Origin of the sequence: Tsukamurella sp. 8F (genome assembly GCF_029167375.1) — a bacterium.
In the GTDB taxonomy this organism is placed as follows: domain Bacteria; phylum Actinomycetota; class Actinomycetes; order Mycobacteriales; family Mycobacteriaceae; genus Tsukamurella.
This window is the reverse complement of sequence record NZ_JARFTP010000029.1, coordinates 1-49842: the sequence shown is the minus strand read 5'-3', so window position 1 is coordinate 49842 and position 49842 is coordinate 1. Positions and strand designations below refer to the sequence as shown.

The following is a 49842-nucleotide window of genomic DNA, read 5'->3' as shown; positions in this document are numbered from 1 at the left end:
CGAGCGGGGGGGCGCCGACGGTCCAGCGCCGACGCCCCTCGCGATCGGGGGCCGTTGCGCGGTAACCGAGCCGGCGGAGGCGGCGGTATCCGCCGCCTCGCGCTGGGAGGGCCTGCCCCCGGGAGTCGTCGCCGGGCTCCCCGGGGCCGCCTGCCGATGACGATCCCGCCTGCATACCGGCCGACGAGCCGGGCGGCGCGCCGACGGCGGTTCCGATCGGTGTTCCGCCACGGGTGCCGGGCACCCCGGTCGCCGCGGCGTCTACGCCATCCGGTCCGGTGCCGGCGACATGCGCGGCTCCCTGCGGCCCCGAGTCGAGCGCCACGCCCGGAGCGGCACCCGGTCTCTGCCCCGGGCCGGAACCAGCGTCGGCGGCGGTTGGGGCCGCCGCATCCGAACCGCGCGCCACCTCCTGCGCGGCACCGTATCCGGGTGCGGCGTCGAGGCCCGTTCCCACGGCCGCGGCGGCCCCCTCGGGAGTGATCATGTCCCGCAGCGAGGACACCGATCCGAACTCCGGCGCCCCGATCGCCACATGCGTGGGAACGCCGTCGTTGGAACCCGCGATGGGCTCGGAGTACTTCGACCGCATTCCCGCGGCGACCTGCGCCCGGAATTCGTCGACGAAGCTCGGGCTCCCGCTGCCGATCAGCATCACCTCCCGCGGTACGGCGAGATCACCGAAACCTGTCCGCGTGCCCGATGCCGCGGTCGCGAGGCCGTCGACCGCGCCCGCCAGTGACGTCGCCGTCGCACCCGTGTCGTAGGCGCGCGCCGAGTACCGCCCCAGCGACGCGAACACCACCTCGGCCGCCAGCCCTCGCCAACGCTCGCGGCTGCGTCCGACATCCGCCTCCAGCTCAGCGACGCTGTCGGCGAGCCGCTCCCCCGCAGCCTTCACAGCACGCGCGTCCGCCGCTATCGCCTCCTCGTCGAGTGAGCGTGCGAGAGCGGTCACCTCCATCACCGCCCACTGCGCGAAATCGGTGTACTCGATCGCATCGAACCCCACATCAGTTGGACGCATCAGGAACCCGTCCGGTTCCCGGCGGACGCTTCGATGTGCCCGATACCCTGGCGCGGTGACCGACGAGAACATGATCGAGATGCCCAACCGGGACACCACCGTCTGCATCTCCCTGTCCGGCCGCCCGAGCAATATCGGCACGCGGTTCCACAACTACATCTACCGGGAACTAGGCCTCGACTACCTGTACAAGGCCTGCACGACGACCGATCTGCCTGCGGCGATCGCGGGTGTCCGGGCGCTCGGGTTCCGCGGCTGCGCAGTGTCGATGCCGTTCAAGGAGGCGGTGATCGACCTCGTGGACGTGATGGAGCCCTCGGCTTCCGCGATCGACTCGGTGAACACCGTCGTCAACGATCGGGGCGTACTGCATGCATACAACACCGACTACTCGGCCGTCGCCTCGCTGCTGACCTCCCACGCCGTGGACCCGTCGCTCCCGACGGCGGTGCACGGCTCCGGTGGGATGGCCAAGGCCGTCGTCGCCGCGCTGCGCGACACCGGATTCGCCGACGTGACGGTCGTGGCCCGGAACGCCGAGACGGGACGCACACTCGCGGAGCAGTACGGGTTCCACCACGCGACCGAGGCGCCCGCGGGCAGCGCGGTGCTCGTGAACGTCACCCCGATCGGCATGGCCGGCGGACCGGCGGCCGCAGAGCTCTCGTTCCCGCGTGAAGTCATCGATTCCGCCGCAACGGTTTTCGATGTCGTCGCGATGCCGGCCGACACGCCGCTCATCCGCGCTGCGCGCGCCGCCGACGTCCCCGTGATCTCGGGCGCCGAGGTGATCGCGCTGCAGGCCGCCGAGCAGTTCGCGCTGTACACCGGGATCACCCCCGATGCCGACCTGGTCCGCCGGGCATCAGAGTTCTCGCGCCGCTGACGATCCGGGACCGGCAGCGCGTCAGTCGGTGTCGATGTCCAGGCCCACGGGCTGCCAGCTGCCATCGCGCTCGCGGATCTCGGCGGCCGTGAGGGCCGGCTGCAGCGTCATCGGCCGCACCCCACGCCGGTCGAGCGCGGCCAGCACCACGGACATCGCGGCGTCGGGGTCGATACGGAACACGGACTCGCGCACTCGCACGAACTCCCAGCCGCAGCGCCGCAGCTCGCGCTCCCGCTCGATGTCGGACCGTGCCTGCTCGGCGGTGGACACGAACTCACTGCCGTCGCACTCGACCGCGAGCCGCGCGTGCTCGCCGGTCACGACCATGTCGACCACGCGGTTGTTGACGGTGACCTTCGGGTTGACGTGATACCCCATGGCCGCGAGTCGGCTGAAGACCTGCTGCTCGAAGAGACTCGCGAAAGGCTCGACGCGCCGGTCCGTCGGGACGCCCTTCGGCATCGGCGGCGCAACGGCCACGTCGCCGCGGGCCACGAACTCGAGCAGCGAGCGCCGCAGGTCCTGTTCGCGCAGGTCCTCCTCCGATACGGAGGTGAACAGCCACAGCTGGTCCCGCGCGCGGGAGGCGGCGACGTTGAACCGGCGCTGGAAGTCGCGCCCCGTCAGGGAGATGGTCCGCTGGTGCCGGCCCGCGACCATCGACAGCAGGATCACGTCGCGCTCGTCGCCCTGGAAGTCGGGCGGCGTACCGACGCGCAGCCGACGGGCATCCCACTCCTCGGGCTCGACGGCGGCCCGCAAGCGGGTATGGAGCTCGTCGACCTGCGCCTGCCCCTGCAGCACGATCACGCCGAACGTCCGGCCGTCGTAAGCGGGGTCCTTCACCGCCGCTGCGAGCGCTTCGCAGATGGCGTCGGCCTCGGCCGGGTTGACGAGCTTCGCTCCCACGCCCTTCGAATCGCCGTCGGTCACCCGCGTGAGGCGCAGCGGCGGTGGCCTGTCGGCCCCGTAATGACGGACCGGCACGAGCGGCGCGTCGTCGTAGAACTGGCGCGAGCTGAAGTCGATGATCTCGGGCATGCAGCGGAAGTGCTCTCGCAGCCGGACCGTCGATCCGAAGCGGGTGCGCAGAAGCGTGAACAGACTCGACCGCGGCGTCAGACTGTCGCGCAGGTACGTCGGGATGTCCGGCAGCTGCGCATCCAGCCGACTGAATACCTGGTCCAGGTTGACACCCACGGAAGTCGCTGGCGCGCACTGCTTCTCGTCGCCGACCACGATCACGCGCGGCGCGAGCCAGAGCAGGAACGCGCTGGTGATGTCGGCCTGGCTGGCCTCGTCGACGATCACCACGTCGAACGCGCCCATCTCAGGCGGCAGGGATGCCACGACCTGCGAGATCGGCATGACCCACGCCGGCACCGCCGACTGCGCCCGGCGCATCGCATCGCGGGCCGCGACCCGGAAACGTTCGGCGTGCCGGCCCGAGCCGCGCCCGATGTTGGCGACGTGGTCGCGATACGCGTGCAGCGCCCGGATCTCCTCGTAGGTGATCCGGTAGAGGCAGCGCTGCCATGCCTCGGCGGTTGCGATGCGGGTCGTGTAGTGGGTGACGTCCTGTTCGGCGGCGTGCAGGTCGGCCTCGAGGCGCGCGTCGTCGTCGGGGTGTGCCTGCTGCGAGACCCAGGTGGCGGCGCGGCGCCATGCCCACGCGTCGGCGAACTGCGGGATCCGATCGTTCCAGACCGCCTCGCGCGAGGTCACGGTAAGCAGGTCGAGGAGGGCCGGCGCCTTGGTGCGCAGCCGCAGCGCGAGCAGGTCGAGCGCGCCGCGGTCATCGCGCTCCCGCCTCGCAACGTCCCAGGCCCGCCGCGCGGCGTGGATGCGACCGACGTCCCGGGTCTCCAGCGCCGCGATGAGCTCGTCTCCCTCGGGCGACGGCCCACGCTCGACGATGTCCGCCACCGACGCCCGAATACTCGCCAGTTCCGCGAGCGCGGTGCGGCCGCCCGACGATCCGGTGTTGTCCAGCACCGACTGCGTCAGCCCGGCGAGCCGCACGAGATCACGGGGAGTGCCGACATGCGGACCCACACCGTCCAGGGAGGCCACCAGCGAGTCGCGATCGGCTACGAGGCCCACTGCGTTCTGTACCCGCCGCAGCTCGTCCGCCGCCGCGGAGAGGCGCGCCGACCGGTTGCCGGCCTGGCCGCGCGGATCCGCAGCCGGGGCGTCGAGCCCGAGCTCCGACAGGGTCTCGCCGATCCTGCCGATCGCGTCCTCGACGGTGAGGTGCTGCTGGGCCGCGCGCAGATCGGCGAGAGCGACCGAGCCGTCGCCACCCGGCGCACCGCCCGACACGGTGATCACGAGCCCGGTCGCCTCGAAGTCCTTCTGCTCGGGGCGACGGAAACGCCGACGCGGCGCCGCACCGGCGTCCAGGTGCGTCGCGTAGCGGTCGAGCGCCCTGCGTTGAGTGGCGTCCGGGACGACCGACAGCCGCACGCGGCGGTCGCCGAGCTCGGCATCGGCGGCGACGGCCTCGTCGAGTAGGGGTCCTAGGGCCGAGACGCTGGGCGCGACGTGCGCACGCTCCCCTAGCAGCAGTTGGTCGGCAAGGCGGCGCTCGCGCTCGGGGTAGCGCTGCACCACGTTCAAGCGGTCGGCGGCGGCGTCGGCGCGGCGCCGGATCTCGGCGACCCGCGCCTCATCGGTCACCGACGTGAGCTCGGCGAGCGCACCGTCGCCGCGCGGGGCCTCCGCGACCGCGGCACACAGCTGCTCGACGCGGCCGATGCCCGGCACCGCCGAGGCGAGGTCGGGCAGGTTGTGCACGAGCCGCTGCGCGAACACATCGGACGTGCGTCGCATCAGCGCGACCAGCCGCCCGAACTCCTGCGTGTCGAGCGGGGGCACGGCGCCGCTGATGGGCCCTGGCAACCACGAGTACGTGGGCTCCTCGGCGCGCACGCGCTCCACGATCTCGACGGGCCGGCCCGAGTACCCGGAGTCCATCCATTCGGAGTCCTCGGATTCGGAGGCACGCAGCCGCCACACGCGGCGCAGGAGATCCTCGCGGCGATCGACGGCCTGCTGGCGCTTACCGCGCAGGTCCCGCAACTCGGCCTCGACGAGGGCCTCACTGAACGTCGACTTGCGGGTCGCGATCTCGTTGATCGACGCCGCGAGGGACGCGGCGCCGTCGGTGGTCACGTCGAGGACCGATACGACCAGCTTGCGCAGGTCCGGAGGCAGCATGTCCTCCAGCACCGCGAGGGCATGCGCCTTCTCGCTGACCACGAGCACACGCTGTCCCTTGGCCAGCAGCGCCGAGAGCAGGTTGGCGATGGTGTGCGTCTTGCCGGTGCCGGGCGGTCCCTCGACGACCACGCCCGAGTCGGTGCCCATTCGCGCCAGGATGTCCCGCTGCTCGACGTTGGACGGCAGCACGTAGTGGGCGTCATGAACCAGTTGCTCGGGCGGTGCGCCGCCGCATTCGGCGAGCATCCGCAGTCGCTGATCGACGTCGACCGGCTCGATCAGCTGCACGAGCCCGGGCGGGATCGGGCGCTCCTCGTCGGCCACCCAGCGGATCATCGCGTCGTAGAACGCCACGAGCGGAGCGGCGCCGCGGGTGCGCAGCACGAGCGCGGGCGACGGTGCCACGCGCGCACCCTCGGCCCGGCTCGCGCGGCCGAGCCACCGAGTGGTGATGGACGCGGCCTTGGGGTCCAGCACCGTGCGGACCGTCTCGCGCAGCTCGGTCTGCAGTTCCGCGGAACCGGACAGGTCGAACGAGTCGAGACCCGCCAGCAGCAGAGTGTCCTCGATACGGGGCGCCGAGTCGCGGGGCAGCCGCAGCGTCAGCGAACGCCCGCGCTTGTCGCGTTCGAGGATGACCGGCTGCGTGAGCAGGTGCGCGCGGATGGACTCGTCGCCGTCCCGGGCCGTCAGCAACCCGGACGCGAGGACGAGCTCTAGGCTCTCGGGATGCTCGACGAGTTCGTCGTACACGCGCAGCAGACGCGCGTACGCCTCGCCGCTCTTGGAATCGACCGAGAACACCTCGGTGCCCGGTGCGGCCTCGACGCGCACGCGTACGCCGAGGCTCTCCGCACCGTCGAGGGGTATCACGGCGAGCTGCTGGTCGAGATCACGCACGACCGTGGAACGCGCACGTACGACGTCGTGCAGGTACTGCAGCATCCGCAGTACCTTGTCGCGACGGTCGTCGCCACGCCCCACGCCCTCGGTCATCGGCCTTCTCCCTATGTTCGCCGGCCTCGCGGACCGGGTTTCGCACCGTGAACCTGCACCTGAGGGGGAAGGTTAGTACAGATCAACCGACGGCCCAGGGTCACGGACGCTTTCGACCCGCACGGAATCGTTGCTTGCCGGCCGACGGACGCCCGGCCGGCGCACCCTGATCCCGCTCCAGGTGGATCAGCTGGCCCGAGATGCGCGTCTTCGCGAGCGCATCGAACACGTCCTGGTGCAGGTCGTCCGGCAACTCGACGAGGCTGTGGTCGCCCCGGATGCTGATGTGCCCGAAGTCGCTGCGGCGCAGGCCTCCCTCGTTGGCGATCGCTCCGACGATGGCACCAGGCGTCGCGCGGTGACGCTTGCCGACGGAGATCCGGTACTGCGTCATCGGCCGCCCGGTGACGCGGTGGATCGACGGACTGCGGTCCCGGTCCCGGTGGTCGCCGCGGTCCCGGCGATCTCCGCGATCGAAATCCCGGCCGGAGTCCCGGCGCCGCTCCGATGCCGGCGGATCCGGCTGGAGCAGGAAAGACGCGCCGTCACGGGACTCGAGGGCGAGCGCCGCAGCGATGTCGACCAACGGGACGTCGTGCTCGGCCGCGTAATCCTCGATCAGCCGACGGAACAGCGGCAGGTGATCGGACCCCAGCTTCTCTGTGATGGCGTCGCGGAACTTCACCACGCGCTGGGCGTTGACGTCGTCCACCGACGGGAGGCCGATCTCCTCCAGCGGCTGCCGGGTCGCGCGCTCGATGGCGCGCAGCAGGTGCCGCTCGCGCGGCGCGACGAACAGCAGCGCGTCGCCCTTGCGGCCCGCGCGGCCGGTTCGGCCGATCCGGTGCACGTACGACTCGGTGTCGTGCGGGATGTCGTAGTTGACGACGTGGCTGATGCGCTCGACATCGAGACCGCGGGCCGCGACGTCGGTCGCGACCAGGATGTCGATCGACCCGCTGCGCAGCTGGCCGATGGTGCGCTCACGCTGCGCCTGCACGATGTCGCCGTTGATGGCGGCGGCCGCATGCCCTCGGGCGCGCAGCTTCTCGGCCAGTTCCTCGGTCGCCTGCTTCGTGCGGACGAAGATGATCATGCCGTCGAAGTCCTCGACCTCGAGCATGCGTGTCAGGGCGTCGAGCTTCCGCTGGTGCGCGACCTGGATGTACCGCTGCGTGATGTTCGCGGCGGTCGCGGTCTTCGCCTTGACCGTGACCTCGACGGGGTCGTGCAGGTACTTCTTAGAGATCTTGCGGATCGCCGGGGGCATGGTCGCCGAGAACAGGGCGACCTGCTTGAACTCCGGGGTGTCGGCGAGGATCCGCTCGACGTCTTCCTGGAAGCCCATCGTGAGCATCTCGTCGGCCTCGTCGAGCACCAGGTACTCGAGATGGGACAGGTCGAGCGTGCCCTTCTCGAGGTGGTCGATGACGCGCCCCGGGGTGCCGACGATGATGTGCGCACCGCGCCGCAGCCCGGACAACTGCACGCCGTACGCCTGGCCGCCGTAGATCGGAAGCACGGTGATGTCCGGCATGTGTGCGGAGTACCGGCTGAACGCCTCGGCGACCTGCAGCGCGAGCTCGCGAGTGGGAGCGAGGACGAGCGACTGCGGCTTGCGGACCTTGGGGTCGATCTTCGAGAGCACAGGGACCGCGAACGCCGCGGTCTTGCCGGTGCCGGTCTGCGCGAGGCCCACGACGTCCTTGCCCTCGAGCAGGGCGGGGATCGTTGCGGCCTGGATGGGCGACGGCGACTCGTAACCGACCTCGGTCAGCGCGCGCAACACGCGTTCGTCGATCCCTAGATCGGCGAACGTGACCTCGCGCTCGCCGGCGGGCTCGGGGGCCGCGGGGGCCTCCGGCGTCGGGGTGTCCGCGGCCGGAGTATCTGCCGCCTCGCGCGCGGAAGTGCCGCCCGCAGAGGCGTTCTCGGCGCCATCGGAGGACGGCTCGGAGTCGCCCTGCGGCGGGGTGGGCAGGTTCTCTGCGACCTGAGGGGTGGAAAGCGCGGTCTCGTCTGTGGGTTCCGCGGGGGGCATGCTGGAGGTGCCCTCGGCACCGGATTCTGCTGACATCGTTCCCCCAGCTTATGCGCTGGTAGCCGCCACCGCGAAACGTCGCCACACGGCATGCTGTCCCCGGTCCGCCCCGGGTGTCCGGTTCCCGGTGTGCGCGCACACGCCATCCGATAGCGTTGCGGGTGTCTACTATCACCGTTCACCGTCGCACGGAGGATCGCTTGCGCACCGCGGAGACCGCTCCCACTCACTTCCACACCCCAGAGACCACGCTGACCGACCGGGTCCGGCAGCTCGCGACCGATGAGCCCGAACGCGAGGTCTTCCTCCGTCCGGGCACCGGCGGCTGGACCCCGGTCACGGCCGCGCGCTTCCACGAGGAGGTGGTGGCTGTCGGGAAGGGGCTGATCGCACGGGGCGTCGAGCACGGCACCCGGATAGCGCTGATGAGCCCGACCCGCTACGAATGGGCGCTGATCGACTTCGCCAACTGGGCGATCGGAGGCTCGACGGTGGCGGTGTACGAGTCGTCGTCGGCCGAGCAGGTGCGGCACATCCTGACGGACTCGGGCTCGACGACCCTGATCGTCGACGCCCCGGCGACGGCCGAGCGCATTGGCGCGGGGGTTCCCGACGGGGTTCCGGTCCTGGCGATCGACGGACCCGACGGCGGCGTGCTCGCCGCACTGACGGCGGACGGCGCGGCCGTGAGCGACGCCGACTACGACTCCCGTGTGGCAGCGGTGTCGGCGAAGGACGAGGCTTCGCTGCTCTACACGTCGGGAACGACGGGCAAGCCGAAGGGCGTCGTCCTCACGCATGACAACATGCTGTCCGAGTACGACGCGATCTACGACGGCCTGTCCGCGATGGCGCAGCCCGGCGACAGCACCGTCATCTTCCTGCCTTTCGCGCACATCTTCGCCCGCGTCGTGTCGGTGGCGACCTTCCACTACGGGATCCGCGTCGCTCACACCTCGGACCTGTCGAACCTCACCGCGCTGTTCTCCGAACTGACGCCGTCCTACATCCTGTCGGTGCCGCGGGTGTTCGAGAAGGTCTACAACACCATGAGCGCGACCGCCGAGGACTCGGGCAAGGGAAAGATCTTCCACGCCGCCGTCGAGACCGCGATCGAGTGGTCCAAGGCGCGGGACGAAGGCGGACCGTCGCTGGTGCTGCGCGCCAAGTTCCTACTGTTCGACAAGCTCGTGTACGCAAAGCTGCGCAACGCGCTCGGCGGGAAATGCCGGTCCGCGGTGTCTGGCGGCGCCCCGCTCGGCGCCCGCCTCGGGCACTTCTTCCGTGGCGCAGGCGTGACGGTCTACGAAGGCTACGGGCTGTCGGAGTCCACGGCGGCGTTCACCTGCAACAACCCGAACGAACAGCGCATAGGCACCGTCGGGAGGCCGCTGCCGGGACAGGAGGTGGGCATCGCCGACGACGGCGAGGTGCTGCTACGCGGACCGGTGATCTTCAACGGTTACTGGAACCTTCCCGATGCGACCGCGGAGGCGCTGCAGGACGGATGGTTCCGTACCGGCGACCTCGGCTCGCTCGACGCCGACGGCTACCTCACGATCACCGGGCGCAAGAAGGAGATTCTGGTGACCGCGGCCGGGAAGAACGTGGCCCCCGCCGGCACCGAGGACGCGATCCGGCAGCACCCGCTCGTGTCGCAGGCGATCCTCGTCGGGGATCAGCGCCCATTCGTCGGCGCGCTCGTCACATTGGACGCCGAGGCGCTGCCGGGTTGGCTGTCCGCGCACGGGCTGCCCGCCGGTACGACCGTCGGCGAGGTCGCGACCAACCCCGAGCTGATCGCTGAGATCGATTCGGCCGTGGCCACCGCGAACAACCTGGTCTCCAAGGCCGAACAGGTGAAGAAGTGGCGGCTGGTCGGTGAGGACTTCACGGTCGAGAACGACCTGCTCACGCCGACGTTGAAGTTGAAGCGGAACGTCATCCTGGACCGGCACTCCGACGAGGTGGAGGCGCTGTACAGCTGATGCCTGCGCCGAGGACGTAGGGCGTCAGAGTTGGAACTGCTCCCGCACCTCTCGGGTGTTCAAGTGCTCGAAGTAGAACGAGGCGAACGGAATCGTACCGGCGATCAGGGTGAGCAGGAAGCGGAGCGGCTTCCATCTGGCCTTGAGCCCCAGGTCGACGGTCACCAGCAGGTAGACGAGATAGCCCCAGCCGTGGACGGCGCCGATGTACCACATCCAGGTCGGCGTCGGCAGACTCGGCGCGATGATGTCCACGATCACGTACTTGTAGACGACCTCGGCAGTGAGCACCAGCAGACATACACCGGTGAAGTAGGCCATGAAGCGATAGCGCCCCAGGGCGCCGCGGACTCGCTTCCGCTTGCGCTCCAGGAGCTGCTCGGGGGTGATGGTCGTGGCTGTTGCGTCACTCAACGCTGCTGCTCCTGATGTGCGTCGCCCGCCGCGAGTTCGGCGAGCATCCGGTTGTAGTCCTCGGTGGTCCCGTCGGTCTCGCCCGCGGTCGCGGGCGTCGCGGCGCGCTGGGGCAGGAAGCCGACCGGGATCTCGCGGAGTGCATCGTCGCGGCGCGCGGGGTGGGCTGCCGGCGACGCCACCGCCGCGTCGACGGCGTGACCGTTCGAGGTCGCGCTATCGTCCGGGGCCCCGGCCCGCGCGATCGCGGCGTCCTCCTCCGCGTACTCGGCCTCGAGCTGGATGAATCGGCGGTAGCCCCACACGCATGCCACCGCGAACAGCGGCCACTGCAGCGCATAACCGAGGTTCTGCCCGGTGCCGGACGAGGACTCGTACCGATCCCACTGCCACCAGCCCATGAGGAGGCAGACGACCGCCGCGATCACCACGAACACGATGACCGCGGGCCGGTGCCGACGACGCGAACTCACGGCACTACGGTACCCGTACCAGCGGGTCGAGCCGTCCGGCGGTAGTGTGACCTGCGGCGGACGCGAGCGACCCGCCGCGCGCCCGTGGCGGAACTGGCAGACGCGCTGGATTTAGGTTCCAGTGTCCTAGGACGTGGGAGTTCGAGTCTCCCCGGGCGCACAGCTAAGGTGACCCTTATGTGGGTCCACCATTACCTCACCGTGGCACTGCCACTGCTTCTGATCCCCACCGTCGCTCTGGTCGCCTGCGCCAAGTGGGGCAGCACAGCGCTCGCTTCAGGCCTGCCGGACGACGTGCAGGCGCTACTCCCCGAGTTCACCCGCTCGGAGAAGCGGCGAGGCACGGTGTTCGGGACCGTGTTTCTCCTCGCACTCCTCGTCACGACCTTCCTGGCCGCGTACACGTGGATCGGCGGGGGCCGTGCGTCCGGTCTCCTCCAAGCGTTCGGGATGGCGTTCGCGACGTTCTTCACGTTCTGCCTCATCGACCTCGTCGTGATCGACTGGGGGCTGGTGTGCTGGTGGAGGCCGTCGTGGGTGGTCATCCGCGGCACCGAGGACGCGGCCGGCTGGGGTGACTACATGTTCCACGTCCGCGCGCAGCTCAGCCCGCAGGGGTTGGCGGCGATGTTCGGCATACCGGTCGCGATAGCTGCCCTCGCCACGGTGGCTCGACTCATCACATAGCCGCGGCGATAACCGCGGCCACGGCGAGGGAGACCTCGTCCGCGAGGCGCTGAGGAGCCCCGGGGGCGACGACATGCCCTGCAAGCGGCGCACTCCCGTCCCCGACGTACCGGATTCAGTCGACGCAGGGCACCTGGCCACTACGTACCACGGTGCCTGCGTCGGGCGTCGCATCAGCGACTATCGAGGCCTGGGCCGACCCCGGGATACGCGGGGCGGCACCGGTGGTGGGTACCGGTCCGTCGAGGGTGGCCCGCGTCGACGAGGCGGCGGCCCGCCCGGGTGACGGCTCACGCGCCGGAGCCGGCGCTGCGGTGGTCTGGGCAACCTCCGAGACGCCGGACGCCGAGGATTCGGGCGCGGTCTCGGGGATGGATTGACCGAACGCCTTCTGTACCTGCCCACGGATCTTGGCCGGGTCCACCAGGTTCACGTCCTGGCCGTCGACGACGCCGTACGCCTCGACCGGCAGCGTTGTGAACTCGAGGTTGGTGGCGGCGATGTCGCCGATCTGCCGGATGAAGGACGAGACGTCCCACCCATCGCTGATCACGACGTCCTTCTGCGCCACCGCGAGCATGCTGCGCAGCTGGTTGACGTTCCCGAGCACCCCCTGCTGCTGTAGCGACAGCGCCACCGAAGCGATGAACGCCTGCTGGCGGTGCGTGCGATCGAGGTCGCCATTGCTCAGGCCATGGCGCTGCCGCACGAACGACAGGGCCTGCGCCGCGTTCAGGTGCTGTCGCCCCGCAGGGAAGTCTGCGCCCGAGTACGAATCGTGCACAGCATGATTCAGGCACACGTCCACGCCGCCCAGTTGCTTCGCGAGATCGTAGAACCCGACGAGGCTGACCTCGACGAAGTGGTCTATCGGCACGCCGACGAGCTTCTCGACGGTCGCGAGGGTCTCCGCTCGGGCAGCCTCCCGGCCCTGATGCTCGAGGTCGGCGGGATCGGAGACGCCTCTCGCCACGAGGGCGTCCTCGGCCTGAGCCTTCTTGCGCCCGTACGCCTCCTTGATCTTGGCGTGCCCGACACCATCGATATCGTCGACCTCGACATAGTCGTCGCGTGGAATGGAGAACGCCTTGATGTTCTTCCCGTCCGCGGGTACGTGGATGAGGATCAGCGTGTTGGTGTTGTATCCGCCCTCGTTGCCGTCACCCGCGTGCAGCTGCGACAGCACGTCCGCTGGGAGTTGGTTGCCGTCCTGGTCCTTCCGAGTGTCGAGGCCCATCAGCAGGATGTTGGTCGCACCGCCCACCGACTTGGCGAACTTCGGATTCGCCAGCACCGAGGACACGTTGAAACCGCCGATCACCAGACTGCTACTCCACCAGGCGAATCCGGTTACGGACAGCACGACGAACGCCAGCACCGCGACGGCGCCGCGCGCCACGATCGACCCGGACCCACGCTGCACGCGGTCAGGTTAGCGGAGGAAGCTGCGATTACCTGTGCGACGCGCGGGACGGTTGTGACGAAAGCGACGACCAGTTCCCGTGGGTCCGAAGAAGTTCGGCCTCGGGGCGACGTTCAGGAGGCCAGGCGGCCCAGCGCGGGGACCAGCTGGGCGAGCGCACGGGCGCGGTGACTGACGGAGTTCTTCTCCTCGGCGCTCAGCTCGGCCGCGGTGCGGTCCGACCCCGCGGGCAGGAAGATCGGGTCGTAGCCGAAACCGCCGCCGCCCCGGCGGGCACGCAGTAGGCTGCCCGTCCACCGTCCGGTGACGGTGACGGCGCCGTCGGGCACCAGGTCCGGTGGGCCCACCAGGGCGCACACGGACACGAACTGGGCGCCGCGGCGCTCGTCGGGGACGTCGGACAGCTGCGCCAGCACCAGGTCGAGGTTCGCGTCGTCGTCGCCGTGCCGGCCGGACCAGCGCGCCGACAGCACACCCGGCATACCACCCAGCGCGTCGACACAGACACCGGAGTCGTCTGCGAGACATGGTAATCCGGTCTCTGCGAAGCCCTGCCGCGCCTTGATGAGAGCGTTGCCGACGAAGTCCGGAGCGTCCTCGGGCAGCTCTTCGAACTCGGGCACGTCGCCCAGGCCGACGATCTCCAGGCCCGCGATCCCGGCCCCCGCGACGACGGCGCGAAGCTCCGCGAGTTTCTTGCCGTTGCGCGAGGCCAACAGCAGGCGGGTCACGCGCCGAACTTCTTCTTCGGCTCGCTTTCGGCCTCGGGCAGGACGCCCGGGTACGGCGCCGCGAGCGCCTCCTTCTGCACGGTGAACAGTTGCTCGCAGCCCGCGACCGCGGTATCGAGCATCCAGTCGAGCGTGGTGCGTGCGAACGTCGCACCCTCGCCCGTCCCCTGCACCTCGACGAGGGTCCCGGTGTCGGTGGCGACGACGTTCATATCGACCTCGGCGCGCGAATCCTCCTCGTACGGCAGGTCTAGGCGCACGCGTCCGTCTACGACACCGACCGAGATCGCCGCGATTGCACAGGAGATCGGCTGCGGGTCGGCGAGGCGCCCGGCGGCGGCGAGATAGGTGACCGCGTCGCACAGCGCGACGTACGCGCCCGTGATCGACGCGGTGCGGGTGCCGCCGTCCGCCTGCAGGACATCGCAGTCGATGGCGATGGTGTTCTCACCGATCGCGGCGAGGTCGATGCACGCGCGCAGGGACCGGCCGACCAGGCGGGAGATCTCATGGGTGCGCCCGCCGATCTTGCCCTTGGTGGACTCGCGACGGGAGCGCTCATGCGTGGCGCCGGGAAGCATCGCGTATTCGGCGGTGAGCCAGCCGAGACCGGATCCGCGGCGCCAGCCGGGCACACCGAGCTCCACACTCGCGGTGCACAGCACCTTGGTGTTACCGAACTCGACGAGAACAGAACCCGCAGGATTCTGAGTGAAACCCCGCTCGATCCGTACGGGGCGGAGTTCGTCGTCGGCCCTGCCGTCTGCGCGTCTACTCACGGACCCCACCCTACGGCCCCGTCGACACCCACGTGGCGGACCCCACGACGACGGATCTCAGAGTTCGAAGACCTGGCCCTGCCGCACCGCATCGACGGGACCGTCGAACGCTGACCGGGCCTCCGCGACCACCTCGTCACGGGACGTCCACGGCGGGACATGGGTCAGCAGCAGGCGCTTGGCCCCGGCTTTCGCGGCGGCCTCCCCGGCCTCGAATCCCGAGATGTGCACTCCCAGGGGGCGATTCTCGGGATCATGGGTCCAGCTCGCCTCGCACAGGAACAGGTCGGCATCCCGGGCCACCTCGACGAGGGCGTCGCACACCCCGCTGTCGCCGCTGTACGCGAGCACCTTTCCCGACGGTGCCGTGATCCGCAGGCCGTACGACTCCGGCGGGTGGAACATGGTGTGCGGCTGAACGGTGAAGCCACCGACCTCGACGTCGGTCCCCTCGACCCAGGGGATGAAAGCGAACGTGTCCGCGATGTCGTCGACGAAGCTCGCCGACTCGGCCGATGCCCGCCCGATGCGCTCGGGGGTGTCCGACGGCCCGTACAGCAGGGCCCGACCCACGGCCGGCACAGGGTGGTAGCGACGCCAGACCAGCAGCGACGGCAGATCCAGGCAGTGGTCGGCATGCAGGTGCGACAGGAGGATCGTGACCGAGTTGGGGTCCACACGCTCCTGCAGTCTGCCCAGGACACCGGGGCCGAAGTCGACGACCACCGGCTCGTGCCCTTCGACCTGGAGGAGGTAACCCGAGCACGCCTCGCCGGGGCCGCCTACGCTGCCGGAACACCCGAGTATCTCCAGACGCATGTGCAACATGCTGCCAGATACACGCCTATCCGGTGGCCATCACGTCAACCTGTTTGGAAGTCCGATGTTTCGGGCGCCCCAGGGCGGCCGCCGCCAGGACTCCTCCGATCGCGCCGAACAGGTGCGCCTGCCACGAGACACCGGGCTGCCCCGGGAGGACGCCCAGGAACATCGTTCCGTATAGCACCAGCAGTACCACGCCGACGAGTATCTGAACGATGCTCTTGTTGAAGAATCCCCGCACCACCAGGTACGTCATCCATCCGAAGATCACGCCGGACAGGCCGATGGTCACGGTGTGCCCCTGTCCCGTGAGCCACACTCCGGCACCCGAGAACAGCCAGACGAACACCGTCGCCGACAGGAAGCGGGCGGCCCCCGCGAGTAACCCGACGAAGCCCAACACGAGCGCCGGCACGGAGTTGCTCGCCAGGTGGTCCCACCCGGCGTGCAGCAGCGGCGCGAATGCGATACCGCGGAGCCCCTCCTCGGTGCGCGGCAGGATGCCCCACCTGTCGAGGCTGTGATGGTCGGCCACGTCGACGAGCTCGATGAGCCACAACGCCCCGACGAACAGCACGATGGTGACGAGGGCGTTCCGTATCGCCCGGCCCCGGCCGCCAGTGGAGGGGACGGCGGCGGGCCGCATGCTCGGATAGGAAGTCATGGCGCTTCTCCTCGATAGGCCGTTACGGGATCGGCCGTCCGGTCAGGCCCAAAGCTGGCCGTCGAGGGCTTCCTCCGCCTCTTCCACCGTACCGTCGTATGCGCCGGTCGACAGATACTTCCATCCGGCGTCGGCGACCACGAACGCTACGTCGGCACGCTCGCCAGCGCGCAGGGCCTTGCCCGCGACGCCGAGCGCGGCGTGCAGCACGCCACCGGTCGAGACGCCCGCGAAGATCCCCTCGTCATCGATCAGCTGGCGCATGCGGCGCACCGCATCGTAGGCGCCCACCGAGTAGCGGGTGGTGAGCACGGATTCGTCGTAGAGCTCCGGGACGAAGCCCTCGTCGAGATTGCGCAGACCGTAGACGAGCTCGCCGTACCTCGGCTCCGCGGCGACGACGGCGATACCGGGGACGTGCTCACGCAGATAACGCCCGGTGCCCATGAGCGTCCCGGTCGTGCCGAGACCCGCCACGAAGTGGGTGATCTCAGGTAGGTCGGCGAGCAGCTCGGGTCCGGTCCCGTGGTAGTGCGCGGCGGCGTTGGCGGGATTCCCGTACTGGTAGAGCATGACCCAGTCGGGATGCTCGTCGGCCAGCTTCTTGGCCTCCGCGACAGCGCGGTTCGAGCCGCCCGCCGCGGGGCTCGCGACGATCTCCGCGCCGTACATGGTGAGCAGCTGCCGACGCTCGGCGCTGGTGTTCTCGGGCATCACGCAGATCAGCCTGTAGCCCTTGAGTTTCGCCGCCATCGCGAGGCTGATCCCGGTGTTGCCGGACGTGGGCTCGAGGATGGTGCACCCGGGCCGTAGCCTGCCGTCGCGCTCCGCGTCCTCGATCATGCGCAGCGCCGGCCTGTCCTTTATGGATCCCGTCGGGTTGCGGTCCTCGAGCTTCGCCCAGAGCCGCACATGCGGGCCCCCGGCGCCGTCCTCGGCGCTGCCTTGGTCCCACCTGGGCGAGAGCCGGGGCAATCCGACGAGCGGCGTGCCGCCGAGCGACTCCAGCAACGAGCCGAAACGCGCCACGCCTAGCCGCCCGCGACGGCGGGCAGGATCGTGACCGAGCCCCCGTCTGCGACGGCGGTGTCGAGCCCACCCGAGAAGCGCACGTCCTCGTCGTCCACGTAGACGTTGACGAATCGGTGCAGCTTGCCGTCGGCGATCAAGCGCTCCTTGAGACCCGCGTGCCGGGACTCGAGATCATCGATCACGGCGCCGAGGGTCGCGCCGTCGGCGGGTACGCGCTTCTCGCCGCCGGTGTAGGGCCGCAGGATGGTGGGGATGGATACTGTGACGGGCATCTACTGCTCCTCGATCTCGATGGGCTCTTCGGTGACCGCGCCGTCTGAGATGCGATAGCTGCGCACCTCGGCGGCCTCTGGGTCGCGGGTGGAGACCAGCACGTAGTGCGCGTTCGGCTCGGATGCGAAGCTCACGTCGGTGCGGGACGGGTACGCCTCGGTGGCCGTGTGCGAGTGGTATACGACGACGGGTTCCTCGTCGCGCGCGTCCATCTCCCGCCACACGCGAAGCTGCTCGCCGGAGTCGAAGCGGTAGAACGTGGGCGACCGCTCGGCGTTCAGCATCTCCACGAACCGCTCGGGGCGGTCGGAGCCCTCGGGACCGGCGATGACGCCACACGCCTCGTCCGGATGATCACGCCGCGCGTGCGCGATCATGCGGTCCACCAGCTCACGCCGGATCGTCAGCACCCGTCACCTCCTCGCGGTCTGTCTCCTGCCGCCTCCGGGCAACGCGGCCGGTCAGGCGGGTATTCCTGAGGGCGGGGTTTCGTTCAGCGCTGAGCGGAACGTCCACTCAGTCGCCCGCCCGCTCCAGCATCGCGGTGACCAGCACGTCCAACAGGGCCGAGAGCCAGTGGTACATGTCGATCCGCGCCGGGTCGATGCCCGGGCGCCCCTCAGGGTGGTCGGCGGTGATATCGAGTAGCGAGCCGAGCGCGAGCCGCACATCGTTGACGGCGGTGAGCCAGTCGGCGGCCTGCTCCTCGGTGAGCGAGACCTTGCCCGCGTGCTCGGGCAGAGTCGCCAGCACGGTCTGTGCCGCGGAGCGCTTCGCGTCGATGATCTCGGGCTCGTTGAGCGAGCGGAGCGCAGCGTTGAGATCTCCGGCGAACTCCCGCGAGACACCGTCGTCGCCCGCCTCATCGGGCCGGTAGAAGTCCGGCAGGAGACGCTGCAGCGGCCCGTCGGACGGCGCATCCGAGTGCCCGGTCCGCAGGCCGGTCAGTTCGGCCAGTTCGTCGTGCGGGGCGCTGCCCTCACGCTCGTCGAGGAGTTCGACCAGCGACGAGACCAGCGAACGGACGATGCCTACCTCGTGGGCGGACATCTTGGAGACGTAATGGATGCCGTCGATGCCACGCTTAGCGGCCCAGTTGCGCATAGATCCCTACGAGTCGCGCTGCATCGTCGCCCATAGGCCGGCGGCATGCAGCTTGCGGACGTCGCCCTCGACCTTGTCGCGGTCCCCGGTCGATACGACGGCTCGCCCCTCCGTGTGCACCTGCATCATCAATTCCTTGGCCTTGGCGGTGCTGAAACCGAAGAGCTTGCGGAACACGAACGTCACGTACGACATGAGGTTGACAGGGTCGTCCCACACGACCGTCAACCATGGCTTGTCCACCGACTGCTCTTCCTGACGCTCCAGAAGCGCTGCCGAGCTCGGGCCCACCCCCGGTACAGCTTCGCCGTGGTTGCTCATAGGTTCTAGGGTACCCAGTGTGACCCACGAGACGACAGCCCCGCCCGGCGCATATCCCGGGCCGGCCAGCACGGGGCTGCTCACCGATCAATACGAGCTGACGATGCTGGCAGCGGCGCTGCGGGACGGCACCGCGCACCGTCCGTGCGTGTTCGAGGTCTTCGCGCGGCGACTGCCCGACGGACGCCGCTACGGAGTGGTCGCCGGGACCGGGCGCGTGCTCGAGGCGCTGCAGCGGTTCCGTTTCGGCGAAGCCGAACTCGATATCGCGCGGACCTTCCTCGACGCCGAAACCGTGGACTGGCTCGCGGACTACCGCTTCTCCGGCGACATCGACGGGTATCCGGAGGGTGAGATCTACTTCCCGGGGTCCCCGATCCTCACCGTGCGTTCTTCGTTCGCGGAGGCGGTCCTGCTGGAGACCCTGGTGCTGTCGATCCTCAACCACGACAGCGCGATCGCCGCCGCGGCCGCACGCATGGTCTCCGCGGCGGCGGGGCGACCGCTGATCGAGATGGGCACGCGACGCACGCACGAGATCGCCGCCGTCGCCGCCGCGCGCGCCGCGTACCTCGCGGGCTTCACCTCGACGTCGAACGTCGAGGCCGCGCGCACTTTCGGTGTGCCGTCGGGCGGGACCGCTGCGCACGCGTTCACGCTGCTGCACACCGGGCCGGACGGTGCCGACGAGGAGGCGGCCTTCGCCGCGCAGGTCGCGGCCCAGGGCGCGGCCACCACGCTGCTGGTCGACACCTACGACATCACCGAGGGCGTGAACCGCGCCGTGCGCGCGGCGGGGCCCGGGCTGGGTGGCGTCCGCATCGACTCGGGCGATCTCGGCATCATCACGCGCCAGGTCCGCGCGCAACTGGACTCGCTCGGCGCGACGGGAACGAAGATCGTGGTGTCCGGCGACCTCGACGAGTACGCGATCGGCGCGCTCCGAGCGGAGCCGATCGACGTGTACGGGGTCGGTACCTCGCTCGTCACGGGCTCCGGGGCACCTACCGCGGGGATGGTCTACAAGCTCGTCGAGGTCGACGGCGTACCCGTTGCGAAACGCAGTTCCCACAAGGAGACCCACGGCGGCGAGAAGCGCGCGGTACGGCTCGCGAAGTCGACGGGGACCATCGTCGAGGAGGTCCTGTCGCCGCGCGACGTCGAGCCGCGCGTGCCCGCCCGCCTGACTGCCACGCCCCTGCAGATCCCGCTGGTGCGGGGCGGGGACACCGCCCTGTCGCTACCGACGCTCGAGGACGCGCGAGAGCGCCTACGCGCGGCCCTGGTGTCGCTGCCGTGGGAGGGCCTCGGCCTGTCGCACGGCGAGCCCGCGATCCCGACACGCTTCGAGGCCCGCTCATGACCGCCCTCATCGTCGTGGATGTACAGAACGACTTCTGCGAGGGCGGGTCCCTGGCCGTCGACGGCGGCTCCGCCGTCGCCGCCGCGGTGAGCGCGCTCGCAGCCCGGTACGGCACGGTGGTGGCCACGCGCGACTGGCATATCGACCCCGGGCCGCACTTCTCCGACGACCCGGACTACGTCGACTCGTGGCCCCCGCACTGCCGGGTCGGCACTCCCGGCGCGGACTTCCATCCCGCATTGACGCTGCCCGAGGGCACCGTCGTGTTCTCGAAGGGGGAGTACACGGCGGCCTACTCGGGTTTCGAGGGGGCGTCGGCCGACGGCGAATCGCTTGCGGATTGGCTTGCGGAACAAGGGATCACGTCTGTCGATGTGGTGGGCATCGCGACCGACCACTGCGTCCGCGCCACGGCCCTCGACGGCGTACGCACGGGGCTCTCCGTACGCGTGCTGGTGGACTACACGGCAGGCGTCGCGCCCGGCTCCACCGCCGCCGCGCTCGACGAGATGACCTCCGCTGGAATCGAGGTGGTCCGCGGCTGACATCCGCGAGCGCGGTGCGGCCAGAGCTACCCCGCGGCGAGGATCTCGCGCGGGTCGAAGGTCACGCGGACGGCGGTGACGAGACCGTCCTCCACGTGGGTCCAGTTGACGGTGGCGGTTGCGGGCGCGTCACCCATCACCAGGTCGAACCATGTCATGGCATCGGTGTCGTCGGCGAGCCGGCGCACCAGTGTCACCTCCCGGGTGCCTGCCGCCATCCCGGCGAGCCCGGCGAGGAAGTCCTCGACGCCGCGTGTGGAGCCGAAGACGCCGTCGAACGTCACATCCTCGGCAAGGTGGGGTCGCAGCGGCTCGAAGTCCTTGCGCTGCCAACAGTCCAGGTAGAGCTCTGCGATCTCACGGGGTGTGGGTGTCTTTGTCATGAGTCCATCGTGAGACCGGAGAACTCATTAGTCCAACAGCTGAATCAGCTATGAGCTAGCATTAATAGTTATGGAGCTTCATCAGCTGCGCTACCTGATCGCGGTCACCGATCAGGGTTCGTTCACCGCGGCCGCGGACGTCCTGCAGGTCAGCCAGTCAGGGGTGTCCGCGCAGATCGGAAAGCTCGAGCGGGAGCTCGGCCACCGCCTGTTCCAGCGGGGGACGCGTAGCGTCGCGCCGACGGCCGAGGGTGAGCAGCTCCTCCCCTACGCCCGCGCGGCGCTACGCAGTGTCGACGATCTGCGCACGGCCGCAGACGAACTCGCCGGACTCGACCGCGGGCATGTGCGGCTGGGCACCGTCATCGGCTGTGCGATACCCGGCTTCCTGGCAGGCTTCGCGGAGTTCCGTCACGATCACCCGGCGGTCACCGTCGAGGTGACGGAGGGCAACTCCGACCCGCTCGTGCGGGACCTGCACAGCGGCACGCTCGACGTCGCCCTCGTAGCGCACGCTCATCCCCTTCCGGACACGCTCGAGTCGCGCACGCTTCTCACGGAGCCGCTGGTCGCCGTCGTTCCCGAGGGCCACCCCTGGACACGGCGGCGCGCGCCGATCACACCGAAACACCTGACCGCGGAGACGATCCTCTGCCTGCCACCGGGCACGGGAGTACGTGCGGCGCTCGACGCGACGTGCGCCGCGCATTCGGTGGCACTCGACGTCGCCGTCCAGGCCCACTCCCCCGACGCGCTGCTGCAGCTCGCGGCACACGGCGCCGGCGTGACGATCCTGTCGCGCTCGATGACGGGCGGAGCACCGTCGGTCGCGATCTCGGGCTCGGCACCCAACCACCTGTCGTTGGCGACACGCACGGCACCGTCGGGAGCGGCGCGGACGCTGGCGGCCACACTGCTGCGGCACCTGACGTCCCGGTAAACTCGCCCGGTGCCCGAACCGCCCATCGTTCCGCGTCTGCTCGACAACGCCGTCGGCGCGCTGGGCGGCACCCGACGCGACGGCCAGGTACGGATGGCAGCGGCGGTCGCGCACTCCCTGGACACGGGCGAACACCTCGCCGTGCAGGCCGGTACGGGCACCGGGAAGTCACTCGCGTACCTGGTACCCGCGATGCGGCACGCGGTCACCACCGGAAACACCGTTGTAGTGAGCACGGCGACCATCGCCCTGCAACGCCAGCTGGTCGACCGCGACCTCCCGCGTCTGTCGAAGGCCCTGAAGTCCGACCTCGGACGCGAACCCACGTTCGCGATCCTCAAGGGCCGCGGCAACTACCTGTGCCTGAACAAGCTACACAGCTCGGCGGCCTCCGAGCCGGACTCGGCGGAGCTGTTCGACCCGTTCGCGGCGTCCCGCATGGGCCGCGAGATCAAGCGGTTACGCGAATGGTCGTCGGACACCGAGACCGGCGACCGCGACGAGATCGAGCCCGGCGTGAGCGACCAGGCGTGGCGGCTGGTGAGCGTGGGCGCACGAGAGTGCTTGGGGGCGAGCAACTGCACGTACGGCCAGGACTGCTTCGCCGAGGAAGCCCGCAAGCAGACGGGCCGGGTCGACGTGGTCGTCACCAACCACGCGCTGCTCGCGATCGACGCTATGACCGATGTCAACGTCCTTCCCGATCACGATGCGGTGATCGTGGACGAGGCTCACGAGCTCGTCGACCGGGTCACCTCGGTCGCGACGGCAGAACTCACCGCGGGCACCGTCGCCGCCGCCGCGCGCCGTGCGGGCAAGCTGGTGGAGGACGAGATCGCCGACGCGATGATCGCCGCGAGCGAGGGCCTCGGCTCGCTCCTCGAGGATGTGGGGACCCGGCGCTGGCTATCCCTACCCGACGGCGCCTCCGCCCTTGCTGCTGTGCGCGACGCCGCGTGGGCGACCCGGACCGCCGTCGGCCCGGCGCGTGGGGCGAACCTGGACGCCGACGCCGCGGCGGCCCGCAGCGCAGCGCTGACCGCGCTCGACGAAGTGCACGACACCGCGGTACGTGTGCTCACGGCATTCGACGAGCCCGACGAGTCCAAGCGCTACGACGTCGTGTGGACCGCTGATGTGCCGATCAAGGGCGGATTCCGCCGCACTCTGATGATCGCGCCACTGTCGGTGGGCGGGTTGCTGCGCAGCCGCCTGTTCGGTGAGTCGACGGTGGTCCTCACGTCCGCGACGCTCGCGGTGGGCGGCACCTTCGACAGCGCTGCCGGCGCATGGGGGCTGACCCGGAACCCCACTGAGCCGCAGCGGGATCCGAGCCTCGCCACAGGCAAGAACCCCGAGCACACCCTCGAGTGGTCGCACCTGGATGTGGGGTCACCCTTCGACCACGCGCGCTCGGGCATCCTGTACGTCGCCAAGTCCATGCCCCCGCCCGGCCGGGACGGCACCGCGCCGCAGATGCTCGACGAGATCGCCGAGCTCCTCACAGCGGCGGGCGGACGCACGCTCGGCCTCTTCAGCTCGACCCGGGCCGCCAAAGCCGCTGCCGCCGCGCTACGTGAGCGCGTCGACACGCCGATCCTGTGCCAGGGCGAGGGCGCGACGGGTCAGCTGGTGCGCGACTTCGCCGCCGACCCCGCGACGTCACTGTTCGGCACCCTCAGCCTGTGGCAGGGCGTCGACGTGCCGGGGCCATCTCTGTCACTGGTCATCATCGACCGTATCCCGTTCCCGCGTCCCGACGATCCCCTGCTCACCGCACGGCAACGCGCCGTCGAGGCCCGGGGCGGCAACGGATTCATCAGCGTCGCGGCCACTCACGCGGCTCTGCTGCTCGCGCAGGGAGTCGGCCGGCTGCTGCGATCGGTCGACGATCGCGGCGTCGTCGCCGTTCTCGATCCTCGCCTCGCCACCGCGCGCTACAGCGGATTCCTCCGCGCCACCCTGCCGCCGTTCTGGGAGACGACGGACAAGCAGGTGGTCCTCGGCGCATTGAAGCGCCTCGACGGCTGAGCCGCGCGCGCCACGACTCGGGCCCGACCCGATCTCCAGTCGTTGACATCCGAGTCACCCGTCGGGCACGCTTGTAAGTAATCGATTACTTTCGAAGCGGCCGGCGGGCCGCCGGGACGTAATCGCTTACTTTCAGGAGGTGTTGTGCCGCAGGGTACGCGCGAGAAGATCATGACGGCCGCGTTGCAGCTCTTCGGTGAGCGGGGCTTCGCCGGGACACCGGTCACGGCGATCGAGAAGGCGGCGGGCCTGACCGGGGGAACAGGTGCCCTGTACCGCCATTTCGGCTCGAAGAACGAGTTACTGGTCGAGTCGGTCCGCTGGTGCCTGAACGACTGGGGGCCGTACGCCCAGTTCGCAAGCCCCGGGTACTCGGCCGTGGGCTACATCGAGCAGCGACACCCCGACGCGACGCTGGCCGAGAAGGTCGAGGCACTGTGCCGCCTCGGCCTGGTACGCGCCGACCACATCCGCGACGTGAGACGGATCATGTTGCGCGACAACAGCGTCCCACCCGGCCTGCTCGACTCGTTCCGAGCCGACGACCATGACGTGCGCGTCGCATTGGTCGCCCGCACGCTGCGCGACCTCGCCGTCTCCGACCGGCCGGGGGCACCGTCGGAACCCGACGCCTGGCGTCCCGAGGCCGAGGTGCTCGTCGGGGCCATGGCGAATCTGTGGCTCATGCACGACCTGTACGGGGGCGACCGGCCCTGCGGGATCGACTTCGACGCCTACATCCGGGCCGTCGGCGTGATGCTCGCGGCACGCATCAGGGACACACACCATCGAACCGGAGAGGACCCATCATGGGAACAGGACACGTCACCGTCGTCGGCGGCGGACTCGGAGGCCTGACCGCCGCCATCGCCACGGCCGAGGCAGGCGCGGAGGTCACCCTGCACGAAGCACACGGCAGGCTCGGCGGACGCGGCCGGGCACTCGAGGGCTCGTACGTAGCGCACGAGGGCGCGCACGTGTTCTACGCGGACGGCGAGCACTATCGATGGCTACGCAGCCGCGGACTGATCGGCCGCCTCGGCTGGCCGTCGGCGGCGGCCATGGGCCGCGTGCGATTCCGCGTCGACGACGAGTTGCGGCGCATCCCGCCCGCGGGCATGCTCGCCGCTCAGGCACAGGCATGGCGGAAGGCCCCGGTCGATGAGACCTTCGGAGCCTGGGCCACGGGGATCTGGGGCGAGCGGACGACGACGTGGATGGCCAACGCGATCAGCGTGGTCACGTACGACGCCGAGACCACGGCGCTATCAGCGGCGTACGTCTGGGACCTGTTCCAGCGTGTACTCGGGCCCCGCATCCCCGCGATCCGCTGGGTCGTCGGTGGGTGGCAGGCGGTGATCGACCGGATGGCCCAGCGGGCACGGGAGTTGGAGGTGCGCATCCAGACGGGCAGCCGCGTCGATGCGCTGCCCACCGGACGCGGACCGGTGATCGTCGCAACCGATCAGTTCGCCGCGCGGGGACTCCTCGGCGACGACTCCCTCGGCTGGCCCATGGGTCATGCGGCGCTGCTCGACATCGCCGTACGGCCTTCGCGCGGGGATTGCAGCCTGGTGTTCGACCTCGATGAGGGAGGCTTCCACGAGAGCTACTCGATGCAGGACTCCACGGTGGCCCCGGCGGGCGAGGCCCTCTACCAACTGCAGATGCCGGTGCGCCCCGACGAGGGGCCGTCGGCAGCGCACGAGCGGCTCGCTCGCCTCGCCGAGCGGGCCCTCCCCGGATGGCGGGAGCGCGCCACCTTCACCCGGACCGCCACCGCCCGTGACCGCACGGGCGCCAACGACCTCCCCGGCTACACCTGGCGCGACCGCCCCGCGATCGACCGCGGCGACGGCGTATATCTCGTGGGAGACACCGTCGCGGCCCCCGGAATGCGCGGCGAGATCGTCATCAACAGCGCGGTCGAGGCGGCCCGTCTGGCCACCGAACGCATCGCCGAGGTGGCGCCGCACTGAGGTCCACGGCGGCGGGCCGCCCATCGGCACGGCGGCGGGCCGCCCATCGGCACGGCGGCGGGCCGCCCATCGGCACGGCGGCGGGCCGCCCATCGGCACGGCGGCGAGCCGCCCATCGACACGGCGGCGAGCCGCCCATCGGCACGGCGGCGGGCCGCCCATCGACACCGCGGGCGTGCGGATCACGTCTCCCGCGCCCCGCACATGGCGCCGGGTATTCGGATACGGTTGTGCGGGTGACCGGCCGAATCGGTATCGATGACATCGAACCCGTCGTATCCGGGGGGCAGTACCCCGGCAAGGCGACGGTGGGTGAAGTGGTTCCCGTCTCCGCGACCGTATGGCGTGAGGGCCACGACGCCGTCGCCGCCACGCTGGTCGTCACGCCCGCCGAGGGTGACGTGCCGCAGTACATCCGGATGGCCCCCAGTTCGCAGCAGGACGTGTTCAACGCGGTGTTCAGCCCGGACGCACCAGGCTTCTGGTCAGTCCGCATCGAGGGCTGGTCGGACCCGCTCGCTACGTGGCGCGACGCGGTCGGGAAGAAGATCGCCGCCGGGCAGGGTGCTGGCGAACTCGCCAACGATCTCGAGATCGGAGCGCGCCTGCTGGATCGGGCCGCCGGTGGAGTCCCGCCGCACGACCGGCAACGTCTCTCCGATTGCGCTGCGGCCCTGCGGGATACGGAACGCACACTGGTAGAACGGACCGCGCCGGCACTGCATCCGGACATCGTCGCACTGCTCGCCGCATACCCGCTGCGTGACCTGGTCACCAAGTCGCGCACCCACCGGATCTGGGTCGATCGCAAACGCGCCCTGTTCGGTGCGTGGTACGAGTTCTTCCCCCGCTCGACGGGTGGCTGGGACGCCGAGGGCCGGCCCGTGCACGGCACGTTCCTCACGGCGGCCGAGGACCTGCCGCGTATCGCGGACATGGGCTTCGACGTGGTGTACCTGCCTCCGATCCATCCGATCGGGGAGGTGAACCGCAAGGGGCGCAACAACACCCTGACACCGGGACCCGACGATGTGGGCTCGCCGTGGGCGATCGGCTCGGCCCAGGGCGGGCACGACACCGTGCACCCGGGCCTCGGGAACGAAGAGGACTTCCGCTACTTCCTCGCCCGCACGCAGGAGCTCGGCATGGAAGTGGCACTGGACCTGGCGTTCCAGGCTGCGCCCGACCATCCTTGGGCCACAGAGCATCCCGAATGGTTCACGGTGCTTCCCGACGGCACGATCGCGTACGCGGAGAACCCGCCGAAGAAGTATCAGGACATCTACCCGATCAACTTCGACGACGATCGGGTCGGGATCTACCGGGAGCTGCTGCGCGTCACGCTGCACTGGGTCGACCAGGGAGTGAAGATCTTCCGCGTCGACAACCCACACACCAAGCCACCGGACTTCTGGGAGTGGCTCATCACCGAGGTGAAGCGCCACCACCCCGACGTGCTCTTCCTCGCCGAAGCGTTCACCCGGCCCGCCCGCATGTACGGGCTGGCGAAGCTCGGATTCACCCAGAGCTACACATATTTCACATGGCGCACCGCCAAGTGGGAGCTGACGGAGTTCGGCGTCGAGCACGCGTCGATGGCCGATGTGTGCCGCCCCAACCTGTTCGTCAACACGCCGGATATCCTGCATGAGAGTCTGCAGCACGGCGGCCCGGGCATGTTCGCGCTGCGTGCGGCGCTCGCCGCGACGCTGTCGCCGACGTGGGGCGTGTACTCGGGCTACGAGCTCTATGAGCATCAGGCCGTGCGCGAGGGCAGCGAGGAGTACCTCGACTCGGAGAAGTACGAGCTCCGGCCGCGCGACTACAAGGGGGCCGAGAGCCGGGGCGAGTCCCTGGCGCCGTTCATCGCACGGCTCAACGAGATCCGACGCCGCCACCCCGCTCTACAGCAGCTGCGGAACCTTCACTTCCACCACGTCGACAACGACGCGCTCATCGCATACAGCAAGCACGACCCGGCGTCCGGCGACGCAGTGCTGACGGTGGTGAACCTCAACCCGTTCGGCGCGGAGTCGGGCACGCTGTGGCTGGACCTGCCTGCGATCGGTATGGATTGGCATGCACGATTCGATGTACGCGACGAGGTCACCGGTGAGGAGTACCACTGGGGCCAGGCCAACTACATCCGCCTCGAGCCGTGGCGCAACGTCGCACACATCATCGCGCTGCCGCGGCTCGACGCCGTAGCCCGCACCACGTCGACGTACCGGGTGCCGTGACCGAAGGGACCCATGCGGAAGACCGGCCGGGCGCAGACGACCCGGCGGTCCGAGACGTCGCGCGTGCGGGCGGTCCGCCGGGCGCTCTCCCGCCCGCCGAGAGCGATCCGCTGTGGTTCCAGCGCGCCGTGTTCTACGAGGTGCTGGTGCGTGCGTTCGACGACTCCGACGGCGACGGCACGGGAGACCTGCGCGGCCTGCTACAGCGGCTCGACTATCTGGCATGGCTCGGCGTGGATTGCCTGTGGCTGCCGCCGTTCTACGACTCACCGCTACGCGATGGCGGCTACGATATCCGCGACTTCCGCACCGTCCTGGGCGAATTCGGCACCGTGGACGATTTCCGCGCCGTCGTCGAGGCGGCACACGAGCGCGGCATCCGCATCATCTGCGACCTGGTCATGAACCACACGTCGGACACGCACCCGTGGTTCGCGGCCTCGCGATCCGACCCCGACGGCCCGTTCGGCGACTTCTACATGTGGGCCGACGACGACACCGGGTATCCGGACGCGCGTGTGATCTTCGTCGACACCGAGCCGTCGAACTGGACATTCGACCCGGTCCGTAAGCAGTACTATTTCCACCGCTTCTTCAGCCACCAGCCGGATCTCAACTACGACAACCTCGAAGTGCACGAAGCGATGCTCGACGTGCTGAGGTTCTGGCTGGACCTGGGGATCGACGGCTTCCGCCTCGATGCCGTGCCCTACCTGTACGCGCGCGAGGGCACCAACTGCGAGAACCTCCCGGAGACGCACGCCTTCCTGCGCAAGTGCCGCGCCGTCATCGACGCCGAGTACCCCGGTCGCGTGCTCCTCGCGGAGGCGAACCAGTGGCCGTCGGACGTGGTCGAGTACTTCGGCGACGGGGACGAGTGCCACATGGCCTTCCACTTCCCCCTGATGCCCCGCATCTTCATGGCGGTCCGGCGGCAGTCCCGCTTCCCGATCTCCGAGATCCTCGCCGAGACCCCGGCCATCCCCGCGACGGCCCAATGGGGCATCTTCCTCCGCAACCACGACGAGCTGACCCTCGAGATGGTCTCCGACGCCGACCGCGATTACATGTACGCCGAGTACGCGTCCGACCCGCGGATGAAGGCGAACATCGGAATCCGGCGACGGCTCGCACCGCTGCTGGAGGGCGACCGCACGCGGCTCGAGCTGTTCACGGCGCTGCTGCTCAGCCTGCCGGGGTCGCCGATCCTGTACTACGGTGACGAGATCGGTATGGGCGACAACATCTGGCTGGGCGACCGCGACGCGGTCCGCACACCCATGCAGTGGTCCCCCGACCGCAACGCGGGTTTCTCGCGCGCCGACCCCGGCCGCATGTACCTGCCCGTCATCATGGACCCCACCTACGGCTACCAGGGTGTGAATGTAGAGGCCCAGCTGAACTCCACGAACAGCCTGCTGCACTGGACGCGTCGCCTCATCGCCGTCCGCAAGCAGCATCCCGCGTTCGGCCTCGGCACGCTCACAGAACTCGGGTGCCCGAACCCCTCGGTTCTCACATACGTGCGCGAATTCGACGGCCACGACCCGATCCTCTGTGTGCACAACCTGTCCCGCTTCCCCGGCGCCGCGGTGCTGGACCTCAGCTCGTGGTCCGGCCGGATTCCCATGGAGCTGACGGGATCCGTACCCTTCCCCCCGATCGGCGAGACGGAGTACATGCTCACACTGCCGGGCCACGGCTTCTACTGGTTCGCGCTGCGCGCCGACCCGCGCGAGGTACCGGCATGAGCGTCACCGACGCGGCCCTCGCCGCCGCCCTCGGCCGATGGCTACCCGCGCAGCGGTGGTTCTCGGCCAAGACCTCTGCCGTCGTCGGAACGCGCATCGCAGGGAGGCAGTCGTTGCCGGCCGATGCGGGCACGCTCGAGTGGCTTCTGGTCGAGGTGGAGCTCGACGGGGCCGCGGGCGGGCCCGGTGCCACCGCCGCTGTCCACCTCTACCAGGTGCCGCTGCTCGTGCGTGACTCGCTGCCGCCGGCGGCAGAGGCCGCGCACGTTCCCTCCCCCGACATCGGCACTGTCCTCACCTGTGCGCTGACAGACCCCGACGGCGCCCTCGCCCTCGCCCGGCACGTCGCCGCCGGCGGTGCGGCGGGCGCGCTCCGATTCCGCACCGACGGCGACACGTGGGCTGCCGGCGTCGAACGGGTACATCCGCTCGGCGTAGACCAGTCGAACAGCTCGGTGGTGCTCGACGGTGCCGTTCTGCTCAAGGTCTTCCGGCGCGTATTCCCCGGCCCCAACCCGGACGTGGAGCTCACGGGTGCGCTGACGCGGGCCGGATCCCCGTCGGTGGCGCCGCTGCTGGGCTCCGTCGAGTGGACCGGAGCGCCGCTCACAGCTCAGCCGACGACGCTCGCGATGGCCCAGCGGTTCGAGGCGAACGCGGCCGACGGCTGGCAACTCGCGCTCGCGAGCGTTCGGGACCTCATGGCCGAAGGCGATCTGCTCGCGGAGGAGGTCGGTTCGGACACCGCCGCTGAGATGTTGCGCCTGGGGGGCGCGGTGGCTCGCATGCATGCCGACCTACGGGCGACGCTGGGCGCGGCTCCCGCGCCCGGTTCCGGCGGCCCGGACGATGCGGGGCGGGGCCGGTTCGCGGACCTGACCGCCGGACTGGAGCGGGCCGTCATCGTCGTGCCCCAGCTGGCCGGGCTGCGCGAGCGCGTCGCCGCGGTGGCGCGCGCGGCCGCCGACGAGCCTCCCGGTCCGTGGGAGTTCCAGCGCGTGCACGGTGACCTGCACCTCGGGCAGGCGCTGCGCACACCATCGGGGTGGCTGTTGGTGGATTTCGAGGGCGAGCCAGCCGCGGAGCCCGCCGCACGCCGCGCCCCCGATCATCCGCTGCGAGACGTCGCCGGCATCCTGCGCTCACTCGACTACGCCGGGCGCAGCCCGCTGCAGGACGCGGGGCCGGGTCCGTCCGCGCAGTTGCGTTTCCGAGCCGACGAGTGGACGCGCCGCAACCGCGACGCGTTCTGCACCGGCTACGCCCGAGAGGCGGGTGCCGACCCTCGGGACACACCGGCAGCGCTCCGCGCGTTCGAGCTCGAGAAAGCGCTCTACGAAGCCGTCTACGAGGCGCAGAATCGACCCAGTTGGATCGAACTGCCGCTGCATGCGATCGATGTGCTGACACAGGGACCGTCGCAGGAAAGGGAATGGTGATGACCACCGACTCCGAAGGCACAGCCGGCTCCGCCGATCCGGCAGCGGTCGAGCCCGAGGCGCGCCACCGGCTGCTGTCCGGCACCCACCACGACCCGCATTCGATTCTCGGCGCTCACGAAACAGGCGGGACATCCGGGCCGGACGCGCGCGGCGGGACCGTGCTGCGGACGCTGAGGCCGGGCGCGGAATCGGTCACCGCGGTGATCGGCGGCGACCGATTCCCGTTGCGGCGCATAGAGGGCGGACTCTTCGGTACATGCGTACCGATCAAGGATCTGATCGACTACCGCTACGAGGTCGAGTATCCCGGCGGGACGTCCACCGTTGCGGACGGTTACCGATTCCTGCCCACTCTCGGCGAGCTCGATCAGCACCTCGTCTCCGAGGGCCGCCACGAACGGCTCTGGGATGTGCTCGGCGCGCACGTACGCGAGTACGAGACGCCGGACGGCACCGTCACCGGCACGTCCTTCGCGGTGTGGGCTCCGAATGCTCAGGGGGTCACCGTGATCGGCGACTTCGAGTACTGGGCCGGCGAGTCCTATCCCATGCGGGTGCTGGGTTCGAGTGGCATCTGGGAGGTCTTCGTCCCAGGTGTGGGTGACGGCGCCAGATACAAGTACCGGATATTCACGGACGCCGGTCCGGTGGAGAAGGCGGACCCGATGGCCCGGCGCACCGAGGTGCCGCCGGCGACCGCGTCGATCGTCACCTCGTCGGCGTACGAATGGGGCGACACCGCGTGGATAGCCAGGCGGGCCGAGACGGACCCCGTGGCGCGTCCGATGAGCGTCTACGAGGTGCACCTCGGGTCGTGGCGGCAGGGCCTCGGGTACCTCGATCTCGCACGCGAACTGGCCGAGTACGTCACGGAGACCGGCTTCACGCACGTCGAGTTGCTGCCGGTCGCCGAGCACCCGTTCGGCGGGTCGTGGGGATACCAGGTCACCTCGTACTATGCACCGACGTCACGCTTCGGCACGCCCGACGAGTTCCGTGAGTTCGTCGACGTCCTGCACGCCGCCGGGATCGGCGTCATCGTGGACTGGGTGCCCGCCCACTTCCCCAAGGACGCATGGGCACTCGCGCGCTTCGACGGCACCCCGCTCTACGAGCATGCGGACCCTCGGCGCGGCGAGCAGCTCGACTGGGGCACGTACGTTTTCGACTTCGGCCGGCGCGAGGTACGCAACTTCCTCGTTGCCAACGCGCTGTACTGGATAGAGGAGTTCCACATCGACGGCCTGCGCGTCGACGCGGTCGCCTCCATGCTGTACCTCGACTATTCGCGTCCCGACGGCGGCTGGACCCCGAACCGGTACGGCGGCCGGGAGAACCTCGAGGCGGTCGAGTTCCTGCAGGAGATGAACGCCACGGTGCACAAGTCGCACCCCGGCATAGTCACCGTCGCCGAGGAGTCGACGTCATGGCCGGGCGTCACCCGTCCGACCAACCTCGGCGGCCTGGGCTTCTCGATGAAGTGGAACATGGGCTGGATGCACGACACCCTGGGCTACCTGACCCGGGACCAGATCCACCGCAGCTTCCACCACCACGAGATCACCTTCTCGCTGATGTACGCGTGGAGCGAGAACTTCCTGCTCCCGATAAGCCACGACGAGGTAGTGCACGGCAAGGGCACGCTGTGGACCCGTATGCCGGGCGACTCGCGCACCAAGGCAGCGGGTGTCCGCGCACTGCTCGCCTACATGTGGGCACACCCTGGCAAGCAGCTACTGTTCATGGGGCAGGAGTTCGGTCAGGTGCGCGAGTGGTCCGAGGAGCGCAGCCTGGACTGGGACGACGCCGTGGGCTGGGAGGGCGAACTGCACGCCGGGATCCGTTCTCTGGTGCGCGATCTCAACGCCGCCTACCGCGCGCACCCCGCGCTGTGGAGCCAGGACGCGACACCGTCGGGCTACGAGTGGGTGGACGCCAACGACTCGCAGAACAACGTGCTGAGCTTCCTGAGGTGGGGCTCCGACGGGTCCGTGGTCCTGTGCCTCTACAACTTCTCCGGCGCAACGCAGGACCGCTACCGCGTCGGCGTGCCCTACGCGGGAGCGTGGCATGAGATCCTCAATACCGACTCCACCGACTACGAGGGCACGGGCGGCGGCAACATGGGCGGCGTAACGGCCGAGACCCGCTCATGGCACGGGCGTCCCGCGTCCGCCGAGGTGGTCATGGGCCCGAACTCGGCGGTGTGGCTGCGGTTCGACGGTGCGGACGCGTCGAGCGATCCGGGCACGGGCAGGCATGCGGCGGGTAGAGCCGCGGAGGGGCAGACGACGGGCGGGAGCGCCGATGCGTGAGGCGGCACCGGGCGTCACGGAGGTGGCGCGCGGTGTGTTCGTCGCGCGCGGCACACATGTGAACTTCATTCTGCTGGTGGAGGGTTCGGACGTCACGCTGATCGACGCCGGCTGGCACGGCGATGCCGACACGGTCGAGCGCTCCGTTGCCGCCGTCGGCCGGCGGATCGAGGACGTACGAGCGATCCTGCTGACCCACGCGCACCTCGACCACGTGGGTGGAGCCGCCGTACTGCACGATCGGCACGACATACCGATCCTGACTCATCCCGCCGAGCTGGGCCACGCGCGCGGCGAGTGGCGTGAATCGGCCGGGCCCATCGATGTCGCACTGCGGGCCTACAAGCCCACCACGGTGCGCTGGGCGACCGCCATCGTGCGTGCCGGTGCTCTGACCCATGTGGCCGTGCCCGACGCCGAGGCCTTCCCCGATTCGGGGAGGCCGCTGGACCTGCCCGGTCGACCCGTGCCCGTGACATGCTTCGGCCACACCACGGGACACACCGCATTCCACCTTCCCGAACTCGGCGTCGTCGCCACCGGCGATGCCCTTGTGACAGGACATCCGTTGAGCGGCAAGAAGACTCCGCAGCTACTCCCCGAGTTCTTCGCGCACGACCCCGAACAGGCCGATGCCGCTCTGGACGGCCTGGCCGCCCTCGACGCCGACATCATCGCTCCGGGCCACGGCGCACCCCTGCGGGTGGAGCTGTCCCGCGCCGTCGCGACCGCACGTGCCTGAGTCGGCGGCCATGTCGCGAAACGGGCTCTGAGGTGGCCTATCCCGTCATATAGCGGGATTGGCCACCTCAGAGCGCGGTTCGCGACGGCACACCTTGACACGGATAGTGACTGACTGGTTACATACATTTCGTGAAGGGGACAGCAGAACGAACCCGCAGCACCGCCGAAGCGCGTCGGATCGAGGCGCTCGAAGCCGCACTGACCGCATTCTCGGCGACGGGCTATCACGCGACGACCGTCAGCGATGTGGCACGCACGGCGGGAATCTCCCACGGGTACGTCATGCGTTTGTTCGCAACCAAGCTGGGGCTGTTCGTGGCAACTCTCGAAGAGGGCTACGCGCGTATCACGGATGCCCTGAAGACCGGTGCAGCACTGGCACATGGGACCCAGCCGGAGGATGTGCTCGCCTCGATGGCCGACGCCTACGGCAGCCTCATCGGCGCCGACCGGCGACTGCTCATGGTGCAGGTCCACGCCCAGAGCGCATGCAGCGTGCCCGAGATCCGCGAAGCCGTGCGCCGTGGCCTGGCGGACCTCACGAACGTCGCGCACGACCTCGCCGGAGCGGACGCCGCGGAGTTGCAGCGATTCTTCGCGTACGGCCAGCTGTGCCATCTGGTGGCCACGGCCGACCTCGAATCGGTGGATGAACCCTGGGCCCGCACGATCGACCACGGAATATCCCACTAGCGATCACGCGTCGCTCTCCGATGCGGCGGCGTGGAAGTAACTGACCAGTCATAAGTAATTTGTACCGCACGGAAGGAGCTGCGCGACAATGACGCTCAACGCGAACGCACATGGGGACCTCCACGTCGTACTGGGCGCTGGACCGGCGGGCACGGCGATCGTCCGCGAATTGCTCGGGCGAGGACGCAGGGTCCGGCACGTCAACCGTTCGCCGATCGCCGACGCGCACGAGGCCGTCGAGACCGCCGTCGCCGACGTCTCGTCGGCCGACCAGGCCTGCGTCGCCACGGCGGGCGCCACGACGATCTACCACGCGGTCAACGTGCCGTATCACCTCCAGGTGGCACAGATGCCGAGGATCGCCGACGCGGTCATCGCAGCGGGGGCTCGCAACGATGCGCGGGTCGTCGTCCTCGACACCCTGTATCCCTACGGCGAAGCCGACGGGGAGGCCATCACCGAGGAGACTCCGTGGTCGGCCATCAGCTCCAAGGGGCGGATGCGCGCGGAACTGGACCGGCGGTATCTCGATGCGCACGCCGCCGGCCACGTGCGCGTCGCCCTCGGTCGGTCCGCCGACTTCTACGGTCCGGGCGTGATGAACTCGACGCTCGGCGGGGCATTCTTCCCCGCGGCCCTCTCCGGCGGCCACGCGGTGGTGTTCGGCGATATCGATCTGCCCCACAGCTATTCGTACATCCGTGACGTCGCCGCCGGACTGGTCGACCTCGGCACCGCCGACGACACCGCCTGCGGGCGGATCTGGCACCTACCGACCGTCCCCGCCGAAAGCACCCGTAACGTCATCGCCTGCGTCGGGCGGATCCTCGGCCGCGAGGTGCCCACCCGGATCGTGGCCGAGCCGGGCGCCGTCGGGCCGTTCGACGAGCAGTTCATGAGGGAGTACGCCGAGATGTTCTACCAGCACCGTGTTCCCCAGAACATGGTGTCCGCGACCTTCGAGCGGGCGTTCCACCGCTCCCCCACGCCGCTCAGCGAAGGCCTCACCGCAACGATCGACTGGTACCGCACCATCGTTCCCTCGTGACCGACGGAGCCTCACCCGTACTACGCGTCAGGCCGACGGTCGAGCGTCGACGCGACCGATCGCGCTCGCTCGACGGAACCCATATTGGTCTCGGCCCAGTTCCGCAACGCGCGCACCGGTTCGACCAGAGTGCGCCCCAGCGCGGTGAGCGAGTAGTGCACCGCAGGCGGCCTGGTCGACTCGACGCGTCGCGCAGCAAGGCCGTCGGCCTCGAGCCGTCGCAGGGTCTGGGTGAGCATCTTCTGCGATACCCCCGGCATCCGGCGCTTCAATGCGCCGAACCGGATCTCCTCGGACTCCGCCAGCAGCAGGACGACCATCACGGTCCATTTCGATCCGACCCTGTCGAGCAGGAGTCGCGTCGGACACGCGGCGTCGTACAGGTCGCCCTTCCGTCCGTCGGTCACCTCCGGGTACCTATGTGCGGGCGAAGTGCCCTCTGGCGTGGACCCCATTGCTCTCCTAACGTTCCCCGGTATCGAACAGTAACCAGGAGGGTCATGACCAACCAGTCCGAGGCGGCATATCCGACCACGACCGAGAAGCTGACGCTCGGGAACATCGCCGTGAGCGTTCGCCACGCGGGATCCGGCCCGACGATCCTTCTCCTACACGGGTTCCCGCACACGAAGCAGGTCTGGCGCGCGGTCGAGCCCGTCCTGATCGATGCCGGCTACCGTGTGGTCTCGCCCGACCTGAGGGGGCTGGGCGACACCGATAGGACGCCGGACGGATACCACGCGGACGACCTGGCGATGGATCAGGTCCGTCTGCTCGACGCGCTGTCATCGGACGCCGCACACGTCGTCGGCTTCGACCTCGGCGCGGCCCCGGCTTTCGCCCTCGCGGCAGCGCACCCCGGACGCGTACGGAGCCTGACCGTCGTCGAGGCGATCCTCGGTGGACTGCCCGGAGCTGAGGCATTCCTCGCACATCCACCGTGGTGGTTCGGCTTCCATCAGGCACCGGGTGGTCTGGCAGAGGACGTCTTGGAGGGTGATGAGGGCCGATACATCCGCCACTTCCTCGCCACCGGCTCCGAGGTCGGCGTACCCCACGATCTGGAGCAGCACTTCGTCGATGCCTACACGGGCCACGCGCGCCTGCGCGCGGCATTCGAGCACTACCGGGCGATGCCCGGCAACGCCCGGTGGAGCCGGGCGTGGGCCGAGCACGGGCGACTGCCGATGCCCGTGGCAGCGATCGGTGCGTCCGCGGTCGAGGACGCCCTCGCTCGCCAACTCGCAACCGTCTGCGACGACCTCACCGGGCACCTGCTCCCCCGGAGCGGGCATATCGTTCCGGTCGACGCGCCACGAGAACTCGCCGCTATCGTGCTCGACACCGCGCACCGGGCGTCGATCAGCTGATGATCGCGGCCCCGTCGGCGCCGAAGGCCGGTCCGACCGCGACGGCGGGCGCCGGTACTCGTCCATGGCCCCAGCCGATGCGGGCGCGGTAGCCGCCGATTTCGGCGCCCACCGCGTCGAGGTCCCGCGCCGACTCGTCGGGCTCCGTGCGGGGCGAGACGTACAGGGCGTCGGCGGGGCAGTTCGCCTCGCATTGAAAGCACGTCTGGCAGTCGGAGCCGCGCGCGATCTCCGGGATACCGTCGGCTCCGCGGTCGAATACGTCGGTGGGACACACAAGGATGCACTTGTCGCATGCGATGCAGCGATCCGCAGAAACGAGTTCGATCACGAGGCCACCTCCAAGGGGAGGGTGGGCGCGTCCTGCGTACGCACCCGGATCCGATCGAGCCCGGACACCACGATGCGATGGTGCTGGGCAGGATCGGTGTCCGGATGGTCGGTACGCCGCGCCATGCCACGCGACTCGGTTCGTGCCGATGCGGCCGTGTACATCCACCGGGCGTGCGCTGTCATCGCCGCCGCACGACGCGCGGCCAGCGCCCCTGCGCCGGTGCCGCCCAAGCCTTCTCGGGAGCGCTGCCACACATCGTCCAGTACGGCCAGCGAACGCTGCAGGGTCGCACCGTCACGGAAGTAGTTGCGGTCGTACGGCAGCACCTCGCCCTGCACCGCGGCCACCACATCGCGCGGATCCACCGACGATCTGGAGCCGAGCCCCACCTCGCCGACCTGTGCCGATCGATCGGGCACGCCGTCCCGCGCAAATGCCGCGGCGCCAGCGCCCGCCCACGTCCCGGACGACATCGCCCACGCCGCGTTGTGGCTGCCGCCGCCGGTGAAGCCTCCGCAGATCTCCTCGCGTGTGGCCGCGTCGCCGGCCGCGTATAGCCCCGGAACCGTTGTGGCGCAGTCGTCGCCGGTGAGGCGGATGCCTCCCGTACCGCGGACCGTGCCCTCCGCGACCAGTGTCACCTCGAAACGGTCGGAGACCGGGTCGATCCCGAAGCGGTCGAACGGCAGAAAGAAGTTCGGCTGCGCGCGGCGCATCGCAGTGGCGTCGGCTCCCGGCCGATCGAGCGTGCAGAACACGGGGCCGCGCAACAACTCCCGGGCGATCGGAGAGCGATGATGCCCGCTCGCACCCTCGATGACGCTGCCGTCCTCGCGATAGAAGGTCGCGTACCGGTAGAAGGCCGTCTTGGTCACCGAGGTCCCTTTGGGGGCGATTCCGTAGGCGTTGGAGAACTCCATCCCGGAGAGCTCGGCGCCCGCCTCGCCGGCGAACAGCGCACCGTCACCGGTGTTCACATCGCACCCGAGTGCCTTGGACAGGAACGCGCAACCCCCCGTGGCGAGTACGACCGCGCCGGCACGAACCCGGTAGTCGCGCTTCGCCTGCCGGCGATACCCGTGCACACCCGCGGCGCGACCACGGCCGTCGGTCAGGAGTCCGGTCACCGGGCTGTGATCGAGGACGGTCACGCCTGCGCGCCGAACCTGGATCCGCATGCGCCGCATGTACTCCGGTCCCTGCAGGCCGTTACGCAGCTGCCGTCCGTCCGATGCGACGGGGAACGGGTATCGCGCGTTACGCGCGAGATCGTCCATCCTGTTGTATGTCTCGTCGAGTACACGCGCCGACCACCTACGGTCGGCGAGATAGCCGCCGCGTGCCTCGCGATCTTCGATCGCCGCCGCGCGGAGCGCGGGATCGGGTTCGACGTACCAGACCCCCGTTCCCGCCGACGCCGTGGCCCCGCTCGTACCGCAGTAGCCCTTATCCACCAGGACGACGTCCGCACCGGCACGCGCCGCCGTCAGGGCCGCCCACGTCGCGGCCGGACCACCGCCGACGACGACCACGTCTGCTGTCTTCTCCTCCACCTGCACTCCAGTTCCCGCGCTCGGCCGACGCATTCGCACGACGATGCCAGGCGGCGTAGACCACGCACGAGCCTTGCGATCGACCCGATTGGAACCACGCGGATCCGAACCACGCTGATTTCAAGGGGTCTCAGTGCGATCCCCGGTTCGTAGGCTGCCCCGGAACCCACGACGGCCGACAGCCTTCGGCCGCCTATCGGAAGGCAGTACACGTGACCCATCGCCGCACAGCACTGACGCGGGGCATCGCCGCCGCGGTCGGGACCGCACTCGTCGCCTCCCTGACCGCGTGCGGCGCGGGCGGCTCGGCGCGGACCGAGAACGGCGTGACCGAACTCCGCTACCAGGGCTGGACCAACCAGGTCACACCCGCCGAGCTGGCCCAGGACCTCGGATTCTTCGATGGGAAGGTCAAGCTCGACTGGGTCGGCAACACCATCAGCGGGCCGCAGGACATCCAGTCCGCCGCGACCGGTCAGACCGACTTCGGCGGCGCGTTCGCCGGGGCCGTCGCCAAGCTGGCCTCCGCGGGTGCCCCCATCACCGCCGTCATCAACTACTACGGTGCGGACGACAAGACGTTCACCGGCTACTACGTCAAGGACGATTCGCCGATCCGGTCGGTCAAGGACCTGATCGGCAAGAAGATCGGCGTCAATACTCTCGGCGGCCAGAACGAGGCGGACATCCACGATGTCCTCAAGAAGGCCGGCGCAACGGCGGACCAGATCAAATCGGTTCAGCTCGTGGCGCTTCCGCCCCCCAACACCGAGGATGCTCTGCGCAAGGGCCAGATCGAGGTGGCCGCACTCGGCGACCAGTTCCGCCAGCGCGCCGTCGCCGCAGGCGGGATCCGCCCGGTGTTCACCGAGCCGGAGGCGTTCGGCAACTTCAACGGCGGCGAGTACGTGCTACGCAAGGACTTCATCAAGAAGAACCCGGACGCGGTGCGGGCGTTCACCACCGGTGTCGCCAGGGCCATCGAATGGCTGCGCACGACCCCACGCGACCAGGTGATCGAGCGCGCGACCAAGATCATCCAGGCTCGGCACCGGCCCAACGAGACCACGTCGACTCTGAAGTACTGGCAGTCGGTGGGCATCCCGTCCAAGTACGGGAAGATCTCCGACGAGGACTTCACGCGCTGGCAGAGCTGGCTGCAGGACACCGGCGCCATCAGCGGCCCGCTCAACCCTTCGTCCCTCTACACCAACGAGTACAACTCGCTCGCGACCGGGAAGCAGGGGTCCTGACGATGCCGGAGAAGATCGAGATCCGAGGAGTCACCAAGAAATTCGGTGACCGCTCGACGGGCCGCCAGACCGTCGCACTCGCCGACGTGTCACTGTCCGTCGCCGATGGCGAGTTCCTCACCCTGGTCGGCCCCAGCGGCTGCGGGAAGTCGACGCTGCTCGAACTCATCGGCGGGCTCACGACGCCCACCTCGGGGGAACTACTGCTCGACGGTGCCCCCATCACCGGCCCGGGTCTCGACCGCGGCATCGTGTTCCAGCAGTACGCGCTCCTTCCCTGGCGGACCGCACAAGCCAACGTCGAACTCGGACTGGAGGTCTCGGGAGTCGGCAAACGCGAGCGGGCGGCACGTGCGCGCGAGTTCCTCGACCTCGTCGGACTCGACGCGTTCCGCGACCGGTACCCACACGAACTGTCGGGCGGCATGAAGCAGCGGGTCGCCATCGCCCGGAGCCTGGTCTACGAGCCCAAGGTGCTGCTCATGGACGAGCCGTATGCGGCTCTCGATGCGCAGACCCGTGAGTCCCTGCAGGTGGAGCTGCGCTCCATCTGGCAACGCACGGGCGGCACCGTCGTCTTCATCACACACGGTATCGAGGAGGCGGTCTTCCTCGGCCAGCGCGTGGCCGTCATGACGTCACGCCCCGGCCGTATCAAGGAGGTTCTGCCCATCGATCTCGCCGATCGCGACTCGGGCGGCGACATCCGCTCGACCCCGGAGTTCACGTCGTACCGGCACCACGTGTGGGAGCTCCTACACGACGAGATCAGCCGCGCCGCAGAGGCGTCGCGCACCAAGGAGGTCGTCGAAGTTGGTTAGCATCCTGCCCCGCACCGCACAGCCCGTCGACGTACCGACGACAGCCGACGCCGCCGACGAACGGCCAGGCGTCGCGCGGCGGCTCAGTGCAACCCTGCGCACCGTAGTCGTCCGTTCGTCGGCCATCGTGATCTTCCTTGCGCTATGGCAGTTCGCGCCGATCTTCGGATGGGTGGACCGGACCTTCCTGCCGCCGTTCACGGAGGTGCTATCGGCCTGGTGGGATCTCGCGAAGAGCGGCGAGCTCTGGACGGACGTCGCAGCGAGCCTCACCCGCTCGCTGTCGGGCTTCGCGATCGCCGTGGTGATCGCCGTCCCCGTCGGCCTGCTGATCGCGTGGTACAAGACTCTCGCGGAGGCGCTTTCGCCGCTCCTGACGGTTTTCCTGAACACGGCCGCGGTAGCCCTGCTACCCGTGTTCGTCTTGATCCTCGGCATCGGCGAGACGTCGAAGATCGCGATCATCGCGTACGCCTCGTTCTGGCCGGTGCTGTACAACACGATCGCCGGCGCGCGGAACGTCGATCCACTGCTCGTACGGTCGGTGCGCTCGCTGGGCGTGACAGGGCCGCGCCTCTTCCAGAAGGTGGTGCTGCCGGGCGCACTCCCGACAGTGTTCACCGGCATCCGGCTCGCGGGCGCGACGTCGATCCTCGTGCTCATCACCACTGAGCTCGTGGGAGCCAAGGCCGGACTCGGCTACCTGATCAGCAACTCGCAGTACAACTTCGAGATTCCGAAGATGTTCGCGGGGATCCTGACCGTCGCCGCAGTGGGCGTGATCTTCAATCAGGTACTACTCACCGCAGAGCGCCGCGTCTCCCGCTGGCGCGTCGACGCCCGCGGTTAAGGCACAAGCGTGAGGCGGCTGGGACGCCGCCGCCGTCGGACGCGCCGTCGTCATCGGCATCGCCGCGGCACGACCCCGCGGCCACGGGGTTACGCCGGGTCCGTCAGGCCGGGCGCGACGGCGACGTCGTGCCCGGTCCGGTCGCGGACCTGCTGCGCCACCGTGAGTGGTACTGCATCCGTCGACACAAGCACGCGCGCCTCCTGAAGAGCCTGCACCGCAAGGGGATCGGCAGCCGCCCAGGTATAGAACGATGCGTCGCCCAGGTACAGCGAACCCGCGGGTAGGCGCCCCTCGGCGACATGGACGAGCGCGCTGCCCACCCGCATCGGCGCCACCAGCCCCAGGGCGAGCGCGGTGGCCCCCGACAGCGGCAACGCGCTCACCACGGTGTCGGCATCGGTCCAGCCCCATCCTGCGGCAACGCCGTCGGTGTAGTCGGCCATCGCCCGCCGCGTGAAGGGCACGTCCCCCGAGACCAGCGCGACGGCGTCCAGAGGGGGCTCCGGGATGTGGTGCCAGCCGCGCGCGTGTACGCGCACCGGCACCGTCGGCAGCCCGCTCCCGGCGCCCACGACATCGGGCGGACCACCCAGCCACGCCTGCACATCCTTCGCGGCGGCCACATCGCCCGGCCCGACGGGCACCACGGGCACCCCGGCACGCAGGGCGCCGACCAGACCGACGACGGTACTCAGCTCCGGCCCGGCCCACACCGCCAGCGGCCCACGCACGCCGAGCCCCAGCAGACGTTCGGCCACCGCGGTGCTGGCACCGAGCAATTCGCTCCGCCGCAGCCCCACTCCGCCGACGGTGACCGCCGGCCCATCCTCAGCGGTGGGCACAGGACGACTGAGCGGCGGAAACAGCATGTGCGCCAGCGTATGCCAGAGGATCAGGCCGCGCTGCGCCGCACCCGATGCGCGAGCACCGAACGGCAGAATGACACGGCCAGGCGCACGGCCTCCATGCTCTCCGGCGTAAGCCCCGTCAGTACGGGGAAGGCGTGCACGCCGCCGTCGAACAGGTGCAGATCGCACTCCTGGCCCGCGTCATCGAGTCGTCCATGCAGGCGCTCGGAGTCGATCCTCAGCATCTCGCCGCTCGCCGCCACCAGCAGGGTCGGCGGGAACGCGTGGACGGGTACGGTCACAGCGTCGTCCACGCCGCGTGCAGGATCGGGCCCCAGGTCGAACCACATCCGCAGGGACCGCAGCTTGCCCACGGTGATGTAGGCATCGGAGATGCGGCCGCGCGGGTCGTCATCCGCCACGGTCGGGTTCAGTAGCGGCGAGTAGCCGACGAACGCCGCCGGTCGCGACGCGACGTCGAGATACGCCAGCTCGATCACCTTGGCGCACAGGTACCCGCCCGCAGAGTCCCCGCCCAGCAACACGTCCTCGTACCGGGAGTCTGCCAGCGCGCGGTAGACGCGGTACGCGTCCTCGACCGACGTCCCGATCCCCACCTCGGGTAGCTGGCGGTAGTGGACGTTGTATACGGCGACGCCGAGCGCCCGAGCGAGCACGGCGGCGAGGCGGCGGTGTGTGGCCGGGCCACCGGCGAGGAAAGCGCCACCGTGGAAATACACGAGGGCGGCGTCGTCGCGCGCGTCGTGGCGCTGCGGGGTGATCCGCTCGACCTCGACCCCGGCCAGGACCTCGCGTTGGATGTCCACACCCGATGGGGTCCACGGCACGGCATCCGCGATCCGCTCGGCAAGGGCCAGCGGGCGCAGCGACCACGACCGCAGCGGGTAGGCGGCGATCAACGGCTTCAGTAGGACACGGGCGCCGACCTGGGTCAGAGCCGCGGGCACACTGACGGAGCGGTGCGCAATCACCGACATCTCCCCAGGTCTCCTCTCGTGGGCGCGCGGGTGCCCACGCGGAACAAACTCGGAGAATTATGTCCTATCAGACGCGCAGAACCGGGAAATCACACGCATATCGTGTGCGAACCGTCGTTACCGGCGTACGCGTGACGACACTCTCGTCCAGGGAGGATCGGCGTGCCGGATCAGCGGAACCGGCCGACCTCGCGGTCCACGATGTCGCCGGCCACGCCCAGCTCGATGATGGGGTCCGCACCGCCGCGGATGACATGGTCCAGGGCATCCCGGAAGGCGGTCTCGCACCGTTGGGTCCACAGGAGCGGCTTCTGCGGCCGCCCCACCGTGTTCACCAGATCCGCCGCATCGCCCAGCGCACCGGTGGTCTCGGCCTCGAACCGCTTGACCAGGGACTTCCGGCACGGGACATGCAGACCGTAACTGCGCGCCCAGTCCAGCTGCAGGTCCGTGCGCTCGACCCACAGCCACTGTACGAACCTACGGGCGGCCTCGCTGTGCTGAGCGTGCGCATTGACCACCGCACCGTAGGCGCCGAAGGGCACGCTCGGGCCGCCGCCGGTGCCGACCGCGGGGAACGGCGCGACCGCCACGTCGTCGCCGAGCGCCGCAGTGATGGCCGGCAGCGCCCACAAACCCGTCCACGCGATCGCGACACGGCCCTGCGCGAACGTGGTCGGGTCGGACCAGTCGGCCGGGGCGTCGAGTAGTAGGTCACCCGATACGAACAGCTCACGCAATGTCCCGAGACCCGCTGCGACGTCGGCATTCACAAAGGCCGGATGTCCACTCGAGGTGAGATAGTCGTGGCCGCTCGACCACAGCAGCGGGCCGCCGACGACGTCGACGCCGCCCGCACGGCCCAGGAACAGCCCGTTCGCCGCCCCCTGGTTGAGGGCTCGCGCGGCCGATACGAGCTCGTCGAGGGTACGCGGGGCCGTCACACCCGCCTGCGCCAGCAGCGACGGCCGATACACGAACATCTGCACGTCGGTGGCCTGCGGGATCCCGTACAGCCGGCCACGGTGGCTCATCTGCTCGAGCAGCGAGGACGTGAAGTCGGAACGTGCCTCGCCGAGGAGGTCCGTGAGGTCGGCCACCTGTCCCGAGGCGACCATATCGATCGTGGGCCCGTTCGCGTACTCGAAGACGTCGGGCCCCGTGCCCGCGGTGAGCGCATCGACGGCGTAGGCGTCGTAGTCGCCGGGAACGACGCGCACATCTACTCGGGCGCTCGTGAACTGGTGCGCGTATCGCGCCAGCGCCTGCGTCGTACCCTGTTCGCCATAGCGGTGGAACCACGCCGACACCGGCCCCGTCGGCTGCGCGCCGGCGCCCTCACCGCAGGCCGTTGCGACGCCCCCGAGCGCGGCGCCCAGCCCCAGCCGACCGGCACCGACGAGCAGCGCGCGGCGGCCGAGGCGTGCGGTCATGTCACGGCCGCTCTAGAACAGCGCGGCCGCGAGGGAGCGGCGCGCGGCGGTAACCGTCGGGTCGGCGGAGTCGAACAGATCGAAGAGGTCGACGAGTCGGGCGCGTGCGGCGGCGCGCTCATCGCCGGTGGTGCGCTTTACGAGGGCGATCAGGCGCGCGAACGCGTCCTCCTGTCGCCGGGCGAGCACCTCGGCGTCCGCGGCCGCGAACGCCAGCTCCGCGTCCTCTGGATCGGCGTCGGCACGCTCGATCGCGTCAGGCGCGAGCTGTGTGGCGCGTTCCATGAAGTCCATCTGCTTGGCAGCGGCCGCTGCCTCGCGGTTCGCGGGCTCCGCGTTGAGGATCGCCTCGTAGGCCGCCTTCGCGCCCGCGTAGTCACCGTCGGCCGCCAATTGTTCGGCGGCTTCGAGGCGCGGGTCTGCGGGCGCCTCCGGCACACCCGAGACCGGGCCGAGGACCGATTCGAGCTGCGTGAACAGGTTGTCCAGCCAGGCACGCAGAGAGTCCTCCGGCTGCACGCCTGCAAACGCGTCTACCGGCCGCCCGGCGGCGACTGCGATGACCATCGGGACCGACTGCGCCCGGAACGCCTGCACGATGCCCGGCGATGCGTCGACGTCGACGCGCGCGAGGACGAACGCGCCCCCGTATTCGCCGGCGAGTTTCTCCAGCACCGGGTCCAGCTGCGCCGACTGCTCGGACCAACTCGCCGACAGGTTCACGACGAAGAGCTTCTGCGCGGACGGCTCGATCACCGCGGTCGCGAACGTCTGGTCCGTGACATCGATGACGGTGCCGATCGCATCGGTCTGGCCGGGCTGGTCCGGGACGTTGTCAGCCCCGCCGGGACCGTCCGACCCGGGTGGGGCCGACGGGCGCTGCTGGGCGGAGCGGGCCGCGTCGGCCTTCGCCCGGAGCCCGGAGAGGTCGACCGCCCCCGACATCGCCGCGACCGTCCGCATCGCACGTTGCCGCTGTTCGGGGTCCTGTCTGGGTGCGCCACCTCCGGCGCGCGGTGTAGTCACGGTTCCATGCTAAGCACTGCCGTCACGACGGCTCGCTGTACCGGCCCTTCTCCGAGTCGAAGTGCCACACGCTGGGACCCGGTTCGGGCACACCGCGCGCCGCGAGTTCGGACCGGCGAGGGCGATGCCAGCTGGTCATCGGCACGTCGTCGAGGACCTCGACGACGTCGGGCCGCTGCGGGCCGCGCGAGGCGAACGCCCTGGTGACGTCGTCTGCGGTCAGGGTCGTTCCGGGCCGCAGGGTCACGACGCCTACGACGGTGTCCCCACGTTCGCCCGGCACCTGGTACGCGACAGCGAGGTCGACCTGGCCGAGTTGCTCGAGCACATCGCGGACCGGGATGGTGTAGACGGGTCCGCGCTCCGTCAGCGGACAGTGCGCCAGCGAGTCGACGAGCCAGTAGTCACCGTCGTCGTCCTCGCGGAACAGGTGCCCCGTCGAGAACCATGCGTCGCCCCGAGAGAACACGCCGCGCAGAAGCGACTCGTGCCGGTTGTCGACACCGGTGCGGCCGATGAGCACCCCGACCTCGCCACGTGGTACCTGCACGAGATAGCCGTCGGCGCCCTCTACGAACCGACGGGTGGCCGGGTCGACCGCGACGACGGCGACCTCCGCACTGCCCGGCAGTCGGCGCCCCTTGGCGCCGGGCTTCGCGCCGCGCACGTCGGCGAGCACGATCTCGCCCTCGGTGGACGCGTAGAACTCGACGACGCGAGCGGGAGCGAACCGCTCCCCCACGCGCCGCGCGAGCTCGGCAGACATACCGGAGCCGATGAACGCGCGGACCGGGTGGTACGGGGGTACGACCAGGTCTGGGTCGTCGAGCACCGCCCGCATGAGGTTCCAGGTGTAGCAGACCGCCGTGACGCCGTACCGCTGCACCTCGGTCATGAACGTCGAAGGACAGAAGTCGCGGGTCAGCGCGATGCGCGCGCCGCCCGCGACAGCGCCGCCGACGCTCGTCAGCAGTCCGGACGAGTGGCTGAGCGGCGTCAGGCAGTAGACGGTGTCCGCCTCGGTCAGCTTGGCCGCCGACGCGGTGCCGAACGCGGACAGCGCCCACCGCGCGTTGGTGATGTATTTCGCGCGCAGTCCGATGTCCGACCCGGAGAACATGATGAACGCGAGATCCCGGCCGAGGCCGGCGTCGCGCCGATACCAGCGCGGCATGCGCACGGCGTCGGGGTCCACCTGCTCGAGATCGACGACGTCCGCTCCGAGGTCCTGCCTGCTGGCCCCGGGCCGATCACGCCGGTCACCGCCACCGACGACGAAGACCCGCGACGCAGCCGCGCGGGCCTCGTCCAGGTGCTCCGGGTCGGTGACCACCGACGATGCCTCGCCGATCCGTAGGGCCTCCGCGAGGTCGGTACCGGGCGCGAGCAACACGCCCACCGCGCCGAGGCGGGACAGCGCTGCGATGGTCACCAGAGCGGACGGGCGGGTGTGCATCATGACGCCGACGTGCTCGCCCTGCCGCACGCCGACCTGGATGAGCCCGGAGACGACGCGGTCGATGCGCTCGTCCACCGCCCGCCGCGTGTGCACGCGGTCCTCGTACAGGAAGCACTCACCGTCCGGATCACGCACGGCCTGCTCGGCGAGCAACTTGCCGAGCGAGATCCGCGTGTGCGGTTGCAGCTGGCTCAAGCGGACGAGCTTCGGCACGCCCCGGACAGCCTCGCGCGCCACGGCCTGTGCACCCGCGGAGACGCCCGCGGCCACGTCGATGACGTCTCGCGCGGCACCGAAGCCGATGGTCGCGAGACCTGCGACGCCGGCGACCAGCGGGTTTACCGGCGGATCGTCGTCGCCGGTCGGGGGCCGCATCGGCGCGATATTGCCGGGGATCTCGCCCCGCCCCTCGCGCCAGGCGATCCATCGAGCCACCGTCGGCCAGGAGACGGTACCGGCGGAGGTTCCCACGACCAGGCCGAAGTGGCCCGCAGGGAGTTGCGCCTCGTACACGTCGGCGCGGGGCGCCGCCGCGAGGATGCCGCGGACTGCGCTGGGGCGCCCGATCTGGTCGCTGGTACCGACGAAGGCCAGGATGGGCGCGCTGATCTGCGCGAGGGTGACAAGCTCGCCGTCGATGGGGAACCCGCCCGTGAGCATGCGGTTGTGCACCACGAACTGCTTCAGCAGATCCGCGACGGCCGGCCCCGCGTAGGCGACGAAGCCGTCGGACTCGAGGAACCGGCGCTGGTCCTCGCGTGGCAGCAGCGCGTCTCTGTCGTGTAGCTGGCGCAGGAAGTCGATGCGCGACTTGACCGTCTTCACAGGATCGAGCAGTTCGAAGCCGCGACGCACCATCCAACTCGGCAGGTAGAGCCGATTGAACACGTGATCGGCGAGCAGATCGGCGCCCTTACTCACCAGCGCGGGCGGTGCGCCGAGCGGCATGTTCGCGGATATGTCGACGGGGCTGCCGAACGTCGCGATGCTTGCGATGGCGCTGCCGCGCCGGTAGGCGGCCACCTGGTAGGCGAACATGCCGCCCTGCGAGTACCCCGCGAGGTGCACGTCGCGCCCGCGCACGCCGGTGATGTGGTCGATCGCGCGGGACACCGCTACGACGTGATCGGCGAGATTTCGCTCGAGGCCGCCCTCCTCGCGGTCGGGCGAGCCGAAGTCGATGACGTACACGTCGACGCCTGCGTTGTGCAATACCGTCGCCGCCCCCCGGTCGGCGTTCACGTCGAAGATGTTGGCATCCACCATGAGTGGCGGGACGAGCAGCACGACCGGCCGGTCATCGGGCGTCGGCGGCTCGTCCGCGAAGTAGTGCCGCAGCCGGTACATCGGCGAGCGTTCGACGACATCGAACGGCGACGGCTCCGCACCGGTCTCCAGTCCGCCGAGGCGCAGCACCTCGACGCCGTTGCGTGCGGTCATGGCCAGGCGGCCGACCGATGCGCCCAGCGCACGGCCTCCCGGCACGCTCCCCAGGATGTCCACCATCGCGTCCTTAAGAAAAGCCGTGCGGGGG

Annotated in this window: 42 protein-coding genes, 1 tRNA gene and 2 pseudogenes; 21 read left to right on the top strand and 24 right to left on the bottom strand. The window is 69.8% G+C overall.

The window, feature by feature from the left end:
- Nucleotides 1–1027, bottom strand: a pseudogene (locus P0W64_RS18210) (hypothetical protein); the annotation flags it as partial.
- A 70-nt stretch (nucleotides 1028–1097) separates the two neighbouring features.
- Between P0W64_RS18210 and P0W64_RS18205 the strand changes: the two are divergent.
- On the top strand, nucleotides 1098–1913 hold the full coding sequence (locus P0W64_RS18205; protein ID WP_275481585.1) for a shikimate 5-dehydrogenase: 816 nt from the start codon (nucleotides 1098–1100) through the stop codon (nucleotides 1911–1913).
- Nucleotides 1914–1934: 21 nt separating this feature from the next.
- Here the strand turns inward: P0W64_RS18205 and P0W64_RS18200 are convergent, their stop codons facing one another.
- Both P0W64_RS18200 and P0W64_RS18195 read right to left on the bottom strand, forming a co-directional pair.
- The gene (locus P0W64_RS18200; RefSeq protein ID WP_275481580.1) at nucleotides 1935–6134 is read right to left on the bottom strand and encodes an AAA domain-containing protein; all 4200 of its coding nucleotides are present in this window, start codon (nucleotides 6132–6134) and stop codon (nucleotides 1935–1937) included.
- A gap of 100 nt (nucleotides 6135–6234) precedes the next feature.
- Complete coding sequence (locus P0W64_RS18195; protein ID WP_275481579.1) at nucleotides 6235–8211, bottom strand: DEAD/DEAH box helicase; 1977 nt, start codon at nucleotides 8209–8211, stop codon at nucleotides 6235–6237.
- Nucleotides 8212–8375: 164 nt separating this feature from the next.
- Between P0W64_RS18195 and P0W64_RS18190 the strand changes: the two genes are divergently transcribed.
- Nucleotides 8376–10163, top strand: coding sequence for a long-chain fatty acid--CoA ligase (locus tag P0W64_RS18190; RefSeq protein WP_275481578.1), 1788 nt, complete (start codon nucleotides 8376–8378; stop codon nucleotides 10161–10163).
- Nucleotides 10164–10187: 24 nt separating this feature from the next.
- On the opposite strand, the gene P0W64_RS18185 is transcribed toward P0W64_RS18190, so the two are convergent.
- Both P0W64_RS18185 and P0W64_RS18180 read right to left on the bottom strand, forming a co-directional pair.
- Nucleotides 10188–10577: a DUF3817 domain-containing protein gene (locus P0W64_RS18185; protein WP_275481577.1), complete on the bottom strand. Its 390-nt coding sequence runs from the start codon at nucleotides 10575–10577 to the stop codon at nucleotides 10188–10190.
- On the bottom strand, nucleotides 10574–11050 hold the full coding sequence (locus tag P0W64_RS18180; RefSeq protein ID WP_275481576.1) for a transcriptional regulator: 477 nt from the start codon (nucleotides 11048–11050) through the stop codon (nucleotides 10574–10576). The genes P0W64_RS18185 and P0W64_RS18180 overlap by 4 nt, the downstream gene beginning before the upstream one ends.
- A gap of 78 nt (nucleotides 11051–11128) precedes the next feature.
- Here P0W64_RS18180 and P0W64_RS18175 point away from each other — a divergent pair.
- Both P0W64_RS18175 and P0W64_RS18170 read left to right on the top strand, forming a co-directional pair.
- Nucleotides 11129–11210 (top strand) — tRNA-Leu (locus tag P0W64_RS18175).
- A 17-nt stretch (nucleotides 11211–11227) separates the two neighbouring features.
- On the top strand, nucleotides 11228–11737 hold the full coding sequence (locus tag P0W64_RS18170) for a hypothetical protein (protein WP_275481575.1): 510 nt from the start codon (nucleotides 11228–11230) through the stop codon (nucleotides 11735–11737).
- A gap of 115 nt (nucleotides 11738–11852) precedes the next feature.
- Here the strand turns inward: P0W64_RS18170 and P0W64_RS18165 are convergent, their stop codons facing one another.
- From P0W64_RS18165 to clpS, 10 genes are all read right to left on the bottom strand, one after another.
- Nucleotides 11853–13160: an LCP family protein gene (locus P0W64_RS18165; protein ID WP_275481574.1), complete on the bottom strand. Its 1308-nt coding sequence runs from the start codon at nucleotides 13158–13160 to the stop codon at nucleotides 11853–11855.
- A 113-nt stretch (nucleotides 13161–13273) separates the two neighbouring features.
- Entirely contained in the window at nucleotides 13274–13891 is a 618-nt protein-coding gene (locus P0W64_RS18160) for a non-canonical purine NTP pyrophosphatase (protein WP_275481573.1), read from the bottom strand.
- Nucleotides 13888–14670, bottom strand: coding sequence for a ribonuclease PH (gene rph, locus P0W64_RS18155; RefSeq protein ID WP_275481572.1), 783 nt, complete (start codon nucleotides 14668–14670; stop codon nucleotides 13888–13890). Before rph ends, P0W64_RS18160 begins: the two co-directional genes overlap by 4 nt.
- 57 nt (nucleotides 14671–14727) lie before the next feature.
- Nucleotides 14728–15489, bottom strand: a complete 762-nt coding sequence (locus P0W64_RS18150) for a cyclic nucleotide-degrading phosphodiesterase (protein WP_275481571.1) — start codon at nucleotides 15487–15489, stop codon at nucleotides 14728–14730.
- A 25-nt stretch (nucleotides 15490–15514) separates the two neighbouring features.
- Nucleotides 15515–16156: a rhomboid family intramembrane serine protease gene (locus P0W64_RS18145; RefSeq protein ID WP_275481570.1), complete on the bottom strand. Its 642-nt coding sequence runs from the start codon at nucleotides 16154–16156 to the stop codon at nucleotides 15515–15517.
- A gap of 42 nt (nucleotides 16157–16198) precedes the next feature.
- Complete coding sequence (locus tag P0W64_RS18140; RefSeq protein WP_275481569.1) at nucleotides 16199–17185, bottom strand: cysteine synthase; 987 nt, start codon at nucleotides 17183–17185, stop codon at nucleotides 16199–16201.
- Nucleotides 17186–17187: 2 nt separating this feature from the next.
- A complete protein-coding gene (locus tag P0W64_RS18135; RefSeq protein ID WP_275481568.1) occupies nucleotides 17188–17460 on the bottom strand; it encodes a MoaD/ThiS family protein in 273 nt (90 codons plus the stop codon).
- Nucleotides 17461–17871 (bottom strand): M67 family metallopeptidase, encoded by a 411-nt coding sequence (locus P0W64_RS18130; protein WP_275481567.1) that lies wholly within the window; start codon nucleotides 17869–17871, stop codon nucleotides 17461–17463.
- Nucleotides 17872–17977: 106 nt separating this feature from the next.
- Complete coding sequence (locus tag P0W64_RS18125) at nucleotides 17978–18565, bottom strand: DUF2017 domain-containing protein (RefSeq protein ID WP_275481566.1); 588 nt, start codon at nucleotides 18563–18565, stop codon at nucleotides 17978–17980.
- A 6-nt stretch (nucleotides 18566–18571) separates the two neighbouring features.
- On the bottom strand, nucleotides 18572–18886 hold the full coding sequence (gene clpS / locus P0W64_RS18120) for an ATP-dependent Clp protease adapter ClpS (protein ID WP_275481565.1): 315 nt from the start codon (nucleotides 18884–18886) through the stop codon (nucleotides 18572–18574).
- Between the two features lie 19 nt (nucleotides 18887–18905).
- Between clpS and P0W64_RS18115 the strand changes: the two genes are divergently transcribed.
- Together P0W64_RS18115 and P0W64_RS18110 are read left to right on the top strand one after the other, a co-directional pair.
- Nucleotides 18906–20249, top strand: coding sequence for a nicotinate phosphoribosyltransferase (locus tag P0W64_RS18115; RefSeq protein ID WP_275481564.1), 1344 nt, complete (start codon nucleotides 18906–18908; stop codon nucleotides 20247–20249).
- A complete protein-coding gene (locus P0W64_RS18110; RefSeq protein ID WP_275481563.1) occupies nucleotides 20246–20794 on the top strand; it encodes an isochorismatase family protein in 549 nt (182 codons plus the stop codon). Before P0W64_RS18115 ends, P0W64_RS18110 begins: the two co-directional genes overlap by 4 nt.
- 26 nt (nucleotides 20795–20820) lie before the next feature.
- On the opposite strand, the gene P0W64_RS18105 is transcribed toward P0W64_RS18110, so the two are convergent.
- A complete protein-coding gene (locus P0W64_RS18105; RefSeq protein ID WP_275481562.1) occupies nucleotides 20821–21177 on the bottom strand; it encodes a nuclear transport factor 2 family protein in 357 nt (118 codons plus the stop codon).
- Nucleotides 21178–21247: 70 nt separating this feature from the next.
- Between P0W64_RS18105 and P0W64_RS18100 the strand changes: the two genes are divergently transcribed.
- From P0W64_RS18100 to P0W64_RS18050, 11 genes and pseudogenes are all read left to right on the top strand, one after another.
- Complete coding sequence (locus P0W64_RS18100) at nucleotides 21248–22117, top strand: LysR family transcriptional regulator (RefSeq protein WP_275481561.1); 870 nt, start codon at nucleotides 21248–21250, stop codon at nucleotides 22115–22117.
- A 9-nt stretch (nucleotides 22118–22126) separates the two neighbouring features.
- On the top strand, nucleotides 22127–24148 hold the full coding sequence (locus P0W64_RS18095) for an ATP-dependent DNA helicase (protein ID WP_275481560.1): 2022 nt from the start codon (nucleotides 22127–22129) through the stop codon (nucleotides 24146–24148).
- A gap of 144 nt (nucleotides 24149–24292) precedes the next feature.
- On the top strand, nucleotides 24293–25006 hold the full coding sequence (locus P0W64_RS18090) for a TetR/AcrR family transcriptional regulator (protein WP_275481559.1): 714 nt from the start codon (nucleotides 24293–24295) through the stop codon (nucleotides 25004–25006).
- Nucleotides 24958–26127: an FAD-dependent oxidoreductase gene (locus P0W64_RS18085; protein ID WP_275481558.1), complete on the top strand. Its 1170-nt coding sequence runs from the start codon at nucleotides 24958–24960 to the stop codon at nucleotides 26125–26127. Before P0W64_RS18090 ends, P0W64_RS18085 begins: the two co-directional genes overlap by 49 nt.
- A 236-nt stretch (nucleotides 26128–26363) precedes the next feature.
- Complete coding sequence (locus tag P0W64_RS18080; protein ID WP_275481557.1) at nucleotides 26364–28367, top strand: alpha-1,4-glucan--maltose-1-phosphate maltosyltransferase; 2004 nt, start codon at nucleotides 26364–26366, stop codon at nucleotides 28365–28367.
- 110 nt (nucleotides 28368–28477) lie between these two features.
- Nucleotides 28478–30118, top strand: coding sequence for a maltose alpha-D-glucosyltransferase (gene treS, locus P0W64_RS18075; protein WP_275481584.1), 1641 nt, complete (start codon nucleotides 28478–28480; stop codon nucleotides 30116–30118).
- The gene (locus P0W64_RS18070; protein WP_275481556.1) at nucleotides 30115–31557 is read left to right on the top strand and encodes a phosphotransferase; all 1443 of its coding nucleotides are present in this window, start codon (nucleotides 30115–30117) and stop codon (nucleotides 31555–31557) included. Before treS ends, P0W64_RS18070 begins: the two co-directional genes overlap by 4 nt.
- Nucleotides 31557–33773: pseudogene (gene glgB, locus P0W64_RS18065) on the top strand (1,4-alpha-glucan branching protein GlgB); the annotation flags it as partial. The gene P0W64_RS18070 and the pseudogene glgB, both read left to right, overlap by 1 nt.
- A gap of 94 nt (nucleotides 33774–33867) precedes the next feature.
- Complete coding sequence (locus P0W64_RS18060) at nucleotides 33868–34617, top strand: MBL fold metallo-hydrolase (RefSeq protein WP_275481554.1); 750 nt, start codon at nucleotides 33868–33870, stop codon at nucleotides 34615–34617.
- 131 nt (nucleotides 34618–34748) lie between these two features.
- Nucleotides 34749–35312 (top strand): TetR/AcrR family transcriptional regulator, encoded by a 564-nt coding sequence (locus tag P0W64_RS18055; RefSeq protein WP_275481553.1) that lies wholly within the window; start codon nucleotides 34749–34751, stop codon nucleotides 35310–35312.
- Nucleotides 35313–35400: 88 nt separating this feature from the next.
- Nucleotides 35401–36360 (top strand): NAD-dependent epimerase/dehydratase family protein, encoded by a 960-nt coding sequence (locus P0W64_RS18050; protein ID WP_275481552.1) that lies wholly within the window; start codon nucleotides 35401–35403, stop codon nucleotides 36358–36360.
- A gap of 20 nt (nucleotides 36361–36380) precedes the next feature.
- On the opposite strand, the gene P0W64_RS18045 is transcribed toward P0W64_RS18050, so the two are convergent.
- A complete protein-coding gene (locus tag P0W64_RS18045; protein WP_275481551.1) occupies nucleotides 36381–36767 on the bottom strand; it encodes a helix-turn-helix domain-containing protein in 387 nt (128 codons plus the stop codon).
- Between the two features lie 93 nt (nucleotides 36768–36860).
- Here P0W64_RS18045 and P0W64_RS18040 point away from each other — a divergent pair, with 93 nt between their 5' ends.
- Nucleotides 36861–37730 carry an alpha/beta fold hydrolase gene (locus P0W64_RS18040; RefSeq protein WP_275481550.1) on the top strand — a complete coding sequence of 290 codons (870 nt, stop codon included), beginning with the start codon at nucleotides 36861–36863 and terminating at the stop codon, nucleotides 37728–37730.
- Here P0W64_RS18040 and P0W64_RS18035 read toward each other — a convergent pair.
- Together P0W64_RS18035 and P0W64_RS18030 are read right to left on the bottom strand one after the other, a co-directional pair.
- Nucleotides 37723–38061: a ferredoxin family protein gene (locus P0W64_RS18035; protein WP_275481549.1), complete on the bottom strand. Its 339-nt coding sequence runs from the start codon at nucleotides 38059–38061 to the stop codon at nucleotides 37723–37725. The two genes, P0W64_RS18040 and P0W64_RS18035, sit on opposite strands and share 8 nt — an antisense overlap.
- The gene (locus P0W64_RS18030) at nucleotides 38058–39650 is read right to left on the bottom strand and encodes an FAD-binding protein (RefSeq protein WP_275481548.1); all 1593 of its coding nucleotides are present in this window, start codon (nucleotides 39648–39650) and stop codon (nucleotides 38058–38060) included. The genes P0W64_RS18035 and P0W64_RS18030 overlap by 4 nt, the downstream gene beginning before the upstream one ends.
- A 179-nt stretch (nucleotides 39651–39829) precedes the next feature.
- On the opposite strand from P0W64_RS18030, the gene P0W64_RS18025 reads away from it, so the two are divergent.
- The 3 genes from P0W64_RS18025 (at nucleotide 39830) to P0W64_RS18015 (ending at nucleotide 42541) form a co-directional block, all read left to right on the top strand.
- Nucleotides 39830–40870, top strand: coding sequence for an ABC transporter substrate-binding protein (locus P0W64_RS18025; RefSeq protein ID WP_275481547.1), 1041 nt, complete (start codon nucleotides 39830–39832; stop codon nucleotides 40868–40870).
- 2 nt (nucleotides 40871–40872) lie between these two features.
- Nucleotides 40873–41691 carry an ABC transporter ATP-binding protein gene (locus P0W64_RS18020; RefSeq protein ID WP_275481546.1) on the top strand — a complete coding sequence of 273 codons (819 nt, stop codon included), beginning with the start codon at nucleotides 40873–40875 and terminating at the stop codon, nucleotides 41689–41691.
- Between the two features lie 94 nt (nucleotides 41692–41785).
- A complete protein-coding gene (locus P0W64_RS18015) occupies nucleotides 41786–42541 on the top strand; it encodes an ABC transporter permease (RefSeq protein ID WP_275481583.1) in 756 nt (251 codons plus the stop codon).
- Nucleotides 42542–42630: 89 nt separating this feature from the next.
- Here P0W64_RS18015 and P0W64_RS18010 read toward each other — a convergent pair whose 3' ends face one another.
- The 5 genes from P0W64_RS18010 to P0W64_RS17990 form a co-directional block, all read right to left on the bottom strand.
- Nucleotides 42631–43413 (bottom strand): hypothetical protein, encoded by a 783-nt coding sequence (locus P0W64_RS18010; RefSeq protein ID WP_275481545.1) that lies wholly within the window; start codon nucleotides 43411–43413, stop codon nucleotides 42631–42633.
- Nucleotides 43414–43436: 23 nt separating this feature from the next.
- Entirely contained in the window at nucleotides 43437–44390 is a 954-nt protein-coding gene (locus P0W64_RS18005; RefSeq protein ID WP_275481544.1) for an alpha/beta hydrolase, read from the bottom strand.
- A 170-nt stretch (nucleotides 44391–44560) separates the two neighbouring features.
- On the bottom strand, nucleotides 44561–45823 hold the full coding sequence (locus P0W64_RS18000) for an extracellular solute-binding protein (RefSeq protein WP_275481543.1): 1263 nt from the start codon (nucleotides 45821–45823) through the stop codon (nucleotides 44561–44563).
- A gap of 12 nt (nucleotides 45824–45835) precedes the next feature.
- Nucleotides 45836–46849 carry a tetratricopeptide repeat protein gene (locus tag P0W64_RS17995; RefSeq protein ID WP_343232880.1) on the bottom strand — a complete coding sequence of 338 codons (1014 nt, stop codon included), beginning with the start codon at nucleotides 46847–46849 and terminating at the stop codon, nucleotides 45836–45838.
- A gap of 22 nt (nucleotides 46850–46871) precedes the next feature.
- A partial coding sequence (locus P0W64_RS17990) for an AMP-binding protein (RefSeq protein ID WP_343232879.1) occupies nucleotides 46872–49842 on the bottom strand: 2971 nt, incomplete at its 5' end.

Coding starts and splice junctions, on each gene's coding strand:
- P0W64_RS18205 (WP_275481585.1), top strand. CDS start 1,098: ATGATCGAGATGCCCAACCGGGACACCACCGTCTGCATCTCCCTGTCC.
- P0W64_RS18200 (WP_275481580.1), bottom strand. CDS start 6,134: ATGACCGAGGGCGTGGGGCGTGGCGACGACCGTCGCGACAAGGTACTG.
- P0W64_RS18195 (WP_275481579.1), bottom strand. CDS start 8,211: ATGTCAGCAGAATCCGGTGCCGAGGGCACCTCCAGCATGCCCCCCGCG.
- P0W64_RS18170 (WP_275481575.1), top strand. CDS start 11,228: ATGTGGGTCCACCATTACCTCACCGTGGCACTGCCACTGCTTCTGATC.
- P0W64_RS18150 (WP_275481571.1), bottom strand. CDS start 15,489: ATGCGTCTGGAGATACTCGGGTGTTCCGGCAGCGTAGGCGGCCCCGGC.
- P0W64_RS18145 (WP_275481570.1), bottom strand. CDS start 16,156: ATGACTTCCTATCCGAGCATGCGGCCCGCCGCCGTCCCCTCCACTGGC.
- P0W64_RS18135 (WP_275481568.1), bottom strand. CDS start 17,460: ATGCCCGTCACAGTATCCATCCCCACCATCCTGCGGCCCTACACCGGC.
- P0W64_RS18125 (WP_275481566.1), bottom strand. CDS start 18,565: ATGCGCAACTGGGCCGCTAAGCGTGGCATCGACGGCATCCATTACGTC.
- clpS (WP_275481565.1), bottom strand. CDS start 18,886: ATGAGCAACCACGGCGAAGCTGTACCGGGGGTGGGCCCGAGCTCGGCA.
- P0W64_RS18110 (WP_275481563.1), top strand. CDS start 20,246: ATGACCGCCCTCATCGTCGTGGATGTACAGAACGACTTCTGCGAGGGC.
- P0W64_RS18105 (WP_275481562.1), bottom strand. CDS start 21,177: ATGACAAAGACACCCACACCCCGTGAGATCGCAGAGCTCTACCTGGAC.
- P0W64_RS18100 (WP_275481561.1), top strand. CDS start 21,248: ATGGAGCTTCATCAGCTGCGCTACCTGATCGCGGTCACCGATCAGGGT.
- P0W64_RS18085 (WP_275481558.1), top strand. CDS start 24,958: ATGGGAACAGGACACGTCACCGTCGTCGGCGGCGGACTCGGAGGCCTG.
- P0W64_RS18070 (WP_275481556.1), top strand. CDS start 30,115: ATGAGCGTCACCGACGCGGCCCTCGCCGCCGCCCTCGGCCGATGGCTA.
- P0W64_RS18060 (WP_275481554.1), top strand. CDS start 33,868: ATGCGTGAGGCGGCACCGGGCGTCACGGAGGTGGCGCGCGGTGTGTTC.
- P0W64_RS18050 (WP_275481552.1), top strand. CDS start 35,401: ATGACGCTCAACGCGAACGCACATGGGGACCTCCACGTCGTACTGGGC.
- P0W64_RS18040 (WP_275481550.1), top strand. CDS start 36,861: ATGACCAACCAGTCCGAGGCGGCATATCCGACCACGACCGAGAAGCTG.
- P0W64_RS18030 (WP_275481548.1), bottom strand. CDS start 39,650: ATGCGTCGGCCGAGCGCGGGAACTGGAGTGCAGGTGGAGGAGAAGACA.
- P0W64_RS18020 (WP_275481546.1), top strand. CDS start 40,873: ATGCCGGAGAAGATCGAGATCCGAGGAGTCACCAAGAAATTCGGTGAC.
- P0W64_RS18010 (WP_275481545.1), bottom strand. CDS start 43,413: ATGCTGTTTCCGCCGCTCAGTCGTCCTGTGCCCACCGCTGAGGATGGG.
- P0W64_RS18005 (WP_275481544.1), bottom strand. CDS start 44,390: ATGTCGGTGATTGCGCACCGCTCCGTCAGTGTGCCCGCGGCTCTGACC.
- P0W64_RS18000 (WP_275481543.1), bottom strand. CDS start 45,823: ATGACCGCACGCCTCGGCCGCCGCGCGCTGCTCGTCGGTGCCGGTCGG.